Below are 57,125 nucleotides of genomic sequence, written 5' to 3' on the forward strand. Positions count from 1 at the left end.
TTTATAAATAAATCACTTTATTTTAATACAGATTCACAACACGTATAGTTGTTATTTACGATTTACCTACCGTTTCCAATAGCTATTCACAGCACAAGTGCCTTACCTTTGTACGCATCCCAAATCCATGCATACCAAGGAATTACGGTACTTTTAGCTTCACTTATGATACGGCGACCCAATATTTATCATAAACGCTCGGTACACCTGCTCCGACAGCACCAGCCGCATTAACTGGTGGGGTAGCGTGAACTTTCCAAACGAGATCTGGGTATCGGCCCGGTTTAACACTTCTGGCGCTAATCCCAACGAACCGCCAATTACAAAATCAATGTCGCTGTGGCCGTAAGTCGTCAGCTTATCAATTTCAGCGGCGAATTCCTCACTCGTTCGCTCCTTACCCTTGATAGCGAGCGCGTAAACGTAATCGCGGTCCTTAATCTTTTCAAGGATTCGACCGCCTTCCTTTTCCATCACGTTAGCCATCTCTGCGTTACTTAACGACTCCGGAGCCTTTTCATCCGGGACTTCGACAATTTGGAATTTTGCAAATTTACTCATCCGTTTCGCATATTCCGCAATCCCCTGTTTAAAATACTTTTCCTTTAATTTACCAACACAGATAATTTTGATGTTCATGATTTCCCACCTTTACACAAGTTATCAACATAGTTATCCACAGGTGCATAACTCACTTCTCAACATATTGTGTTGAACGAACGTTCGCCACAATATTTATTTACACCCCATTTGTCAAGTCCGACCCGACTTATCCACAGTTTTCCACCGCAACATTCGTTCGCCGGGTTCGGTTACAAACCCCATTATATCAGGTATCTTGCAAACAAAAAATATTTTTTTGAATTTGAATCCACAGGCTTGGTTTCTGCTTGTGGATAACTTTTGAACAAGCTTAATTCCTACCGTTGCGCCTGTTAATAAACGGTCTAGATATTGATCCGTTTTTATCCCCGAAGTTATCCACACTTTTCCACAATCTTAAAACTTGCAAAAAATGGTCGGTTGTATTCTGATTAATTTCGTTCGGATTTTAAATTGGCCGTAGCGGTTTCATCGTTGATTTTAACGCTGAATGAAAATTCGTTCTTCGGTTTTTCACGTTTTGACCCCTTTTAGGCCCAATTCCTCCGCCGGATAAGCTTACCAATTACTGATAATCCCGATTTAGCCACGCTCATTGCCCGTACCAGTATAAAAAAAGTGCGTTTGAATGCTCATCACATTCAAACGCACTTATGAAAACTTCATTTTTAGTTGCTCTGTTTATTTAACGTTTTGGTAGTTTCGGTCAACTTCATGTTGGTCGACTTCAGCTTCCCGTTATGGTAATACTTCACACTGACCGTATCGTTAACGGAGTGCTCGTACAAGGCCGTCCGCAAGGTTGCTAAGCTGGTAATCTTCTTACCACCCAATTCGGTAATGACGTCGTACTTGCTAATGCCCGCGGTCTTGGCTGGTGAACCGGAGTAGGTCTTCATTACGACGACCCCTTTCGTCACGCTCGTTGGCAATTTCAAGACGGACTTGCGGTCACTCTGCGAGATGTTGGACAGGTTATAAGTGGCGACCCCTAAGGCTGGCCGTACCACTTCACCGTTCTTCACGAGTTCGTTGATGATCTTCACGACTTCGTTACTTGGAATGGCAAAGCCCATCCCTTCAACACTCGTCCCGGAACTATCGGAAGACAACTTCATCGAGTTGATCCCGATTACTTGGCCGGCTAAGTTAAATAACGGCCCACCGGAGTTCCCGGGGTTGATGGCGGCGTCAGTTTGAATAACTGAAGCGTAACCGGTTTGCTGACCCGACGTATTGGTCGTGGCCACGGTCCGCTTCTTCGCGGAAATGATTCCTTCCGTTAAGGTCGTCGCGTAGTTGGAACCTAACGGGGACCCAATGGCTAGGGCCGTTTCCCCAACCTCGATGCTGCCAGAATCACCGAAACTAGCGGTCTTGGTAACCTTGGCCGAGTTGATCTTTAAAACGGCTAAGTCGGTAACGGAATCGGTCCCGACAAGCTTGGCCGTTAACTTGGTCCCGTCGCTCATGATGACCCGGACCGCGTTTGAACCGCTGACCACGTGGTTGTTAGTGACGATGTAAGCGGCGTTCCCGCTCTTCTTATAGATCAGACCGGAACCTTCACTATATTCCTGTAACTTACTGTTAGAACTAGAGCTGGAACTGGAATCGCTGCTATCCGACGAACCGTCGTCACCGCCTAAAATCCCACTCCAACCGCTAGACGTACTCTGTTTTTGTAAATTAATTACCGATACCACGGCAGCCTTATTATTTTTGTAAACCTTAGTGGCTTGGGAGCTAACGTTAACCTTAACGTTAGCCGTGGAAGTCGAACCCGACTTGTTGGAGCCGGTTGGTACACTGGTAGTTGACGTGGTGACGTTATTATTTTGGAAATAATTAATGCCACCATAGGCCGCACCCCCACCGATTAAACCGGCGACCAGCGCGGTAACTGCAACTTTGATCAATGATTTATTGGCCATAATGACGCGTCGAAACGCGATCCCTCCCTACTAGTACTGATTTTTAAGTTCTATTTTAGCTAACAATTATGATTTTTCTATGACTGAAAATTAGTGGAAATATTAAATCAGCTTAGAGGGTCACCAATTTTGTCGCTTGTTCGGGTTCCGTATCGTAAAGCTGAAAATCATGTTCGACCCCGAAGTCGTGTTCTTTCATCATCGACGCCACCGTTAAATGGGCCAGCGACTTCATATTATTGTCCTGACTCCGATGCCCCAGGTAGATCCGCTTAGTGTGCCGGCCGATCACGTCCATTAAGGCGTTGGCACCGTCCTCGTTGGACAAGTGCCCCTCGTCACCAATGATCCGTTGCTTCAGCGGCCACGGGTAGCGGCCCATCCGCAACATTTCCAAGTCGTGGTTACATTCAAACAAGTAACCGTCGGCGTCGCGAATCACGCCTTCCACGTGTTCAGAAACGTAACCAGTGTCTGTAATGATCACGAATGACTTCCCGGCGTGGTGTAATTCGTAAAATTGAGGTTCGGCTGCGTCGTGGGAAACGCTAAAGGATTCCACGTCAAGGTCTCCCAACCCGAGCGTCGTGTTAGGATCAAAAACGTGACATAGTTCGGGCGGTACTTTCCCAATTTTATGGGCCATCGCGTCCCAAGTCCCCTGGTTAGCGTAAACGTCTAAGCCGTACTTACGTGCTAGGATTCCCGCTGAATGGCAGTGGTCGGTATGTTCGTGGGTGACGAATAGGCTGTCGACCTCGTTAATGTCACGGCCAATCGATGCCATCAAATTGGTAATTTTTTTACCGCTGAGACCAGCGTCGACCAGTACCTTATGTTCGGGCGTTTCAATGTAGGTTACGTTGCCGGTACTGCCGGACGCTAAAACGCTCACTTTCATTTCATCTGTTGCTAACTTTAATACCATTATTAGGTTCTTCCCATCTCTGAAATCCGCTACTATCTTAATATGATACACGCTTTTAACAGGCTTGAAAAGTAAGCACTCCGCTTACCGGCGTTTTTCAAAATTGGTCTAAAAAAGGTTCGGTTGCTTTCACAATCGAACCTTATTCAATCCATTAGCGTTATTCACCGTTCCAAACCATACCAGCCGCCGTATCCAGCGTAGCCGTTTCGTTTTCCGTAGAACTCGTCGTGCTCCCACTCTTCATCGACGCCCCGGTAAAGGCGTTGATGCGGTGCAGACTCACGTTGGAACTATTTTTACTCCGGACCGCGAAGATCCAGGTCGGCACGTACACGCTGCTGTCCTTTAATTTCAGCAGCCGCGAATATCCCAGCCGGCCCCACACGATCCGTGAGTTATTCGAAACTTGATTATACTGATACAACGCCACGAGGGCCTTTTTTTCACTGATCGTCACGGCCTTTTCCCGCAACGTTTTAACGTTATTGACGTAACTCTGCGTATAACCGGTCAACTGATTATTTTTATTGACTAGCAGGTGGACCTGACCCGTCCCCGTCAAAATCTCGCCATCCGCGACTTTCTGAACAAACACGTAGTCGCCGCTGGACGACAAGGCCGCGTCGTACACGTACTCGTCACCGTGGATCACATTGGACGGTTGTTTCATAAACGTCGTTAACTCGGCTTTCAGGTTCGTCGTATCCATGTCGCGGGCCGTCCGTAACGTACTCGTCAACTTACCGGTACTTTGGATTCGAGTCGTCTGTTCAGTTAACTGACTCAAATGTTGCTTTAACCCACTTTCGTTGTTACCGGCAATGTAATACCCGGTGCTTTCCTTCGTGTCGGGATTTTTAAAACTAATGTTATCCGCACGCATTTCACTAATAATGGTTGTCGCCGTATCGCTGGACGATTTGGTCGAAGTGGTCGAACTCGTTTGCACAAACATGAATGCTAAGAAAACGTCCAGCACCACAAATGCAATTAAGAAAATCCACTCAATTTTCCGAAAATTCATGCGTCCGCCCCCTTAAGATCCGCTCAGCATCGACGTGTACGTTCGCCAATTACCATTGTAGTAAACGTAATACGTCGGCGTCAGGTCGATCACTAGTTTGGATGACTTGTTTTGTGACCACTGGTAGCCCAGTTCAATACTACCGATCTTACTATTCTTATAGCCCGCCGCGATCAGCTTCTTCAAAACGCTGGTGGAGCTTGGCAACGTCACGGACTGCTTGTTACCCGTTGTCGGTACCGGAACTTGCAGGCTGTACAACGAGAAGTAGTAGCGGTCCAACCCGTTCGCCGTTAACTGAATGCGGACGTCGCCGTTTTCCGTCTGGTTAAAGATCGGGAAACCTTCAACGTAACTGCGGTAAATCACACTGCTACTAGTTGAATCGTAACCGTAGTAGCGGATGTTATCCATCGGCACACCTAACGAGACTAGGTACTTATAACTCTTCTGCAACTGGCTCGTAAACGACATCTTCCGGGTATCACCGGAATCACTATAATCTTCAAAATACACCGTTCCCAGTTTCGGGTTAACGGTCATCCGTTTAAAACTCCCGGTCGTATATTCCTGCTTGCCACTCCGATTATGCACGGAAACCGTTGAATTACCGTCCGCGTCTAATAACCGGTTCGCAATTTCACTGGCGGCGGACTTGCTCATCAAATAGCTGTACTGCTGCATTTTAACCGGTTCAGCGTAATCTAAGTAGGTCGCGTTTGCTTCGTAGGTCATCTTAACGGTAATCGCCTTGACCTTATCAGCCGCCAACACTTGACTGAGTGACTTTAGTGATTTTTTCTGTAAACGAACGCTGTAAATTTCATGGTGGTTATCATTTAACAAATACAAGTGGTCGGTATCGTGGATTGGAATCACGATGCGGCTAAATTCTGACGACCGAAAATTCCGCAGGTTCTGATTAAAGACGGTGTTAAACATACTAACCGTCACACTGTCCGGAAAGTTCAAGACGTACGAATCCTCCCCGTTCAGCAGTGCCGTGTAGCTCTTGGCCGAGGTCACCCGAACCTTCGAAATACTGCGGGCGTCCCACTTACTGATCTGCTCTTTAAACTGGCTGACTAAACTGACATTCTTATTGATCAACAGGGCCTGTTTACCCTTAGAATCGGTTTGGATCAGCTGGGTCGGCAAATAAATATCGTCAACCGTCCGCGTCGCTAACGTTGAGTTCGACGACGTGGTACTGACCTTACTTTCCCGTTCGTAACGCGACGGGTTCATCCAGATATAGACCGACAAACCAACACTCAGGAGCACCAGGATGGTGAGTATGGTCGGTAAAAGTAAACGTCTAACCTTGTGCGTCGTCATCCCAAAGATCCTCCTCTTCATAAGGTTCGTAGGGCAGCGAAATGTAGAACGTCGAGCCCTTGCCTTCTTCACTATCGACCCAGATTCGACCGCCTAGCATTTGAACAACTTCCTTAGAAATTGCCAAACCAAGACCAGTCCCGCCCTGAGCCCGCGAACGAGCCTTATCGACCCGGAAGAAACGGTCAAAGACGTGGTTTAGATCGGCCCGCGGAATCCCTAAGCCCTGGTCACTAATACTAATAATGACCTGGTTATGAGTCTCTAATAGTCGACAGGTAACGACCCCGCCATCCGGTGAGTACTTAATGGCGTTATTCATAATATTATCCAACACTTGGGTAAACTTATCGGTATCGATTTCTACCCAGAGGTCCCGCTTAGTAAATTCACGTTTAATGGTGTAATACTTAGCCGGATTATCATCCTTTTTCAGGATCATATCAAAGCGGTTTAAGACGTAGTTAAATAGCTCGTTAATGTTGACGAGTTCCATATCGACCCGGGTCGTTCCGGAATCCATTCGTGATAGGCTCAACAGCTCGTTGATCATCCGAATCATCCGGTCGGTTTCTTCTTGGGTCACCTTTAAAAAGCCCGGTGCCACTTCGGGATCCTTCCACGCACCATCACTTAAGGCTTCAATGTAACTCCGTAAACTCGTTAACGGCGTCCGTAACTCGTGCGACACGTTAGAAACGAACTGTTTACGGTCATTATCGATCTTTTGTTGTTCAGTAACGTCGTGCAGCACACAGACCAGACCACTAATAAACCCGGACTCCCGTTGAATTAGCGAGAAGTAGGCGTTGAGGATCAAATCACGGTCGTTTGACGAAAAGTCCAGCATCAATTCATCCTGGTTCTCAATCAAATCCCGCAACGAATAGTCGTCACGGATCTTCAGAACGTCTAAAATCGAGTTCCCGATGGCCTTTTCGGCACTGACGTCCACAAAATCAGAGGCCGTTTCGTTAATAATCGTAATGTTGCCCCGGCGATCGGTCGCAATCACTCCGTCACTCATATGGGACAAAACACTATCTAGACGGCGGCGTTCCGCTTCGGTTGATTCCTGGGACTCTTCGACCCGGATCGACAAGTTATTAATGGCCTTGGCCAACTGTCCCAACTCATCGTCACTGTAGACTCGCACCTGCCCAGCATAGTCGCCGCGCGCGATTCGTTGCGTTTGTTGTTTCATTTCTTCGATTGGACGGGTAATTGCCCGGGCAATAATAATGGCAATGCCTAGCCCGAGCACCATCGCCACTAGTGACGCGGCCACAAAGATCCCCATGATGGTGTTAATGGTGCTGTAAACCGACTTCATGTTCGCCCGAACGTACAGGACCCCCACTAACTGACTATTGTTACCCGTCGAGCTGGACGTATACAACGGTACGATTGAAATGTAATAACGGCCGTTATTTTGGGTGTCATAAGTGTTTTTAGTGTAGGAACGATTATTATAAATGGCGTTTTTAACGTTGCGGTCGGTTGTTTTTTGACCCACAACACTCTGGTCATTAACGTCGTTCGTTCCCCGAATGGTCCCCTTACTATCAACGACTCGAATTTCATCAATATTCGTGTAGTTATAGTTCGAGAGGATCGTCTTGATTTGTGCATTCGCCTTCGTGGTGTTACTGGAGGATAACTGTTCCGCTAACGAATTATCAACGTACGTTGGAATCTGGACTGTTGATTTGAATTGACGGATATTGGTCGATTCCAACTGCCGGACAAAAATTGCCCCGACGATTTCCAACGTGATCAGTAGCAGCAGCGCAAAGACTAACGCAATCTTAAAATTAATCGACTTAAAAAAGTTTTTCCGTTTAAATCTCAACACGGCTTAACAACCTCTACTCATTTTCAGGATTGCGCAGGTAGTAACCGACCCCCCGGCGCGTAACTAGCCATTTCGGGTGACTCGGGTTGTCTTCAACCTTTTCCCGCAACCGCCGGACCGTTACGTCAACCGTGCGCACGTCACCAAAGTAGTCGTAACCCCAAACCGTTTGTAGCAAGTGTTCCCGCGTCATGACTTGGCCAATGTGTTGTGCCAGGTAGTGTAATAATTCAAACTCCCGGTGCGTTAGTTCAATATTTTCACCGCGTTTTGAAACCATGTAGGCTTCCGGGTGGATGACCAAATCACCGATCTCAATGTCGGAATTTTCTTCCACTTCAGCCGGTTGGGCCGCCGGTGCCCCTTGCCGCCGCAAGTTGGCCTTGACCCGGGCAACTAATTCACGATTAGAAAACGGCTTCGTAACGTAATCATCGGCACCAAGTTCCAGTCCGAGGACCTTATCCAGCTCTGAATCCTTAGCCGTAACCATGATAATGGGCATATCGTAGTTTTTACGTACTTGCCGAGCAACTTCCAGACCGTCCATCTTAGGTAACATTAAGTCCAACAAGATCAAGTCGGGGTGCACTTCGTCAACTTTTTGCAACGCTTCTTCACCGTCGGCTGCGACGTGAACTTCGTAACCTTCTTTGGTTAAGTTAAATTTCATAATGTCGGAAATTGGTTTTTCATCATCAACTACTAAGATTTTTTTCATAACGATTCTTCCTCCTTAGGGGAAAACAGGTTCATTTTAAGTTTATTTGGGTGGTTCTTCGATAAATTACGGAAATTCATAAAATCTTTTCCGCGTCAGGTGGGCTGTTATAATTTTCAGCACTGTTTTTAGTATATCACAAATAACGTGAGCTTTCTTTGAAGGTAATCCGCGTGGCCGTAGTATTTCCCGGGAAATTTTATGTTCGTTTAAGTAACCGCTGCCACCATCTTTTTGATAAAAAAGCGGCCTTTTTGAAAAAAAATTCAAAAATAGTATTGTCAGAACTCAAAATCCATGATATTATATTTTTCGTTGAGTTGTTACGAACTAACAACGACATGGGCAGTTAGCTCAGCTGGCAGAGCAACGGACTCTTAATCCGTGGGTCCAGGGTTCGATCCCCTGACTGCCCATAACAAACCATTAATCAGTTTTCACGCCGTGATTATCCACCGTGAAAGCTGATTTTTTTATACACTTTTTTACATCTATATACACATCGGGACCGAATCCTTTCCGTCTAAAAATCATAACGTATGACATTCACCCCCAATTCGCGCATACTACTGCTAAGGGGGTGTTCACCCATGCAACACACGACGCGTCAGACCGCGCTACACTTAATCCAGACGGCCCCGGTCTTTACCCTCGCAACGGTCGACCCCAACGGTTTTCCAACCATGGTGGCATTAAGTCCGTTACCTACCCGTCGGCGTTTAGAAGAACTATTCTTCTATACCAGCCGTCAAACCACGACGGCCCAAAACCTTCAGACTAGTAAACGTGCCAGTCTGTTTTGTTACAACTTACACGATTATTCCTCGGTCATGTTGCGCGGACGACTCAGCTTAGCGGGGACCGACGCTTTTGACCAGGATTGGCACTTGGAACTAAACGCGTTTCAGCGCCGACTCGCTTATAAGGACCCGGTCATCCTGCGCTTTCAAACGAATGCCGTTAAAGTGCGTCAAATGATGACGATGGACCACTTAGAATTATTAGACCAGCCACTAGATTAACGTACTGATCAACTGGACCGCTGCGGCACCCGCCAAGCGGTCCAGTTTTGTTCGTTCACTTTTAAAAACGTTCCCGGCTTTTGCCAGTCAGCGCGCGGGTTCACGCCGCATTGTTTGCAGGCTTTCTGAAAAGAGACTAGGCTAATATTAGGACGATTATTTTCTTTCCTATGTATGTTGCTATTTTTTAGTAACCAATTAAGGAGTGTGAACTAATGCAACTGATTAGATTACGAATTGAAAATGACGCGATGGATATTTCCTACCATCCCGCTCCCGACCAACCGGCAACGGCCCACTATTTAATTGCCTATAATCCGGAACAGAGCATCGGTGAAAACCTCGAAAACATCAAGGTCCGGCTAGCCGGACTGAAATTTGACGCCGCGGTGCTTGATAACGGTCTGGATTACCCGTTTTCCGATACGATCGTTGGGGTTAACTACGACCGCATCGACGTTGGTTTAGCGTTAACAAACCTGTTAAACATTCCGGTCGTCAGTCAGACCACCGTACGTCGACTCGGGCTTGTCAAAGCCGTTCAAGAGAAGGCCCACTACCTTCGCTGGCACCTGGACTACTACGGCCAGTACCACGGCGTTCGCAACAACGGCCAGGAAGCCATGTTGACCGTCGGTAACGGCTACTTTGGTTTACGCGGGGCCTTTTTGGAAAGTCACGCCGATAAAGATAATTACCCCGGAACCTACGTTGCGGGGGTTTTTGACCAGCAAACGACCAAGGTCCACGACCACGACGTCACCAACGAAGACTTGGTCAACCTCCCCAACGCCCAATTTATGACTTTTGGGGTTGATCACCAGACGCCCTTTACCATCAACCATCACGACTTGCAAGACGTTTACCGCAGTCTGGACCTCAAGACCGGTATCCTAACGACGACCAAAATCATCCAACTCGCTTCCGGTCACCAGCTCCGCGTTAAATCCCAAAAGCTTGCCAACATGCACGACTGGCACCGTTACAGCATTCGCTATCAGGTAACGCCCATCAACTTTTCGGGTTCGTTACAAATCTATTCCGAAATTGATGGAAGCGTTGTCAACAGTAATGTAAGTCGGTATAATGTTTTTGACCAGCAACACCTCCACACGCTCGGCATTGAGTCCCACGCCGACACCGTGTTCCTGTCCGGACAAACACGGACTTCCCACGTTAACTACACGTTGGGCGCCAAGCTAAGTAGTCCGGACATTAAGTCTTTAGGGGCCTTTGACAGTCAGCAGCAGCCTCAAGGCGTCCGGCAGACCGTTTCGTTAGCCGTTCAAGCTGGTCAAACCTATACGTTTGATAAGAATGTCGTCATTGCCACCAGCAACGCTCAGGATGATCCCCAACTGAAAAAAGTGCGTGCTGAGTTAAACCAGTCCAGTTTTGACAACACGGTCAAAGCCAGCACGGCATACTGGGCGCAAACCTGGCAGGCTGCGGACATCCGTGTCCAGGGCGACATTACGAGTCAACGCATGTTGCGGGTCAACGTTTACCACAGTTTCGTATCCGCAGCCGCCGTTGAGAGCGGACAGTTAGACGCTTCCGTTGGGGCCCGGGGCTTACATGGCGAAGCCTACCGGGGCCACGTTTTCTGGGACGAAATGTTCATTTTACCGTTCTACACCTTGCACCGCCCAGAACTCGCTAAGCAACTACTGTTATACCGCTACCGCCGACTTCCCGCTGCCCGTCAAAACGCAACGGACGCGGGCTTTAACGGTGCGATGTACCCGTGGCAATCCGCGCATAAGGGGGACGAACAGTCCCAATTTACGCACTTGAATCCCATCACTAAAACGTGGGATCCCGACAACAGCCGGTTACAGCGTCACGTTTCGTTAGACATCGCTTATAACGTCTGGTTTTACTACCACGCTACCCGTGATCAGGATTTTCTGAACCGTTACGGGATGGAAATGCTGCTTTCGATTGCTGCGTTTTGGATCAGTAAGGCCAAGTATGATCAGCAAACGGGGCGTTACAGTATCAGTGGTGTCATGGGACCCGATGAATTCCATGAAAACTACCCCAACAGTACCGACCCCGGCCTAACCAACAACGCCTACACCAATATCATGGTCACGTGGCTCTTTAGCACCATTAAAGCGCTGCGGGCGACCCTCAGCGACCACGCTTATCAACAAGCGGCGCAGGCCGCTAACTTTAGCGCGGTGCAGGCTGACCAAATGGAGACCATTAGTCATAAATTAACGTTAGAGATCAACCACAGCGGCGTGATCGCCCAGTTTGCGGGTTACTTTAACTTACCGACGCTGGACTTTCGCAAGTACCGGCAAAAGTATGGCAACATTGCCCGAATGGACCGAATCTTAAAAGCCGAGGGCAAAACCCCCGACGCTTACCAAGTTGCCAAACAGGCCGACGCCCTAATGGCCTTTTATAACTTTGACGTGCCGACCGTTCAAAACCTGATCAAAACCATGGGGTACCAGCTCCCGAAAGAGTATCTGACCCATAATATTCAGTACTACTTGGCGCGGACGACCCACGGTTCAACGCTGTCACGCATCGTGTACGCCGTTTTAGATCAACTGGATGAAAACTACGACGACGCTTGGCAACTCTTCTCAGAGGCGCTGGTTTCCGACTATTACGACATTCAGGGCGGCACGACCGCCGAAGGAATCCACCTCGGCGTCATGGGTGCCACACTGACCTTAGCGACCCGCAATTTTGGCGGTGTTAGTCCGTTAGGCAATCACCTAACCGTTAACCCGCAACTACCCGATCAGTGGTCAAACTTGCACTTCAAGCACCTATTTCAGGGCGTACACTACGACTTTGACGTGACCCAACAAGCGGTCCGCGTTGTTGCCGACCAGTCGCAGGAGATTCAAGTTGCTGGTAAAACTTATCAATTAAAACCGAATAAACCACTAACCGTGGCCTACGTGAATAACTAGGAGGAACCACCATGACAAAATTTGCAGCGATTAAAGGATTTGTATTCGACTTAGACGGGGTCATTACCGATACCTCGGTCTTTCATAGTCAAGCTTGGCACCAAGTGGCCGACAAGGTCGGCGTTAAGTGGGATGACACGCTGGCCGACGCTTTAAAGGGCATCAGTCGCATGGATTCCCTTAACCTGATCTTAGCTAAGGATCACAAGGAAAATGATTTTACCGAAGAAGAAAAGGTCGCCCTCGCTACCGAAAAAAACGATAACTACTTAAAACTCGTTAACCAGATGACGCCGGCAAATATTTTACCCGGCATTCAAGCCTTTCTGGAAGACTTAAAAGCTCAGGGTTACTTGCTCTCGCTGGCTTCAGCGTCCAAAAATTCACCGTTAGTTTTGAAAAAATTAGGTTTGAGTGATTACTTCACGAAGTCGGTCGACCCAGCTAGTTTAAAGCACGGTAAACCGGATCCTGAAATCTTCCGCCGGGGCGCAGAAATCCTGAATCTGGATCCTGCCGCTTGCATTGGTGTAGAAGACGCCGCGGCCGGGGTCCAATCCATCAACGGTGCCGGTGAAACGTCCATTGGTATCGGTGACCCCCAAGTGTTAGCCGCCGCTGACATTAACTTTACCGATACGGCTCAGCTGACCTTAGCCAACATTAAGGCCGCTTTAGACTAACCAGTTCGCTGATATCAGCACCAAAAACAGCGTGTGCCAAAAGTCGGTTAGCCGTTAAGCGGAACCAGCTGACTTTGGGCACACGTTTCGACAATAATTGTGCGGAGATAAAACAGAGGCTGTGACTTTTGTCACAGCCTCTGTTTTTTGAATCAGTTAAATCAAATCAAAGTGTTTTAACCCCTGAGTGATCCCACCGTGCATGTTGTCAGCCGTCACGTAGGCCGCCATCTTCTTCACAACGGGATTACCGTTACCCATGGCAATCGGCGTTTGAACGGACGCAAACATTTCGACGTCGTTTAACTCGTCGCCAAAACCGTACGTGGGGACGTTGGTTAAATGGGCTTTCGTCAAGATATCGTGAATCCCGACCGCCTTTGAAACTCCCCAGGCCATCGTGTCGAAGGCCCGCGGATTATTCCGAACAAAACTGAGGTGACCACGGTAACGGTTTAAATACTGCGTTCCCGCCATCGGTTCAAACGTGAGTAAGAAGTTAATGGCGTGCCGGCGGTAAAAATCCGGCTGGACTTGGGCGGTTTGTTTTAAAACACGGTAATTTTTAACCGTTAAAGCATCGCGGTGACTTAACGCAAAACCGGCGTTATTATAGTAAGCCAAAGCGGTCTGCTGGCGGTTAGCAAAGTGGGTCATGTCAGTCAAAATGGCCTTATCAATGGCGTGTACGGATAAGAAATGGCCCTGATAAGCCACGTAACTCCCATTTGCACTCACGATTGAATCGATCCCGGTCGTTTGCATAATATCAGCCACTTCAAAGACGTTGCGCCCGGTCGCAATAACGGGTAAAACGTGGTTGGCTTTCAATTGCTGAATGGCGGCCACACTACTAGGTGCAACCGTCTTATCATCCCGCATCAGCGTTCCGTCTAAATCAAAAAATACGACTGCTTGGTACAAATAAAGACCTCCTAATTAGTATGATTCCAATCAAACGGTTGGTTACCCTTATATTATAACGCCGACTGACCCGTAACGGGGCGGACCCTCCCCGAAGGTCCCTGAAGCCACCAAAAAAAGCCATGACCAATCAAGGAAAGTCATGACTTTTTCTACGTCTCTTAAGGATCGACGGGGATACTTCCTAATGACATAATCGCGGGGTGCTGATTAAGAAGTACACCTATAATATACAAAGCTAGCCCTTTCATCACTATCAATTTCGTGTAAATTTTTCAACAAATTTGCAAGTTAACTAGTCAAACCGGTCTTTTTATGAAAAACGTTCGCTGGCCTTTCAATCCGATGAGGCGTCAAAAAAGAATCACCCGCACCGCGTGCACGTGATCCTTGATTGCTTGACACCACTCTATTTCCAATAAGCGTACCGGTACAGTGCGTCCCGGAGAATCGTGAAGTGTACCCCACCGACCTTATTACTGATCAAGTGCGCGGCAGCCGTTTGATACAACGGGGTGACCCCCTGTTTAGCCGCGACCATCTTAGCGGCTTGTTGCATCGTCTGGTAGCGGTCCACTTTGCTCTGATTCCCCGCCGTAATGGTTTTGATCAACTGTTCGTACTGCGAATCGTTAAACTTACCGAAGTCTACCGAATTAGTGATCGACGCCTTATTCAGAAAATCAACCGGGTCCTGGAAATCACTCGACCATGACAGGGTGGCAAAATCAAAGTCGCCCTTGCTCAAAGTTGAAATTTCATTCGTTAGCGGTACCGACTTTACGTTGACCGTCACACCCTTTAGATTCTTTTCAATGGCAGCCTGGATGTATTCCGCTACCGACTTATTAATATCATTGTCATTCGTTAATAGTTGCAACGTTAGTTTTTGTTTCCCTAAGCTGGCCTGGGCTTTTTTCCAATACTGCTTGGCTTTCGTCGGATTGTACGGATACAAATTACCGGTGTCCGCGTTAAAGTCCTTACCAGTTGTCGGGTTCTTCGTATTCCCCGTTGGAACTAGCGACGTCGCCGCTACCGAACCGTCCTTTAGCACGTTCTTAACGAGGGACTGCCGGTTCATGGCGTAACTGACCGCCTGTCGTAACGCGGTATTTTTTAAGGCCGTCCGTTTTTGATTCCACAGCATGAAGTACAGCTGGTTTAACTTTGTGATCTTCAACTGCTTCTTTAAGGCTCCCTGTTGCGCGTTAGCCACCTGGGTCCCGGTAATCTGGGTCACTTGAACCGCGTTACTTTCAAACAAGTTCTGCGCGGTCGTATTGGTCTTGACCGTTTGGACTTTCACGTTCTTAATGTGCACGGTCTTTTTATCATAGTAGTACGGATTTCGACTGTATTTCCAAGTATCGTTAGTTCCGTTCCAGCCCTTCAAAACGTACGGGCCGTTCGAAAGGGTCGTTTTAGCCGACGTTCCGTATTTATTACCGTACTTTTCCGTAAATTGCTGATTTAATGGGTAAATTTCGGTTGCCAACCGGTAGTTAAAATACGGCACTTTTTGCGCCAACGTAATTTGAAGCTTGTACTTACCGATTGCCTTAGCTCCCAACGTTGACACCGCCTTTTTACCGGCCGTGATCGCCGTGGCATTTTTAATCTCCGCGACGTGCCCCACTTCCTGCGACTTAGTCTTGGGGTTGACTTGGCGCTGCAACGAATAAACAAAATCCGCCGCCGTTACGGGCTTGCCATTGGCCCACTTCGCATTGTGCCGGAGGTTGAAAGTGTAAGTCTTCCCCCCGTTAGTCGGCTGCACGACCTTCGTAGCAATCGCCGGAACAATTTTACCCTGACCGTTAGTCGTGTACAGGCCCTCCATAAACTGTGCAATGGCCGCCTGACTAGCAATGTCGTCCGCCTTATTCGGGTCCGCCGTTGCAATCGATTGCGTGGCGGTCACCGTTAGCGTCTTGTTTGCGTTACTTTTAGAGCTTGATTTGGCGCCACAACTGGCTAATACCAGTGTCAGTGCCACAATCCCCGTTGAACTTAACCATTTATTGATTTTCATTTTGCCACTCCTAGCTAAAAATTAATGTGTCGGTCGTCACTTTCAGCGACAACAACACATTTTTGGAAGGCCCCCGTTATCCATGATTGAGCGCAAATACGCGGATTGTTGTTTTCGTTGCTTGTTCATAGCTCAACGCCTCCCTAATTTTTAACCAGGGCCACCACTCAAAAATTAGAAAATAATGGCTTTTTGGTTAATCTTAGGTTAGTCCAGTGGTTTACAGTTGTCAATCTTTATTTAGCTTTACGCCTAAAAAAATAAGCGTGGCCCAAGCTTTGTTTAGCTTTAGCGCAAAAAAGCCCATAAATCACCCAACTTATTTGGCGTAATTTATGAGCTTTAAAGTTTTTTTCACGTGCGTTAAGACGCTTTAAACATTACTGGCGGACTTGCCCGTTACCGTCGATCACGTACTTGTACGACGTTAACTCGGCTAGTCCCATTGGTCCACGGGCGTGTAATTTCTGCGTTGAAATTCCAATTTCGGCACCGAAACCAAACTCGAATCCGTCGGTAAAGCGGGTCGAAGCGTTGATATAAACGCAGGCGGCGTTGATCCGTTGTTGGAAAACTTTTCCCGCCTGGTAATTATCAGTCACGATGGCTTCTGAATGCTGTGTATTGTAGTGGTTAATGTGGGCAATGGCCGCCGCTTCGGAGTCCACCACCTTAATGGCGATGATCAGGTCATTGTACTCGGTTCCCCAATCGGCTTCCGTTGCGGGAATAACGTCACTAACGATGGCCCGGGTAGCTGCATCCCCCCGCACTTCAACCCCGTTATCCCGTAACGCCTTCACGATGGTTGGTAAGTAAGCCGCCGCCACGTCTTTATGGATCAAAACTTTTTCGGTCGCGTTGCAGACGGATGGCCGCTGGACCTTACCGTTAATAATAATATCGGTGGCCATTTTTAACTGGGCATCCTTGTCCACGTAAACGTGGCAATTACCGGCGCCGGTTTCAATAACCGGGACGGTCGCCTTTGTTAAAACGGTTTGAATCAGGCGGGCACTTCCACGGGGAATCAACACGTCCACGTAGTCGGTCAGTTGCATAAACTTGCCGGCCGTTTCGTGGGACGTATCCTGAATCAGCTGAATAGCATTTTCGTCCACGTTTTCCGCTTTTAAAGCACTACGGAGCACTTTAACTAGGGCTTGGTTGGAATGCAACGCTTCCTTCCCACCCCGCAAAATTACCGCGTTACCGGTCTTAAAACAGAGGGCGGAGGCGTCAACGGTCACGTTCGGGCGCGCTTCAAAGATCATGCCGATGACCCCCAGTGGGACCCGTTCCTTTGCAATCGTTAACCCGGCTTCGTTGCGCCAAGCGCGGTCGACGTTACCGATTGGATCCGGCAGTGCCGCCACCTGCTTTAACCCGGTCGCCATTGCGGTGATCCGGTCAGCAGTCAGTTTCAAGCGGTCAATAAACTTGGCCAACACTTGCGGGTTCTCTAGGTCCCGCGCGTTAGCAGCTAAAATTGCGTCCTGCTGGTCCGTTAACGCCCGGGCCATGGCAAGTAACACGTCGTTTTTTTTCGTCGTTGAAAGCAGTCCCAGCGTGTAACTTGCTTGCTGAGCCTGTTGACCAAGCTGATTTAAATCAGCGGTTGCCATTTCCATGATTGATTCCTCCTAAATTAGTTTAACCAAACAGCGTCCCGACCGGTTCACCAGCTAAGATTTGAAAAATAATAGCCGGGTCTTTCCCGTTCGCTAGGATCATTTGGCCGTCAGCTTTGAGCATCCGTTCCGCCGCTTTGAGTTTCGTGACCATGCCGCCCGTTCCAAAGCGGCTGCCGCTTCCTCCAGCCAATTCGTACGTCCGGTGATCGACCTGCTCAACGTGGGCCAGTAGCTGTGCCTTAGCGTCCGCGTTGGGATTACCGTTATAAAAGCCGTCGATATCCGATAACATGATCAGTAGGTCGGCCCCAATATTGGTTGCCACGATGGCGGACAACTGGTCGTTATCACCAAATTTTGTTTCGTGGTCCAGTTCGTCGACCGCCACCGTATCATTTTCATTAACGATGGGAACCACGTTTTGGGCTAACAGCGCGTCAAAGGTGTTTAGCACGTTCCGGTGACTCTTCGGGTAAACGAAGATGTCGCGGGTTAACAACACCTGCCCGATTTTTTGTTCATAAATTGCAAACCGTTCCTTATAGATCGAGATCAATTCGGTTTGTCCAATTGCCGCAATCGCCTGCTGTTCTGGAATCGCTTTGGGGCGCTGCTTGAGTCCCATGTAGTTTAACCCGACCCCGATGGCCCCGGAGGAAACCAGTACCACTTCACGGCCCCGGTGGCGCATCGCACTAATAACAAACGCTAATTGATCAATTGCGCGCAGGTTGATCGACCCATCCGGGTAAACCAGGGTACTCGTTCCAACCTTGATCACGACCCGCTTTGCGCGTAATTTTCGCATGACTTTCACTACTGCCACCAACTTCTTAATTATTTTGTTTCACGTGAAACATTATCCGTTTTAAGATCTAATTTCATATAATTAGTGGCCGCGCGCCGATTTGCGTGCACGACCCCCATATTGATTGCTAACACTATTAATAAAACCACAAATGCTAATAAAAACAAAGCCTTGTACGACCAATTGTCAATAATGACCCCGCCGAACAACGGTCCAAGTGAGCGGCCAAGCGCACTAAAGGCTTGAACTAACCCCTGGTAACGGCCCTTCGCCGCGATCGGAGACAACTGGCTGACCAGCGTCGGCATCGCTGGTGACCAGGTAGCTTCCCCAATTGTCAGTAAAACCATTGCAAAAATAAAGTGGGCGTAGTCGTGCGCGCTAACTAGGGAAAGAAACGATAGCCCCACAAACAGCATGCCGAAGAAAAACTGGTAGTACAAATTTTTGATGCGGTCGCCCAGTAAGCTTAAAATACTTTGAATCAGCACTAACAAGCCGGCATTGATCGTCCATAAAAAGCTGTAGTTGCGTAACGGCATTCCCAAGTTAGTCATGTAAACCGACAAGTTGCTGACCCATTGTTCGTACAGTAGCCAAATGATGAACAGGCTAATAAAGAAAGTCCACACCATCCGAAAATTCGCCTTCGGTAGTTGAATATCACTAGCCTGCCGGGGGTCAACACCGGTAACGTTGGAAGAGTCCACGTTATATTCAAAGAGCGCAATCACCAGAAAAATAACGAATAGTCCGGTCGTCATGGAGAACAACAACCGCATTCCCATGCTATAAACAATTCCCACAAACATGGTCCCGAAAACCACACCTAAATTAGCTGCTAAGTACATTAACGTAAACGTTCGCCGTACCTTATCACGCGGAACGCTGGCTGCTAAGGCGTTAAACATGGTATTGAGCCAGCCGGCGGCAAACCCGGTCACCACTAATAAGATTGGGTACCAGGGCCAGCTATGTAGAAAAATCAGCATAAAATTGGCACTCCCGTTTAACACGATCCCCATTAACAACAGGTAGTACGGATTACTGCGGTCAAAAATGCGGCCCCCAAGCGTACTAGCCAAAACGTTTGCGACCGAGTTAAGCAGGAGGACGATCCCCGTTTCCGTCAACGACTTTCCCAAAACGTTGTGCATGTAAATGGTCGTCAACGGCCAAATAAAACTCATCCCGATGTTGTTCATAAACTGCCCGGCAATTAGCCAGGGTGTTGCGATTACTTGTTTACGTGCCATGGCACCACCACCCCGTGATCATTTTAATCTACTTTTCATCATAGCAAAGTTTGTGAAAAATAACAGGCCACCGTTTCTTAGTTCCCTCCACAACGTGACCACTAAATTTCCCTTGCTTACGAAAAAACGACCGTCCAGAAAACCCTGAACGGTCGTTTTGATCACCCCGATACCTCTTAACCCGGCTGTTGCGGGTCCTGGGCGTAGGAAACCGACGAGAACTTATTGAACGGTTTAACGAACAGTAATTTAACGGTTCCCCGGGCCCCGGCACGGTTCTTTTCAATAATTACTTCAACTTCACCAACGTCTTCGGAAGCGTCCTCGTCACGCGGGTCACCCCCGTTGAAGTCACCGCCACCGCCGCCGAAATTACCACCGTCATCGTCATCATCTTCCGAACGGTAATAATCTTCCCGGTAAAGGAAGGCCACGATGTCGGCATCTTGTTCAATCGATCCGGATTCACGAATATCAGACAGCACCGGTCGCTTATCTTGGCGTTGTTCCACGCCCCGGGAAAGTTGGGACAATGCGATAACCGGAATGCCTAATTCCTTGGCTAGCTTTTTCATTTGCCGTGAAATTTCGGAAACTTCCTGTTGCCGACTCTCCGTGTTGCCGCCTTCGATCAGTTGCAAATAATCGACCACGATCAAACCCAGGTTGCCCTGTTCCTTCGCCAACCGCCGACTCTTAGCTCGAATTTCGGACATTTTGATTCCGGGGGTGTCGTCGATGAAAATGCTGGCCTTGGATAAACTCCCCATGGCCACCACCAAGTGTTCCCACTCTTCTTCGTTCAACTGCCCGGTCCGTAAATGACCAGCGTCGATACTCCCTTCCGCACACAGCATCCGGTTAACTAACGACTCGGCCCCCATTTCCAAACTAAAAATGGCGACGGTTGTGTCCGTCTTCGTGGCCACATTTTGCGCAATGTTTAACGCAAAGGCGGTTTTCCCAACGGCCGGCCGCGCGGCTAAAATGATCAAGTTGTCCGGTTGCAGCCCGGCGGTCATTTTATCCAGTTCCGTAAAACCGGTCGGCAAACCGGTAATGTCATCGTCATTTTGGTATAACCGGTCGATTTCTTCAATTGAAGCGTTTAAAACGTCGTTGATCGACTTAAAACCACTCTGGTTACGCTGCTCCGAAACGTTCATGATGTCACGTTCGGCGTCGTCTAACAACGTTGTCACGTCATCATTTTCGGTATACGCCTTTTGCGTAATTTCGGTCGCCGTTTTGATCAACCGCCGTACCGTCGCTTTTTGCGCCACGATTTTGGCGTAGTAGCCAGCGTTAGCCGCCGTCGGAACGGAACCGGCTAACTCCGCAATGTAACTCATTCCACCAACATCGTCCAACTGATTTTGGGCCGTTAACAAGTCGCTGACGGTCACCGCGTCAATCGCTTCGTCGCGGTCATTTAACGTGACCATGCTGGCAAAGATGATTTGATGTGCGCGCCGGTAAAAGTCCTGCGCTTCGACGAACTCCATGGCTTCAACGAGCGCGTCGCTGTTCAGGAAAATCGCCCCAAGGACCGCTTTTTCAGCTTCAATATTTTGTGGTGGGGTTTGATCCAGCACATCGTTGTTCATTTATGGTCCCCTTTTTTACTTTTCGATAACGTGAACGCGAATCTTAGCCGTTACTTCTGGGTGCAATTTAACCGGGACGTTCGTAAAACCAAGGACCCGAATTGGATCGGGTAATTCGATCTTACGTTTGTCCAATTTAACATTGTATTGGTCAGCTAACGCCGTGGCAATTTGCTTGCTAGGAATTGAACCGAATAACCGGCCGTCCGTTCCGGCCTTGGCCTTTAATTCCACGACCGTTTCGTCGGCTTCGAGCGCCGTCTTAGTCGTTTTGGCTTCGGCTAATTCTTCGGCCGCCTTAGCCGCTTCGTTCTTTTGTTCCGCCTTTAAAGTGGCAATGGCACTCTTGGTGGCTTCCTTAGCTAACCCCTTTTTGATCAAGAAGTTTTGCGCGTAACCATCGGGCACGTTTTTAATTTGGCCCCGTTTACCCTTACCACGAACATCGTTTAAGAAAATAACTTGCATCTTGCTCACTCCTAATTAGATTCTGGTGTTGTTTCATCCGTTGCCGTTAACAAATCCACTAGTGATTGTTTAACTTCATCAACCGATTGTCCTTCAATCTGGGTCGCGGCGTTGGACAAATGTCCGCCACCACCTAGTTTTTCCATGTAAACCTGCACGTTGATCTCACCCAGTGAACGGGCGGAGATCCCGACCCGACCGTCTTCACGGCGCGTGATCACAAAGGACGCGTCCACGCCGGACATAGATAGCAGCGAATCGGCCGCCTGGGCCGCCGTGACCGGATCATAGACTTGGTCATCTTCACCAACACACAGTGCCATATCCTGGTTCACAAATTCAACCGATTCAATCAGGTGGTTGCGTTGTAAGTAACTATCAACGTTTTCCTTCATGAACTGTTGGACTAGTAACGCATCGGCCCCGGCTGACCGGAGATAACTGGCCGCGTCAAACGTCCGTGAACCGGAACGCAGTGAGAACGACTTGGTATCGATCACGATCCCGGTCAGCATGGCCGTGGCTTCGATCTTATTGATTGGTTCCGCATCATGGGACTGGTACTCAAACATTTCGGTAATCAGTTCACAGGTTGAAGAAGCATACGGTTCAATATAAACCAAAACGGGGTTTTCTGGAAATTCTTCGCCCCGGCGGTGATGGTCAATAATCATAACCCGGTTTTCAAGCCGTTCGTAGAGCGCCTGCGACATGGAAATACTTGGTTTAGAATGGTCCGCCATAATCAGCAAACTTTGATCAGTGGCCTTTTCTAAGGCTTCTGCGGGTGAAATAATGGAAGATTCGATCTTTTCATCGGTTTTTAGCTGATCCAGTAACCGTTGAATATCGGAATGGACGTTTTGTTCGTCCAAAACGATCCAGCACTGCTTGCCGTTCATTTCGGCAATTCGCCGGAGTCCTAAACAAGCCCCGACCGCGTCCATGTCTGGTTGGTGATGACCTTGAACAAAAATCTGATCCGATTGGTTCATTAATTCTTGTAACGTCTGACTGATCATCCGGGCCCGGACCCGGGTCCGTTTTTCCATCGGATTGGTCTTGCCACCGTAGAAACGGGCCGGTTCGTCTTCGGCCTTAACGACGACCTGATCCCCACCCCGTCCGAGGGCGAGATCCATGTTGCTTTGCGCCAAGTCGGCCAAGTTATTCATGTTCCGTTCACCATAAGCAATCCCGATACTTAACGTTAACGGGAAGTTTTGCTTGGACGTCGACTCCCGGATGCGGTCTAAGATGCGGAACTTATTCTCCTCGACTCGCCGTAAGCTATTCGCGTAGCCCAGCAAGAAAAAGTGGTCGTCGTCTAACCGTTTTAAGTACATCCCAAACATTTGCGTCCACTTCGATAATTCGTTAGTGACGTAGTTGTTTAAGTTGGAAATGTCCGTATCGGTCATCGACTGGGTGATTTCATCGTAGTTATCCAAAAAGATTTGACCAATCACTAACTTTTCATCTTCGAATTGGTCCGATAACTCCGCGTACTTAGTGACGTCCATCATGTAAACCGTATTCGTACTTTGCTGGACCCGTAAGTCAAACTGGTAATCATTCCAGCGAATCGTCGCCGGCGCTTCCAGGTTTGCGTTGATGGTTGCGGCTAGCTCCGCGTCGACGTCTTCGAGTTTATAACCCAGGACGTCCTGTTCGCCAAAGTAACGTTGTAAGTACGGATTGACCCACTCAATAGTGTCGTCGGCGTTAAAAATCATGACCCCGATCGGCATTTGAATCAGGGCTTCCTGTTCGCCCCGTTTAATGCGGTACGATAAATCAGAAATGTACTCGTTAGCGCTCGAACTCAACTCGATCAACGTATTGTACGACATGAACCCCGCCATGATAATTAGAATCAGGATAATTGTCCCGAAAATCCAGTTCATTAAAAAACCGGTGACTAGGGTCACTAGCGATAAGCCCAGGATGACTAACGCTAACAGCCGTAACTGTTGATTTTGTAAGAAAAATGGAATTTTTTCGCGCGAAAAAAATTTTTTCATTTTGAAAATCCCTCAATAATTCTTCAGTAATAACTATATTTTATCACAATCCCACCGGCGCTTCAGTCATTACTAGTCGAACTAAATTTACTAAGCTGGCGCCGTGTACCATCCCGCTCAGACTGTTAGTTAGACCCGCACGGTCGGCCTCGTCTGGTTGGGTCATCAAACCGTAAAGCTAACGGTCCGTTGCGTTAATTTTTATTTGGTAAAACGTGCTCAGGCCGAACTGCTTCTTCCGGTTAGCTACGCAGTCAGCATTATGCCAAACCCGCTTGTTTACTTTGCCGAAACGTGCTCGGGACGACTGCCGGTTCCGGTTAGTTACGTCACGGATAATCTGCACAACCCGCACATCACCCGTGACTAGACTAATCCTCACCGCCAACCCGTCGTCCCTCACACTCTTCACCATTCCACAAAAAAACCACAGCGCCTAAGGCTGTGGTTTTTTGAAAAACTGAATTATTCTTCGGATACGAATGGTAATAAGCCCATGATCCGTGCACGCTTGATGGCGATAGTTAAAGAACGTTGGTTCTTAGCACTAGTCCCCGTTACACGACGTGGCAAAATCTTCCCACGTTCTGAAATGAAACGACGTAATAAGTCAGTATCCTTATAATCGATGTATTCGATATGGTTTGCGGCGATGAAGTCGACTTTACGACGACGACGGCCACCTCTTCTTTGTTGTGCCATTGGTATTTCCCTCCTCGATATCTGTAGCTAGGCTACTAGAATGGTAAATCATCATCCGAGATATCAATTTGATCCCCATTATTGGCAAACGGATCGGCTTGGTTATTGTTATTAGCATTGCTTGAAGGCGCAGTGCTAGTCGCATTCCCAGTGTTGCCGTTACCAAAAGGATTATTGTTGTTATTATTGGATGGTGATTGTTGAGGAGCAGCATTTTGGCCTTGATTACTGTACCCATTATTATTGGAATTGTTATTGTAACCACCATTACCGTTATTACCGTAATTGTTGTTACCATTTCCACCGTTGGCAGCCTGATGACGTTCAGATTCTGCGCGTGATTCTAATAATGAGAAGTTATCAACGACGACTTCTGTGACGTAAACCCGTTGTCCTTGTTGGTTTTCGTAGTTCCGGGTTTGAATCCGGCCATCGATCCCAACAAGTGAACCTTTATGGGTAAAGTTAGCGAAATTTTCAGCAGCTTTACGCCAAATGACGCAGCTAATGAAATCAGCTTCACGTTCTCCATTTTGGTTCGTGAAACTACGGTTTACGGCAAGGGTGAACGTCGCAACGGCGGCACCACCATTCGTGTAACGTAATTCCGGATCTCTTGTTAGTCGGCCAACAAGAACTGTACGGTTAATCATGCAGAAGCGCTCCTCTCTAGTTTAGTTTCGTTATATTAGTCTTCGCGACGAACGATCATGTGACGTAAAATGTCATCGTTGATCTTTGAAAGACGGTCGAATTCGTTTAAGGCAACGTCATCAGTCGTCGTTAAGTTAACGATGTGATAAGTACCTTCATTGAAACCACCGATTTCGTATGCGAAACGGCGTTTTGACCAGTCTTTTGAATCAATTACTTGCGCACCGTTATCGGTTAAGATTTTGTCGAAACGATCAACTAAAGCTGTTTTAGCAGCATCGTCGATGTCGGGACGCACGATGTAAGTAATTTCATATTTCTTTGATTCACTCATGAAATTTGCACCTCCTTATGGACTTCAGGCCCTTCTTTTTGAAGAGCAAGGAAAGTAACCTAAGTGATACTTAGATACTCACGAATTACAAGTATAGCATCTAAGGTCAATTGTTGCAAGGGTGGCTCGGCCGACAGAACTGAAAGATTTTGGAATCCGTTACACTAATCAATTACGCAAATTAAAACCAGCTCCCATTTATTTCCTGGGAAATATTTAAACCGCCGTCACTACTTCAACGAAGACAAATGACGGCTTAACCTTATTTTTTTAGGAAGCGTCCCCTGTTTCTGTCCTGACCAACTTACTAATCAAAAACAGTGCAACTCTGCTTGGATCAACGTCCAAGTGAGTTGCACTGTTTTTAATTAATGTTAATCATTTTGATCAGTCGTATCGTGATCGTCAGCAACGGTCGTCGTTGCATCGGTTGTCGGGGCGTCAGTCGTTACGTCGGTCTGATCATCATCAGCCGCCTGCTCGTCTTTCTCCTCAACTTCCGGATCAACTTTGGCCATCGTCGCCACTTTACCACCGTCGTCTAAACGAATCAGCCGTACCCCTAAGGTGGCCCGACCCGTTTGTGAAACGGTCGTAATGTTGAAACGAATCATGACACCCTGGTCGGTCATGACCATGATATCCTCTTCACCGTTAACGGTGGTCAAGCCGGCTAAGTGGCCGTTCTTTTCGGTCACGTTGGCCGTCTTGATTCCCTTACCGCCACGGCCCTTGATTGGGTACTCTGCGGCGGGCGTCTGTTTACCATAACCCCTTTCGGTAATGATAAAGACGTTGCTGTCCGGTTTCAAGATATCAAAGCCAATCACGAAGTCATCGTCTCTTAAGCGAATCCCCCGGACCCCGGTTGCGGTCCGACCCATTGACCGAACGGCCGCTTCATCGAAGCTAACGGCGTAACCGTCGTGGGTCCCAATGATCACGTTTTGGTGACCATCGGTAATGGTGACCCCAATTAGTTCGTCATCGTCCTTTAAGGTGATCGCCTTTAGCCCGTTACTACGGATGTTCGCAAACTCCTGAACTGGTGTCCGCTTAACGACCCCTTTAACGGTCGTAAAGAACAAGAACTTATCGGAATCATTAGCGTTGCCCTTAACGTTCACGACGGCTTGAATCTTTTCGCCGGAGTTAACGCCTAACAGGTTAATAACCGGAATTCCTTTGGCTGTTCGCCCGTATTCGGGAATTTCGTACGCCTTCATCCGGTAAACCTTCCCGGCGTTGGTGAAGAACAACAGCACGTCGTGGGTCGACGTTGTTAACAGGTGTTCGATGAAATCGTCATCGTGGACGTCCATCCCTTGAATTCCGCGACCACCCCGGTGCTGCGACTTAAATTCCGTCGTTGGTAACCGTTTGATGTAACCGTTGTGGGTTAACGTTACCGCCACTTCTTCTTCTTCGATCAAGTCTTCGTCTTCCAGACTTAAGACTTCACCGACCATTAATTCGGTCCGGCGCGGATCACCAAATTTCCGTTGAATTTCAAGTAATTCTTCGTAAATGATCTGGTTGATGCGTTCCTTGCTGGCCAAAATGGCTTTATAGTCCGCAATGGCTTTCAATAAGTCCTGGTATTCACTCTCGATCTTTTCACGTTCCAAACCAGTTAACCGGACTAGCCGCATATCCAAAATGGCTTGGGCCTGTTTATCAGATAACCCGTAGTTATCCATTAACTGGTTCTTAGCAATTTCACTCGTTTGTGAATTACGAATAATTGCGATGATCTCGTCAATGTGATCCAGCGCAATTCGTAACCCTTCCAGGATGTGCGCGCGGGCCTGGGCCTTTTTCAGATCAAACTCGGTCCGGCGACGAATAACGTCTTCCTGGTGTTCCAAGTAGTAGATCAGAATCTGCTTTAAGCTCAGGACCTTGGGAGCCCCTTTAACGATGGCTAACATGTTAAAACCAAAGTTGGTTTGCATTAAGGTCATTTTGTAAAGGTTATTCAGAATAACGGACGCGCTGGCATCCCGGCGGACGTCGATCACGACCCGCATCCCTTCACGGTCACTTTCATCGTTGATGTCGGTGATTCCTTCAATTTCCTTATCACGGGCCAGTGAAGCAATTCGTTCGATCAGCTTAGCTTTGTTGACCATGTACGGTAACTCGTTCACAATGATCCGTTGCTTGCCGTTCTTTTCTTCCTTGATGTCCACCTTGGCGCGCACGATAATGTTCCCACGACCGGTTTCGTAAGCTTTCCGAATCCCGGATTTACCCATGACGATCCCGCCAGTTGGGAAATCAGGTCCCGGCAAAACTTCCATCAAGTCAGCCGTCGTGGCATCCGGGTTATCCATCAGTAAGTGAATCGCCGAGATAACTTCGGACAAGTTATGCGGCGGGATGTTGGTCGTCATCCCGACCGCGATCCCCGTGGCCCCGTTAACTAGTAAGTTCGGGAAACGGGCCGGCAAAACTTCCGGTTCCCGTTCCGTATCATCGTAGTTCGGTTGCCAGTTGACGGTGTCCTTGTTGATATCGCGCAACATTTCGACCGCAATTTTACTCATCCGGGCTTCGGTATACCGCATGGCCGCGGCGCCGTCTCCGTCGACCGAGCCAAAGTTCCCGTGACCGTCCACTAACATGTAGCGGTAACTAAAGTCCTGTGCCATCCGGACCATCGATTCATAAATCGCGGAGTCCCCGTGGGGGTGATACTTCCCCATGACGTCCCCGACGATCCGGGCCGATTTTTTATACGGCTTTTCCGGCGTCACACCCAGCTCGCTCATCCCGTAAAGGATCCGGCGGTGCACTGGTTTTAACCCGTCCCGCACATCCGGTAACGCCCGCGCCACGATGACACTCATCGCGTAGCTTAAAAATGACGTCCGCATGGTTTTGGAAAGGTTGACGTCCGTTATTCGATTGTTTGATAAATCTGAATCAGCCAAAAGATTTCCTCCTTCTTGACTGCCGTTGTTGTTTCCGTAAGTTTCGAGCAACCCGGGCGTAAAAACGCCCTACTTTGTTGACCTGGTTGCCGAAACGTGTTCGAGTCGACTGAAGTCTGCGCTTGCTACGCCAGACGGCCATTGCACAACCATCAGTAGTCGAAACGTGCTCGGGCCAGGCTAATCCTCAGACCTAACCCGCCTGGACCTCACACTCTACACGTCCAAGTCCTTAACGAACGTTGCGTTATCCTCGATAAATTCACGCCGGGGCTTTACTTGGTCCCCCATTAACATGGAGAAGACCCCGTCAGCGTCCGCCGCGTCTTCATCGCGAACCCGCAACAACCGGCGTTTGTCCGGGTCCATGGTCGTTTCCCATAACTGTTCCGCGTCCATTTCACCTAACCCTTTATACCGTTGAACCACTGGTTTCGGTGATGGCGCCAATTGGCCCATCACTTCGTTTAGTTCTTCGTCGGAATCAATGTACTTCACAAATTTGCCTTGTCGGACTTGGTACAACGGCGGTTGGGCGATGTACACGAAGCCGGCGTCAACTAACGGCCGCATGTAGCGGTAGAACAGCGTCAGCAACAGGGTCCGAATGTGGGCCCCGTCGACATCGGCATCGGTCATGATAATGAGCTTGTGGTAGTTGGCCTTGCTCAAATCAAAGTCACCACCAAAGCCGGTACCCATCGCCGTAAAGAGTGACCGAATTTCTTCGTTAGCCAGGATCTTATCGATGCTGGCCTTTTCAACGTTCAAAATTTTCCCCCGGATCGGTAGGATCGCCTGCGTTAACCGCGAACGGCCCTGCTTAGCTGAACCACCGGCGGAATCCCCTTCGACGATGAATAATTCACTGATTTCCGGGTCCTTACTAGTATTATCAGCTAACTTACCTGGTAAATTGCTGATTTCCAGTCCGCTCTTCTTCCGGGTCACTTCCCGGGCCCGCTTAGCGGCTACCCGGGCTTTGGACGCAAGCATCCCCTTATCAACGACTTTGCGGGCAATGCTTGGGTTTTCCATCAAGTATTTTGTAAAGTGCTCGGAGAACAACCGGTCCACGGCCGCCCGGGCGTCCGAGTTTCCCAACTTGGTCTTGGTTTGACCTTCAAATTGCGGGTTCGGGTGCTTAACGCTGACGACGGCGGTCATCCCTTCACGGACGTCTTCACCGGAAAGGTTCGCTTCGTTTTCTTTTAATAAATTATTTTTACGCGCGTAGTCGTTGATGACCCGGGTCAAAGCCCGTTTAAAGCCTTCCTCGTGGGTCCCACCTTCGTACGTATGAATGTTGTTCGTAAAGGTCATTAAGTTACTGTGGTAGTCGTCGGTGTATTGCAGTGCGACTTCCACGGTAATGCCGTTTTGGGCCCCTTCCACGTAAATCGGGTCCGGGAACAACACGGTTTTATTTTTATCCAGGAACTCAACGTAGTGCCGGATCCCGCCTTCATACAGAAAGTCGTCTTCGGTTGGTTCTTCCGGCCGGTTATCCCGAATCGTGATCCGTAAGCCCTTGTTTAAGAAGGCTAATTCCCGAATCCGGGTCGTTAAGACGTTGATGTCGTAAACGGTGGTTTCACGGAAAATGTCGGGATCCGGAACAAAGTGCACGGCCGTCCCGTGCGCGTCGGCAGGGGCGTCCCCGATGATCTTCATCGGGGTTTTAACCTTACCGCGGGCAAAGTCCATGTAATAAACGTGCCCGTTCCGGGTAACCTTAACGTCTAGTTCGGAAGACAGGGCGTTTACGACCGAAGCCCCGACCCCGTGCAGACCACCGGAAACTTTGTACCCGCCACCGCCGAACTTCCCACCGGCGTGAAGGATCGTATAGACCGTTTCCAAAGCGGGTTTCCCGGTCTTCTTTTGAATGTCGACCGGAATCCCCCGACCATTATCGGTAACGGTGATACTGTTATCTTTTTCGACGGTCACGTGAATGACGTTAGCAAATCCCGCTAAGGCTTCATCGATCCCGTTATCCACAATTTCCCATACCAGGTGATGGAGACCTTGGCTGCTAGTCGTACCGATATACATCCCGGGACGTTTCCGGACAGCTTCTAGGCCTTCCAAAACTTGAATCTGACTGGCGTCGTATTCACGCGCTTGTTCAAGCTTGGTTTCTTTTTCATTTTCGGTCAATGCGGTTCCTCCTCATGTAAAATACCGTGGCGCACTTCAAATACCTTCGGCGCGTTGATTAATTTGCGGGCCACCCCGTCCAAACTCGGCGTGGTTAAAAAGGTCTGCACCTTATCTTGAATCGCCGTTAATAAATGCGTTTGGCGCGCGGCGTCTAATTCTGATAATACGTCGTCTAATAGCAAAACTGGGTACTCGCCGGTCTCAGCCTTCATCAAGTCGATCTCGGCTAATTTAACGGAAAGCGCGGTTGTCCGCTGCTGGCCCTGTGATCCAAACGTCTGGACATTCTTGTCGTTCACGCTGAATTGCAAGTCGTCGCGGTGGGGACCCAGTAACGTGGTCCCCTGAAAAATCTCCTTGGCTTCCTGTTGAGCGTACAGTTTCTGTAAAGTCTGGTAAATGTGGTCAACCGACGTTTGGTCTTCCGTCGGGACCTGGGTAACGTAGTGAAAGGTTAGCTGTTCTTGTTGCTGCGTGATTTCGCTGTGAACGCCCTGCGCCCACTTTTCGAGCTGCTGGAGAAGTTCTAAACGTTTGTGAATGATCTCCGCGCCAAACGCGGCTAGTTGGTCGGATAACACGCCCAGTAACACTTTGTCCTTAGCCTGGTGCCGGTTCAACTGGCGTAAGTATTGATTACGCTGCTTTAAAATCGTCCGGTACTGACTGAGGTTATAGAGGTACTTGGGACTCATCTGCCCAAACTCCATGTCCATGAAGCGCCGGCGAACGGCCGGTGCGCCCTTCACAATCGATAAGTCTTCCGGTGCAAAGACGATCACGTTCAAATTACCAATGTATTGCGATAGCTTGGCCTGCTCCAAGTGGTTGACCTTCGCCCGCTTGCCGCGGCGGCCGAGCTCTAACTCCAGCGGCACACTACCAGTCGCCTTATGTAACCGACCTTTTAGTAATGCTGTCTGGGTTTGCCAACGAATTAGTTCCTTATCGTTAGCCGTGCGGTGACTCCGCGTCAGGGCCAGCACGTAAATGGCTTCTAACAAGTTCGTCTTACCCTGCGCGTTTTCGCCTAGGAGTACGTTGACACCCCGGCTAAAACTAACTTCAAGGTCCGCGTAATTGCGAAAATCATGCAGAATCAAATTTTCTAAGTACATCTAATCAGTCGTTTCTTGATTTGAGCGAATAAAAAATGACCCGTTGTCCGCAACTTCAATCGTATCGCCCGGATAAAGTTTACGACCCCGCCGATCATCTGGTTCACCGTTAACGAGAACGGTCGTTTCTTTTAAAAACCACTTCGCCTGACCACCCGATCCGATGATGGCCGTTTCTTTTAAGAGCTGTCCTAGTGTAATGTAGGGCGTTCTGATCTCTACTGGCTGTTTCACAATGTCACCTGCCTTACCTTCGTTTACAAGCTATAAAACGTCGTAGTGAAATGCCCTCAGGACACTTCTCAACAGGTTATATTATACTTGTTTTTTAATGAAATTTCAATTTATAACCGTGTTCAGAGCCATTTTAAGCCGATTTAAGCTAATTTAATGTCGGGGTACTAACCCCGGGGTAAATTTGCTAAAATTCCCTAAATTTGCGATTTTCAATAAAATACCCCGTTTTTTTACCGTCAAATTTGATAAAAAGGTTCTTTCGCGTTAACTAACACTGTGATACCTATCATAAAGCACGCTATCTGGAGGGCTCGCTGACATACTAACTTCGCAATGCATACTCCCGAGAGCTTTATGCATATAGTTAAACTTCAAAAGTTACAGCAACGTATAAACGTGATAACACCAACCGTTAACTGTCCTTCAACCCGCAAAAAGAGGCGGCCATTTCAATGCGAAATGACCGCCTCTTTTGCTTAATTTGGATATTTATTCAGTACCTAGAACGTCCGTACCGGCGTGATCAACTGAATGAAGTTTTCGCCTTCTTCAGTTGGAACCAAGGTAAATGGTCGTAACGCCATCGTAAAGGAAATCTTAATCATGGCTTGACCAAAGGAACGGAGCGCTTCCTTCATGTAATCAGGGTTAAAGGAAATTTCCAGTTCGTCGCCGGTCAGCTCGGCCGGTTGTAACTGTTCCGTAACTTCACCAACGTCCGGTGAATTCCCGAAAATCGTGATGGTTTTGTCACTCGGATTTACGGAGAAACGCACCACGTTGTTGCGGCTTTCGTGGGAAAGTAAGGATGCCCGTTCAATTGCAGCGGACAAAGCCGGCGCTTCAATTTCAACCGTCGTGTTGGATTCCTTAGGAATTAGCCGCGACGTATCGGGATAGTTTCCTTCCAACAACCGCGAGTAAAACGACGTGTTGCCTAATACAAATAACACTTGGTTTTCCGATAACCGCATTTGCACGTCGGGGTTGTCATCGCCGATCATCCGGGAAAGTTCGGTTAAGCTTTTACCGGGGATGATGACGTCGTAGTCGGCGTTATTGGCTTCCGGTAACTTGATCTTCCGTTGACTTAACCGGTGTGAATCGGTCGCAACCGCTAAGAATTCCCCGTTCGCTAGGATGAAGTGCACCCCGGTCAAAATCGGGCGACTTTCTTGATTAGAAACCGCAATAACCGTTTGGCCAATCAATTCTTTAAAGACGTCACCAGCCAACGTAATGGTATTCGTGGTATCAATTTCGGGTAAGTGCGGGTAGTTTTCAGGGTCTAAACCGTTAATGGTAAAGGAGGCTGCACCGGAAGTGATTTGGGTTTGAAAACCATCCTTAACCGCTACCGTCATGGTATCTTCGGGTAATTTCTTAACGATTTCGCTGAAGAACCGTGCGGGTAAAACGACTGAACCGGCTTCTTCTACGACTAACGTATTGTTGTCATCGTTAGCGGGAATCGTCGTTTCAATCGAAATATCAGCGTCACTCCCCGTTAAGGTAATGGCGTCAGTGGCAACGTCTAATTTTAACCCCGTTAAGATGGGAATCGTGGTCTTTGAAGAAATCGCCCGTTGGACGTTGTTTAATTCTTTGATGAATGCTGATCGATTGATCGTGAATTTCATAAGTTGATCCTCTCTTCTAGCTGCGCAAGCCTAGATATAGATTAGTAAATAAAAGTTCGTAGTAATAGTAGGGCGGTGGGTACTGTGGAAAAGTTTGAAAAAGCTAAGTATTCCGGAGTTTTCCACATGTGCATAAGTTGTGGAAAACTTTTAGAGTTATGCTTTTTTATCCACACTACGCTTTGAGCTGACCTTTAAGATCACCAATGGCTTTTTGGAGTTCACTGTCGGTTTTAAGGGCCGCTTCAATTTTATCATACGCGTGAATGACGGTGGTGTGATCCTTACCGCCAAACTCGTTACCAATGCGTGGCAACGAACTATCCGTGAGTTCGCGGGATAGGTACATTGCGATTTGCCGCGGTGTAACGATCTGCTTATTACGCTTTTTCCCCTTAAGGTCGGCCATGGTAACGTGATAATACTTGGCGACCTTTTCCTGAATAACGGGTATCGAGACTTCTGATAGTTTATTGCTTAAGTGCAAACTCTTCAACGCATCCGCCACTAAACTGGTGGTGATTGGCGAATTGTTGAGACGCGAATAAGCCTGAACCCGGGCCAGTGCGCCTTCGAGTTCCCGCACGTTGGAATCGATTTGGCCGGCGATGTAACTGAGCGTGTCGTCGGGAATCTCGATGCCTTCTAAATCAGCCTTGTTTCGTAAAATGGCGATCCGGGTTTCAAGGTCTGGCGGGGTAATATCAACGGATAACCCCCACTTAAAACGCGAGACTAACCGGTCTTGAAGTTGCGGAATTTCGTTTGGCAAGCGGTCGGATGTCAGGACAATTTGTTTATCATCTTCATATAAAGCGTTGAACGTGTGGAAGAACTCTTCCTGGGTTGCTTCCTTATTGGCAAAGAACTGAATATCATCGACGAGTAGTAAGTCAACGTTTCGGTACTCTTCACGAAACGCTTCTTGTTTCTTGGTTTGAATCGCATTGATCAGCTCATTAGTAAAGGACTCACTCGTGACGTACTTGACGTTGCGCGTGGGGTCCGTTTCTAATAATTTATTACCGATAGCGTGCATTAGGTGGGTTTTACCCAGACCAACGCCCCCGTAGAAAAACAACGGATTATACATGGTGCCGGGTTCTTCCGACACGACTAACGCGGCGGCGTGGGCCATTTGGTTCCCCTTACCGATCACGAAAGTATCAAATGTATATTTCGGGTTGAGTTTCGTTTCCCGCATAAATGTGGGGGTAGTTGCGGTAGCTGGTTTGCCAGCCGCAACGTTACCGGTAGTAGCTTGCGCGTCTTTCGTAAGCTGCTGACGTTCTTCTTCCGTTATCATCACCGGGCGGATCTGCTCGTTAGTTGCCTGCATTGCAAGGTCTGTAAATTTGGCAGCTAAGTTTTTCTCCCAATAATCGCGGTGCAACTGTGTCGGCACTTCGATCGTCATTTGGGAGTTATCGAGTTGGAGCGGTTTTGCCGGTTCGACAAACGTTTGAAACGTGATCTTTGAAAGATCTTGTTCCATAGAGAACTTAATGAGATTCCATAAGTCATTACGTTCCAGCACGTGGATACCCCTTTTCTTAAAAAACGTAATTCTATTCTAGCATGAACATTTCGAGTTTTCCACAGGTGGACAAGTGAAAGTTAGAAGAATTCACAGGGTGTTTTTAAATTAATCACAGGCTGTCGAAAAAATGGCGCAATTTAGCCGTTTTTATAGTTATCCACAAAAGTGAGTTCAAATCTAAGCCCAGTATAACAAGGCGTCCAAGAGTTATACACACCATAAAAGTGGCTTGTGGATAACTTAATCACACCCCGTGATTCTGTGAAAAAGTCTGTTTATGAATTGGGGAGAACGGAAAGTTAGGTGATGCAATCCACAAGTTTAATCCCCAAAAAGGAATTAAAAATTGCCGGATTTTCGCCCTGAAAAATTCAATTTTCGGTTTTCAAATTAAATAATCTATGCTATAGTAGTCAGGAAATGCGTTTAGGATTAGACTGCGTTTTGAAAATAACGACTTAATCGAATTGATTCATGTCATTATGGAGAAGGAGGTGTCATGATGAAGAGAACTTACCAACCAAAGAAACGCCATCGTCAACGTGTACATGGTTTCCGCAAACGGATGAGCACCAGCAATGGCCGTAAAGTGTTAGCCCGTCGACGCCAACGAGGCCGAAAAGTATTGTCTGCATAGGCCACTGATAATCAGTGGCTTTTTCTTTACAGTCCTAGACCGTTGCGTTTAGGGCTGTAAAGTTGTGTAGCAATTCGCTCAGGTTAGCTTGAGCGCACACATGGAGATGGATTATGCGAAAATCATATCGGGTAAAAAAGGAAACTGAATTCCAACAAGTTTTTGAGACCCGCAACTCGTATGCCAATCGTCAATTTGTCATTTACGTTTTGGAAAAACCGGGGCAACCCCATTTTCGCGTCGGAATCTCAGTCGGTAAAAAGATTGGGAACGCCGTTGCGCGTAATTGGGTGAAACGCCGGATTCGGCAATCAATCACCGAGTTAAAGCCGCAGCTTAAACAAGATGCCGACTTCCTCGTCATTGCCCGACCAACCGTTGCCGGTAAGTCGCAAGCCGAAACCAAAGCTTATCTAAGCCATGCGCTAAAGCTAGCGCACCTGCTGGACAATGATTAAAGTGAGGACATTCGTTTGAAAAAGTACAGAAAAATACTGGCAATGCTGGCCGTACTAGCGCTCGTATTAGTTCTGAGTGGGTGTAGTAACGCCCCGATTACGGATAAGAGTACCGGGTTTTGGGATGGCTTGATCATCTTGAATTTCTCACGGGCGATTATTTGGTTATCGAACTTATTTGGGCATAGTTACGGGATGGGGATCATCATCTTTACGTTGATCATCCGAATCATCATTCTTCCATTGATGATTTTCCAAACCCGCAACATGGTGGCAATGCAAGAGATCCAACCGCAGTTGAAGGCGATCCAAAAGAAATATTCTTCCCGCGATATGGAAACTCAGCAGAAACTGCAAGCCGAGATGAAGCAGCTGTACGCTAAGCACGGTGTTCATCCGATGGCAAGCATGTTGCCATTACTAGTTCAATTGCCAATCCTGATTGCGTTGTACCAAGCCATCTGGCGGACGCAAGTCTTGAAAACCGGGACGTTCTTATGGCTTCAATTAGGTAGCAAGGACCCGTACTACGTTTTGCCGATCCTAGCGGCGTTGTTTACGTTTGCTAGTTCGTGGTTAGCGATGAAGTCGCAGCCGGAGCAAAATGGGATGACGACTTCGATGACGTACCTGATGCCGGTGGTTATTTTGATCACCGCCATCAACGTTCCATCCGCGTTGTCACTATACTGGGTGATTTCCAACGCGTTCCAAGTTGGACAAACCTTGTTATTACAAAACCCCTTCAAGATTAATCGTGAACGGGCGGAAAAGAAGCAAAAAGAACGCGACCGGACCAAAGCACTTGAAAAAGCACGGAAGCGTGCGATTCGCAATCACAAACGTTAAATACAAATGGACCTGCCATGCGGTGGGTCTTTTTTTGTGCAGTGCGGGAAGTTCGGCTTAGTCCGAAACCGTTTCAGTGAGCGGGCCGGAAAGCGGGATGTCCTTGCATTAGTGGCATTAAAAACGATTTATATTGTATCTTTACTGAATAGTCAAAAATGGAAATGGTGTGCTAAAAGCATGGACTAGCGCTTTGACAATTGTTTAATGCGGTTAACCTTCCTATCCCGCATTAGGCACGGGAATGCTATAATGGACGCAGGTATTTTTTATGAGGAGGATTAACAAATGACAGTATTTGAAGGCAATACCGTCGAAGCCGCCATCGCGGCTGGTTTAAAACAAATGCAGCGTACCCGCGACCAGGTCACAATTGAAGTGGTGGCGGAACCCAAGAAGGGCTTTTTAGGACTGGGCAAACAACCCGCTCAGGTACGCTTAACGGCGGTGCCAACCTCCGCAGCGTCGACGACCATGCCGACAAGTGCACCAAGTCCGACCCCACAGTCCGCGTCGACCCCAGCGCCAAGTGCGGCGTCGCAAGCGCCAGCGTCAGCACAGCCGGTCCAGCCAGTGGTGACGCCCAAAGTGACCGTGACGGCGCCTAAAAAAGCACAACCGGCGAAGGTGACGCCCGCTACGGTTCAAACGCAGACCCCGGTAAAGTCCGAAAAGCCAGCACAACCGGCCACGCCCGTCCGTTCACCGGAAGAAATTGCGGCCCGGCAAGCGGCTAATGAACAAGCGGTTCGGGATCTGAGTGCCTACTTGCTCGAAGTGGTCAAAGAACTGGGCATTACCGCGGACTTGGACGTTGATTTTGGCAACCGCTACGCGACGTTAAACTTTGATACGGCGAAGCAGGGGTTGTTAATTGGGAAGCACGGGCGCACGATCAACGCGTTGCAGGACCTTGCCCAGGTTTACATGAATCACCACGGTGCCTCACACGTGAACGTCGTGCTGGATGTTGATGATTACCGGGATCGCCGGGAAGCGACGTTGAAGCGGTTAGCGGAAAGTACGGCTCGTGAAGCCATTGCGACCGGTAAACAGGTCTTTTTAGACCCGATGCCATCGTTTGAACGGAAGCTGATTCACGCGGAACTAGCCAATAATCGGCACGTCACCACTTTTTCCGAGGGGCGTGATCCGCACCGCGCCGTGGTGGTTGCGATCCGGAAATAGTCCAATTGAACAAACGCAAACAGGCGTTTGACAAACACCAATTGAGCTATTATAGTAAGTATTAATCATTCTTATCTTTTAGATAAAGTAGTCAAAGTGCTTTATCCACGCTTTAAGGTGGCGTGGACTAGGCGCTTTTTTTCTGCATTTTAGGACATATTATTAACTAATTAGAAGTGATTTTTGGTATGGTATTAGGCGGTATAACGGGGTACCTATCCCGTTGCAACCGGACCAAGTGAAGTTGTATTGACAGCCAAACCGCGGGGTGTGCCCGCGGGTAGCGAACGGTTAAGAAAGGACATGATGAGTGATGCCAACGACCACGGAATTTGATACGATCGCGGCGATTTCTACGCCACCTGGTGAGGGTGGAATTTCAATCATTCGGATTAGCGGGGACCAGACGTTTAACGTGGTTTCCCAGATATTTAAGGGGAAGGACCTCAGTAAGGTTAAATCCCATACGATCAACTACGGTCACGTGGTTGACCCTGAAACCCATCAGGAAGTTGACGAAGTGATGGCTTCCGTCATGCGGGCACCCAAAACCTACACGCGTGAAGACGTCATTGAAATCAACTGTCACGGGGGCTTAGTGGCAACTAACGAGATCTTACAATTGATTTTGAGTCACGGCGCCCGGATGGCCGAGCCCGGTGAATTTACGAAGCGGGCGTTCTTAAACGGTCGTCTAGACTTATCGCAGGCGGAAGCCGTCATGGATCTGATCCGGGCCAAAACCGATAAATCGATGAAAGTCGCCTTAAACCAGTTGGACGGGGACCTGTCGAAACTGATCCGGCACCTCCGTCAAGATATTTTGGACGTGCTGGCGCAGGTCGAAGTGAACATTGACTACCCCGAATACGACGCGGTCGAAGCCATGACCACTAAAATGTTGCAGGAAAAAGCCGTGGAAGTCGGTCAAAGTATTGACCAACTGTTAGCCACTGCCAAGCAGGGGAAGGTTTTACGAGAAGGCCTGGCCACCGCCATTATTGGCCGGCCGAACGTGGGTAAATCCAGCCTGTTGAACCACTTGCTGCACGAAGACAAAGCCATCGTGACCGACGTGGCCGGGACGACCCGGGACGTCATCGAAGAGTACGTTAACGTTCGCGGTGTGCCGCTAAAATTAGTTGATACGGCCGGAATTCGTGATACCGAGGATAAGGTTGAAAAAATCGGGGTCGAACGCAGTCGTAAGGCGATCGGCGCGGCCGACCTAGTCCTGTTAGTGCTGGATAACAGCCAGCCCCTGACAACGGAGGATCGCGAGTTGTTAAACGAAACGGCGGATTCAAAACGGATCGTTATTTTAAACAAGACCGACCTCCCCGCACAACTGGACCGCGACGAACTGGCAAAAGTCGTAGACTTAGACGACGTGTTAAGCATGTCCGTTCTCCAGCAAGCCGGCGTTGAGCAGTTGGAACAGCGGATTGCTAAGATGTTCTTTAACGAGGGGATCGAAAGCAGTCAAAATAACGTGATGGTCACAAACGCCCGCCACATCGGGTTATTGAATCAGGCCAAACAGGCGTTACAAGACGTTCAGACCGGTATTGCGGCCGGGATGCCAGTGGACCTTGTGCAGATCGATATGACCCGTTGTTGGGAATTCCTGGGCCAAATTACCGGGGATAGTTACGAAGATGAATTATTAGACCAGCTATTTAGCCAGTTCTGTTTGGGTAAATAGTGTAGGAGGAAATTGTTAACATGACAGAAGTAAAGCAGTACCAAGGCCGTGACTACGACGTGATCGTCGTGGGTGCCGGCCACGCTGGTTCGGAAGCGGCTTTGGCCGCGGCCCGGATGGGGAACCGCACCTTGCTGATGACGATCAACCTGGACATGGTTGCGTTTATGCCTTGTAACCCGTCGGTCGGTGGTCCCGCCAAGGGGATCGTGGTTCGTGAAATTGACGCGCTGGGTGGCGAAATGGGCCGTAACATTGATAAGACCTACGTTCAGATGCGGATGCTCAATACTGGTAAGGGCCCGGCCGTTCGGGCTTTACGGGCGCAAGCGGATAAGCACGCTTACCACGCGGAAATGAAGCACACGATTGAACGCGAACCGAATTTGACGCTACGGCAGGGGATCGTGGACGGCTTGATCGTCGAAGACGGTGTCTGCAAAGGGGTCATTACTAACACCGGCGCGCGTTACAGTGCTAAGAGCGTGGTTTTGACGACCGGGACGGCCGCCCGGGGAAAAATTATCATTGGTGAATTGATGTACTCCTCCGGCCCGAACAATTCCCAACCCGCGATGAAGTTATCCGGTGATTTGGAACGCTTAGGGTTTGATTTGGAACGGTTTAAGACCGGGACGCCACCCCGTGTGGACGGTAACACGATCGATTATAGTGTGACCGAAGAACAGCCTGGCGATCCGGAACCGCACCACTTTAGTTTTGAAACTAAGGATGAGGATTACCTAGACTTAAAGCACCAGTTATCTTGCTGGTTAACGTATACGAACGAAACGACTCACAAAATCATCCGTGAAAACCTCGACCGCGCGCCGATGTTTACCGGCGTGATTGAAGGGGTCGGTCCGCGGTACTGCCCGTCAATTGAAGACAAGATCGTCCGCTTTGCGGACAAGAAGCGCCACCAACTCTTCTTAGAACCGGAAGGTCGGAACACCGACGAATGGTACGTTCAGGGGTTATCGACCTCAATGCCGGAAGAAGTTCAGCAACGAATCCTGCATTCCATCAAGGGGTTGGAAGACGCTGAAATGATGCGGCCGGGCTACGCCATCGAATACGACGTGGTCGCACCGTACCAGTTAAAGGCAACTTTGGAGACAAAACTGGTCAAAAACTTGTATACCGCTGGTCAAACGAACGGCACGTCCGGTTATGAAGAAGCGGCTGGTCAAGGATTGATGGCCGGAATCAACGCCGGGTTACGCGCGCTGGACCGGGGTCAGTTCACTTTAAAGCGGAGTGATGCTTACATTGGGGTCATGATCGACGACCTGGTGACGAAGGGAACTAAGGAACCGTACCGGTTATTAACGAGTCGGGCCGAATACCGTTTGATTTTACGACACGATAACGCCGATTTACGGTTAACGGATAAGGGGCACGAGCTTGGACTCATTGACGACGATCGTTACGCGGCTTTTGAAGCCAAACGGCAGGCAATCAAGAACGAACTTGACCGATTGGGCAAAATCCGAATCAAACCTAACGATGACGTTAACGCCTTCTTGCGAGCTCACAACTCGGGAGAACTCAAGGACGGTGTTTTGGCAGCCGATTTCTTGAAGCGGCCGGAAGTACGTTACGCCGATTTAATGAAGTTTATCCCGGCGGCACCCGAACCGTTGGAACGTCACGTTATTGAACAGGTTGAAATTCAAATTAAGTACGCCGGTTACATCACTAAGGCGGAAGAGCGGGTCGAACACCTCAAAAAGATGGAAGCTAAGAAGATTCCCGACCGGATCGACTACGACGCCATCGACGGTTTAGCAACCGAAGCACACCAAAAGCTAAAGAAGATTCAGCCAACCACGATTGCGCAAGCTTCCCGGATCAGCGGAGTCAATCCCGCCGATATCGCGATTCTGAGTGTTTACATTCAGCAGGGGCGCATCGCCAAGGTACAGGATTAGAGAACAACCTTAAGGGGGACTCGGGAAGATTTCCGGGTGCCCTTTTTTATTGTAAAGATTATAATTATTTTTTGTAAAAACGGTTAATCATTCACAGACAAGCGTCATTATTTGGACTATAATAATTGGAAGTTAAGTGGGGTAAGGGAGCAACATTGATGAAAACTTTCAAAAGTATGATGAGTTGGGTGCTGCCCATCGTGGTCGGGTTACTGGTGGCCATGGTCATTCGGCACTTTGTCTTCACGATGGTCCGGGTTGACGGACCGTCGATGGAGCCCAACCTTGAGAATAATGAACGGGTCGCCGTGGTGAAAACGGCACAGGTCCACCACCTGAGTGTTATCGTGTTTAATGCTTATAAGGTTGATCCGGACGCCTCGTCAAAGAATGTTAAGTACGTCAAACGGGTCATCGGGATGCCCGGCGACACGGTTCGGGCCCAGGACGGGAAAATTTACGTCAACGGTAAGGCCATTTCGCAAAAGTTCATTAGTCAGTTTGAGCGTACCCAGGGAACGGGAAACTGGGACGTGCTTTCCCTTTCTAACCGTAATAACTGGGTCTTAAAAACGACCAAGGTCCCTAAAAATAGTTACTTTGTACTGGGGGACCACCGTTCCGTTTCAAATGACAGCCGGTACTGGGGCTTCGTTCCCGCTAAACGGGTGATTGGGGTCGTTAAGGTTCCAATTTGGGATACGAACAAAACCAAACGTCATAACGTCAATTCAATTGGATATTAATAAACAAACGTCGGTAAACGCATACCGACGTCTTTTTTTACTAATTTTGTTCAGAAAAGCAAACAAAATTAGCTTTCTGATTGTATTCGGGAAATAACAAGCCTAAAATGGTGACAAACTAAGGTTATTTTAAATTGAATTATGAGCAATGGAGGAATGGCAATGGCAAACAAACTAACTAAAACCGCGTTAGCCGCTTTACGGGCCAAGCACGCGGAAGACCAAGTAGCCCCCGTTTTAACGCGGGCCATTACGAAGAACGGCATCAAGGCTGCCAGTTTTGATAATCAGGCGGCTAGTCGTTTAGACCGGACGTTTTCAGTTGAGGTGCCAACCGGAAAAGTCAGCAACCAAAAACACAGTGGTCGTTGCTGGGAATTTGCCCTGTTAAACACGTTGCGGCACAAGTTTGCGACGAAGTACCACGTCAAGGACTTTGAACTATCCCAAAACTACCTCTTTTTCTGGGACAAAATTGAACGGGCGAACATCTTCTACCGCAACGTTGAACAAACGGCCCGGCAACCCATTAGTGACCGGCTGGTTCAGTTCTTATTCGATAACCCCGGTGAAGACGGAGGGCAATGGGCTATGGCGGCTAGTTTAGTTCAGAAATACGGGGTCGTTCCGGCCAGTGCCATGCCTGAAACTTATAACACGAATAATACGGCCGAATTTCAAGAGGTCCTGTCACGGAAATTACGTAAAGACGGGCTCAAGCTCCGGCAACTTGTCATGAACGGTGCTAGTGAAGCCGAATTGCAGTCGCTGGAAAAGAGTATGCTCCAGGAAGTGTACCGGATGGCGGCCTACTCGTTTGGCGAACCACCGTTGACTTTTGACCTGGAATACCGCGACGACAATCACAAGTACCACCGCACCGCGGATATCACGCCCCAACAGTTTTACCAGGATTACTTTGATACCGATTTAGACGATTACGTCGTGGTGACCAACTCACCCGATAAGCCGCTTAACCAACTTTACAGCTTACCTGACGAAGATAACGTCATTGGTGGAAAACCAATTGAGTTTTTGAACGTCGACATGGGCGTCCTGACCGACGTCGCCGTGCAACAACTGAAGTCCGGTGAAACAATCTGGTTTGGGAACGACGTGTTACGCCAAATGGACCGTAAGTTGGGGTACCTCGACGCGCACCTCTTTGAATCCGCCAAAATGTTTGGTATCAACGGCCACCTGACGAAAGCGCAACGCTTGTTGACAGGTGAGGGTGAAGTTAGTCACGCCATGACGTTGACCGGGGTCGACCTAGTCGATGACACACCAACTAAGTGGAAAGTTGAAAATAGTTGGGGAACGGAAAACGGTGATCAAGGGTACTTCGTCATGACGCAGGACTGGTTTAACGAGTACGTTTACGAGGTGGTCGTTCACAAGCACTTCTTAGCACCGGAATTTCAAGCACTACTCAACGAACCAGCGCGGCGTTTGCCAGCCTGGGATCCGTTGCACTAAGGGGGGAGCAGCGATGGGAGTATTTGCCGACCGGTTAAAAATTGCCATGCAACAAGCGGGAATGAGTTCAGCGCAGTTATCCAAAACAACTGGCATCGGGCGGTCGTCCATTAGCCAGTGGCTGAGCAGTAAGTACGTGGCAAAGCACGATAAGGTTGCCACGTTAGCCGCCGCCTTAGAAGTTGACGGGGAATGGTTACTGGGAACGACCGACGTGCAGAACGTGACTGAGAGTTTACCCGCTGAACCAGTGATTGAAGCAACCCCACCGGTGGCCCCCGAACTCGTTTCGATTTGGGAACAGTTAGACGAACCCCGCCGTGCGAAGTTGCTTAAAAAGGCCAATAAGTTGCTAGAAAAAGCCGTTGAACCGACGCCTAAGCATAAATCTAAGAAGAAGAAAAAGGGTAAAAAGCGTAAGGCTTAGAAAAAAGGTGAACATCCGCAAAAACTGCGGCGTGTTCACCTTTTAATTTTATGAATGGCGTTTGACTAATTAATTTTTAGGTTTAACGGGCCATTTTTCCCAGTCCTTTGCCCAGATGAGCCCCATGACGCCTTCACCGACGTGCACTCCAACGACTGGTCCAATTTCACCCTCATCGATCGTGATGTCGGGGAAACTAGCGGTCAAGTCGGCCGTCCATTCGGCCTGCAGCTTCGGATTATTGCCGTTTTCGATGGTTACGCGCAGGGGATAGTCGGCGGCTTCGATGGCGGCGGCCAGCTTAGCTTTAATGGCGGCGTATGCCCGCCGCATCGTGCGTTCCTTTTCAATGGCGACGATTTTACCGTCTTCAAAGGTTAAGACCGGCTTGATTCGTAAGAGGTTACCAACCAAACCGGAAGCGTTGGATAGCCGACCAGTCCGGACCAGGTGGCTGAGGTTATCGACCACGAAGTAAACTTGGGTAGTATCCCGCAAGTGGACTAATTGGTCAAGAACCTGTTCGGGAGAGTACCCCGCCGCCACTAACTTAGCTGCTAGGAGGACCATGTAAGCTTCACCGGCTGCGGTAATTTTTGAGTCAAACGGGTAAACCTTAATGTTCGTGACGTTTGGTAGGTAGCTTTCTAGGTTGGTAATAAAGCTCGTGATACCCGAGGACAGGTGAATACTAATGACCGCGTCGTAACCTTCCTTTGCTAACTGATCGTACATTGTTTGCATTTGCCCCAAGGTAATCTGGGTAGTGGTCGGTAATTCCGGTGCGGTTCGCATCCGTTCGTAAAATTCTTTGGATGTGATCTCGACGTTTTCTAAGTAAGTTTGTTTGCCGAAAATAACCGTGATCGGAACAACGTGAATGTTGTACTTTTGGATGTCAGCCGCGGCTAAGTAGCTGGCACTATCCGTGACAATTGCGGTTTTCATGGTTGCCTCGCTTTCGTTGTGAAAGAATTAAGTAGTATTATACCGCTAGTTAACGGGTGAATCTAGCGTCATTGTGCGACGCATCAATTGAGCAGGTTTGTAATTAAAAACTAGAAACGGCATAATAGGAACAACGAAAAATGGGGAGGGATGCCAAGTGAGTAAAATTGAAATTAAACCCGCCACGGCGGCCGACCGCACGGCGTTAGCACAAATTTATTTAGTGGATCGTCAGCGGGAATTTCCGTGGGTCGTGGACCCGCAACTTAAGGACTTTGACCACGACAGTCGTGGTGAATTTGTCCTAGTTGCTTGGATCGACGGTCAGCAGGCCGGTTTTTGCTCGTTGTACCGGTTAGCCAACTTCATTCACCTATTGTTTGTCGCGCCTGATTTTCGGCACCTTAAAGTGGGCGCGAGTCTGCTGATGGAAATGCGCCAGTACGCTACCGAACCGTTGACTTTAAAGTGCGTGATGGCCAACGAAGCCGCCCTTAAGTTCTACGCGCGGGTGGGGTTTCAAATCGTTAAGGCGGACCGCAACGCCCTGCCGCCCAACTACACGTTAAAAGACACCCGTACCGAACAGTACATTGCCCTCGTCCATTTAAATCCGTAAAAAAGCATTAGTAGTAGGTTTGAATTTAATCTCATTATTTTTTAATTTAATGGTTGACATCCCGCAAAGCAGGGGCTAAACTCTAACCATTAATTAAATTCAGATTAAAAACCGTGATGAGGAACGGTGCTAGGTTTGTTAGTCAGCGAGCTGCGGGTTGGTGTAAGGCAGTCAAAACAACTTGGTACGGATCACCTTGGAGTTGCGCCCCGAAGATTATTTTGGAGAAGGCGTTGGATGGTACCCATTAGTGTACCGGCGTATCACATCCCAGTGGGGTGCCGTACGTGCTAAGGTGTCTGCTGTGAAGTAGATACGAATAAAGGTGGTAACCCGTTAAAAACGTCCTTTAATTAACTCGCTTGAGTTAGTTAAAGGACGTTTTTTTAGGCTTAATTTAAAGGTGGTGAGGATGATGAAATCGGACATTCAGGTGGCTAGTTACCAACAAGTGTGGGCAACGGTAACTAGTCGCGTCAACGCTTTGCTGGGGACCGTCGTCCTCGTAAAGTTATCGTAAGCTGTGGCTTACGATACACATAGGAAGTTTTACGATGATTTGATCGACACATAGTTTAGGTTCAACACATAAGTAGTACAACCGCGATCAACGGCACACATAGCAACAACACATATTTTTAGTTATTTAAAACACATATACGGAGGTCTTGGCTTATGACAACTACCACTACTACTGAAACGGAAACGCAATTTGCACAACAACTTTTTGATGCTTACCAAACCCAACACGCCTTAACAATGGCTGATTTTGCCGCCGTTGTTAGTGACGAGGACGCCGCGTACCGGGTGCAGGCCCAGTTAACGGCGTTAAAAAATCAACCGGTCGGCGGTTACAAGGTCTCACTAACTAGCGCGGAAACCCAAAAGATGTTTGCCGCCCACGCCCCGCTCTACGGTGCCCAAGTGGCGGACCACTTTTTAGCCGCACCCACCACGGTTTGCCGGGGGCAGTTAATGGACCCGCTGGTTGAAGTTGAACTGGTTTTTAAGGCCAAGGAGAACTTAGCTGCCAGCGACAGCTTAACCGATTTATGGCACAAAACGACGGTGGCTCCGGGGTTGGAATTACCCGATTCCCGTTTTGCCGACTGGTTCCCCGACCTGCCTAAAAACTTAGTCGTGGCGGACGCCGCGGTTGGCGGTTTAGTGGTTTACGGGACCGAACACGATACGGATCAACAGTTTGCTTCGGTCGAAGATGTTGCCACGCCACACTGCAAACTCAGCCATGATGGGGAGGAACTTAAAACGGGCGTTGCTAGTGAAGTTTTAGGGAACCCGTTAAAATCGCTCCACTGGTTAGTCGGCAAGTTGGCTGAACAGGGTAAGACGTTAACGGCGGGCCAGCGGGTCTCTTCCGGCACGTTCGTGTTACCACCGCACTTAACGGCGGGCCACTGGCAGGCGGACTTTGACCACGACTTGGGCAGCGTTCAACTAGCCGTTACTAATGATTAAAATAATTGCCATTGTTTCACGTGAAACAATTGGTAAAACGGACTCAGAATTACGCTGAGTCCGTTTTTTAGGTTAATGGTGCATTTTATTAGTGAGTAACAGGGTCGGTAAGATAATGGCCAGAGCTGCCAAGGCAATTAATAGGAAGCCAGTTTGAAAAGCTTCCGTGCGAATGTTGATTAATTGGTTAGTCGTAAACGTTTGTAGGTCGGCCGGCGCGACGTGGAAGTGACCGGCCTTAAGCTGAGTTTCAAAGGTCGCCACGTGAGCCGCAGAATATGACGTCACAACCGTCGTTACGAGGGCCGACCCGAAGGCGTTACCGGATGTTTGCTAATCAGCCGGTGGGGGCACCCCAGATCAACTTGTTAGTCGACGCAACTTTAGTGCCGGCGTACTTACGGGCGGTAGGAAAATAATTAAAGTACGGGAAGTATAACCGTTATTCAACGCAATTAATTTAAAATAATTTTAACTAGGTCTTGCAAATGACATTATATGTCGCGGGGGTGTGGCAAAATGGAAATGGTGAGTTCCGGGTACGATGGTGACCGTAATGAATACGGGGAGAGTATGGTCAGGTACATAATGGAATGAACCGGGAGAAGTGCCAAAAGGATTAGGGCTATCACTAGTTAGTAGGAATGCTGGTGAAAATAAAACGACCAGTTCGCAATCATCGTTGCGAACTGGTCGTTTTATACTATTCGTGAAGCGTAATTATACTGTTGATTTAGTCGAGATTCTGAACTAAATCGCCTAACGTATGGGAAAAGTTGGTAATCTTTTGCCCTTTTTGAATGTTATTAGTTGTAAAAGTTAGGCTTTGAATGGTGTTGGCCTGACTGTCTAGTAATTGGCGGTTTTTACCGCTAAAACGTCCTTTGAAAACATTGTATAAGTTGAGAATCCCAACTTTATCTTTGTTTAACGGAAAGGCCACGTTATCTAAAACGGTCAGGTGTGGGTAGAGGGCGAAGTCTTGAAAAACCATGCCAACGTGGCGTTGCCGGGCATCCTGGTGCGTGACGGTGTGCCCGTTAAAAACGACTTGGCCCGCCGTTGGGGTCAGCAGGCCGGCTAACAAGTTGAGCAGGCTCGTTTTACCACTGCCACTCGGTCCAACTAGGGCAACGAGTTCACCGGTGGCTAACGTGCAGGACAACCCGTTAAAAAGCGCGGGTTGTCCCGGGTAATTTAATTGGATCGACTGAAGTGCAATTGACACGTAACCCCCTCCCAGTGGTTACCGGTAAATAATTAATTTTATTATCCCGCACTTAACGGTCGTTAGCCATGCCTAAAAAGCAAAAAATACGACCAGCAGAAAATAGCCCAGTGCACGGCTGACCCCATGTTTATTGAGGCGTTACTCGTGTACTGGGCTATTTATCGTAAGGACTAAAACGGGCGCTAAAGGGCGAGTGGTTCACCAATTGGCCGCTTATGGGCGCACGTTTAAGTTGGATGTTTCACGTGAAACGTTACTTATTGATGCGGTGGTAGTTTTGATCAAAGTACTGGCCGTTACGAATGTCGTCGGGAAGGCCCTTGTACGGTGCTTCGGCGATGACGTCCTCGTTATTTTGACCGGCGTCACCCGTGTAAGTAATGTGGGCAAATTCAGGGACGACTAGCTTGGGATAAGTGGCGTATTTTTCGCGGGAAGCTTCCATTAAATCAATGTGGTCATTTTGGAACGTCACGGTGATTTCGGGATGGTCTTGAACCCATTTCGGAAAGAAAATCGTACCGTTGACCTTATTTTCGTTTGGTAAAAAGTCTAAAGCAACGTCCGTACCGGTTGGTTCCGTCCAGGCAACCTTATAGATACCTTCCGTTAACATCACGATGTTAGCTTCCTGATCCTTGACCCAGCGACCGGCGACCATTCCGCCGTGGATGCGGTAATCGACGGTGTGGTCATTTTTGGCGTACCACTCGTATTCCCAACCGTTGTCGTAGGTATAAATAAAATGGGTTCCTAAGAAATCGTCTAAAGTTTTAAATGTTTTGGTCATGTTAATAGCCTTCTTTATTAAAATGGTTTTATTCAATCATGTAATTTATTACATGTTTTAATGAACGTGATTAGTGTAACTGGTTTGAAACGTGCCGTCAAGTTTAAATGCCCATTTTTTAACTAAACCCGGACGGGAGTTGCACGCGCGGCTTTTAACTTGTTCTGATTTTTAGTATGATGTAACCAAATAATTCATAGTAGAATTAATTAACGATGTCATGGCTGGGGGTGAGCGGGATGCAAAGTAATCAACGAATTGCGAATATGCTAATTCAGGTGATGCGGGGCGGCAGTATTAATTTAACAGCAGTTCAAAAAAAGTCCGGGATCAGTCGGCGAACTTGTCAACGGGACCTTGCCAGCGTGCGGACCGTCCTAACGGAAAACGGCATTGGGACACTGACGGAACGGGATGGAACTTATTACTTAGTGCGGAAGAATGCCAACGACGCGTTTAACATGGCACTCATAACCAGTCACATTTTATTGGGAAGTCGGGCCCTGACCTTGCCGGAACTAAACGCGACCTTGGATTTTTTAGGTAGCGGGTTGGCGCCGGAAGCGCGTGCCGCGCTTCATCAACAGCTCACCATGGCACGGGGCAGTTACGTCCCGTTATCGCGGCCGCAACCGTTATTAGATCGGCTACACGTTGTCGCGGCCTGCATTGCGAAAAACCAAAAAATACGGTTTAGTTACCGGAGTAGTCAGGCGAACGAACCTAACCCGCAGATTCACCACGCGCAGCCGGTTGCCATCTTTTTTGAGAACCACTATTTTTACGCCGCGATGTTAAGTGAGGAACGACACGGTTACTGGCTATACCGGATCGACCGGATCGTTACGATCCTGGAACGGCTCAAGGGGCAAAAGCTCGACTATGACCGGCGTTTTTCACTACAAGATCACCGGCAGCAGGCCTATTTACTAGATTCGGGGTCGCTAACTCGGATTCGGTTTATTTACCGCTACTACGTTCAGACGGTTTTAGACTACTTTCCCAACGCCAAGGTCTTAAAACGCAACCCGGACGGGAGTCACGTGATCGAAGCCTACGTTAAGGTGGACGGAGCGATGTTGTGGCTGCTTAGCCAGGGGGCCGCGGTCCAAGTTCTTGCGCCCGTCTCCCTCGTGGAACGGATGAAGGCGGCGTTAAGTGCCGCCCGTGACCAGTATGATTGACTTTACCAGTGCGCTTAGGAGCGTTAACTGGTATTTTTTATTGAAAAAATTCAGTAATTCTAAACATGTCCCTTATGAGTGATTTTGAGCGTATACTAGGTGCCAAGGAGGGGATTTCATGGCGCAAAAAAACAAACTCCAGTTCATTATTTTGGGTTTGCTCAACCAGCAGCCCTTGACCGGTTACGACCTAACGAAGGCCTTTGACACCGAGATTGGTGAGTTTTGGCAGGCTCAGCACAGCCAAATTTACCCGCAGTTAAAACGGTTGGAAGAACAGGGGTACGTAACCCACGAAGTAACGGTGAGTGGAGCCAAGCTAGAAAAGAAGTTGTACCACGTGACCCCCGCGGGTGGGGACTTATTGCGACAGTGGATCACCGTCGGCACCCCCGATTTGACCGCGACTAAGGATGAATTTATTTTAAAGTTGTACTTTATTCAAACGAACCGGGATCCGCGACTACCAGGCATGTTACAAGAACAGTTGCAACTGCACACGGATAAATTAGCGCATTTGCAACGGCGGCTAGCCACCGTTTTTCCGGACGAAGCGCTGATCAAGGACCACTTCGGCCACTACTTGATCTTGCAGCACGCCTTAGGACGGGAGCACTACTACGTAGATTGGCTGCAGCGGACCTTAGCCGCGCTGCCCTAGCCCGTTAGCGGAGTCCCGTCGAAGAAACTAAAGCGGTATAATGACGTTGTTAGTACCAATTCAATTCAATGAGGAGGTTCCACTTGATATGGATAATAAGAAAATGAACAACCCGCTGATTTACCGGCGGATCTTACTGACCGTTGATGAAGACGACAATACGTCGTCGGAACGGGCGTTTCGTTATGCCACCACGTTGGCCCGCGACTACGCGGTGCCGTTGGGCATTTGTTCCGTGATGGAAAGTGAAGACATTAATATTTTTGATTCGCTGACCCCGTCAAAGATTCAAGCTAAGCGCCACCACGTGGAAGACGTCGTGGCCGAGTACGTTAAAATGGCGATCGAGGACGGCGTTGAAAACGTTGAACCGTTAGTTTACGAAGGTGGCGACGTGGATGACGTCATTTTGGAACGGGTCATTCCGGATTTCAAACCCGACTTGCTCGTGACCGGGGCCGATACCCAGTTTCCCCATTCGAAAATTGCCGGTGCCATCGGACCACGTTTGGCCAAAAAGGCCCCCATATCCGTTATCGTTGTACGTTAAGTTTAACTAATTTAAGGAGTAAACTAAGTAGAAAGCGGGCGGACCGTTTTGAAAAAGAAAACGGACGAAAAAAAGCATAAAGAAAAGTTATTTGCGGAGACTGGCAGCCAGCGCAAGAGTCTGGATGAAATTAACGGCTCGATCGAGGTCCCCGAAAATAAGGGGTATTTTAAAACGTTGTTAGCGTACACCGGACCCGGTGCGTTAATTGCGGTCGGTTACATGGATCCCGGTAACTGGATCACGTCAATTGGTGGGGGTGCCCAGTTCAAGTACACCCTGCTTAGCGTTGTCCTGATCTCTAGTTTGATTGCGATGCTGCTGCAGGCCATGTCGGCCCGGCTCGGAATTGTGACCGGACGGGATCTGGCCCAACTGACCCGGGAACGAACGTCGAAGTGGATGGGAATTTTTCTATGGGTCATCACCGAATTGGCAATCATGGCAACCGATATTGCGGAAATTATCGGGTCCGGGATCGCGCTCGAGTTATTATTCGGGTTCCCGCTGATCGTGGGGATTACCATTACGGCGTTTGATGTCTTAATTTTGTTATTTTTAATGAAACTGGGTTTTCACAAGATCGAAGCCATCGTGGCGACGTTGGTTGCGGTGATCTTACTGGTGTTTGCGTACGAAGTTTTCCTATCAAAGCCCGATGCACTGGGAGTCTTAGGAGGCTACGTGCCGCGAGCCGAAGTGTTGACTAACCAGCCAATGCTGTACTTGGCGTTAGGGATCGTGGGGGCGACCGTGATGCCCCACGACCTTTACTTGGGGTCGTCCATTTCACAAACCCGCAAGTACGATATTCATGACGAGGCGTCGGTTAAAAAGACGATTCGTTTCACGATTGCGGATTCCAACATCCAACTGACGTTAGCCTTCGTCGTTAACAGCTTGTTACTGATTTTAGGGGCGGCGCTCTTTTACGGGACCCACAGTAGTCTCGGACGCTTTGCTGATTTGTTTAACGCGCTGAGCAACCCGCAAATCGTCGGGGCGATCGCGTCACCGATGCTGAGTATGTTATTTGCGATTGCGCTGCTGGCGTCCGGTCAGAGTTCGACGATCACCGGGACGTTAGCCGGTCAAATCATCATGGAAGGGTTCATTCACCTGCGGATGCCGCTGTGGGCCCAACGGTTACTGACCCGGTTAATGTCGATCACGCCGGTCCTGATTTTTGCCATTTATTATCACGGTAACGAAGCGAAGATTGAAAAACTCCTGACGTTTTCACAAGTGTTTTTATCGATTGCGTTACCGTTTGCCATGATTCCGCTGATCCTGTTTACGAGTAATAAAAAGTTGATGGGACCGTTTGCGAACCGGCCGTGGGTCAAATACACGGCTTGGATCGTGGCCATTATTTTAATTATTTTGAACATTCAATTAATTTGGCAGACCATTACGGCCTAAGGTACCAGCCAAACTCCCGGGATCAAGTTGTCCCGGGAGTTTTTTTATGGGGGTTGTTGTTCACTGATGAACTTGTTCTTTAGTTAATTTAAAAATCTAAAGTGTTGATTTATCAACACCAACAAGCCGGCAACTGGAAGAATAATTGATAAATTTTAAATTTCTTGTTGCATTTTGAGCAAGGCTGGTTATAATAAAGATTGTAAAATAATTCACAAGGTATTGAAATGGAGGAACAGTTTTATGATGAAAGCCACAGAAACAACCAAAACCGATAAAAATACTAATGAAGTCAACGACCTCATTAAGCGTTCTAACAAGGCGTTAGCCGAATTAAAATCGTACTCCCAAGAACAAATTGATGAATTATGTGAAAAAGTGGCCGTGGCTGCTTTGGATAACCACATGAAATTAGCCAAGATGGCCGTCGAAGAGACCAAGCGTGGTGTCGTTGAAGATAAAGCCATTAAAAACATTTATGCAAGCGAATACATTTGGAATAGCATCCGCCACGACAAGACCGTGGGGATCTTAGAAGAAGATGATGAAAAGCAACTGATGACGATTGCGGAACCAGTGGGGATCGTTGCCGGGGTTACCCCCGTGACCAACCCAACTTCAACCGTTGTGTTCAAAACGTTGATTTCCTTAAAGGGACGGAACACGATCGTCTTTGGTTTCCACCCACAAGCCCAAAAGAGTTGTGCCGAAACGGCCCGGGTCATCCAGACCGCAATTGCCGCAGCCGGTGGTCCCGCCGATGCCGTTTTGTTCATTGAACACCCTAGCATTGAAGCCACCAATGATTTGATGCACCACCCCGACGTGGCGACGATCTTAGCTACCGGTGGGCCAAGCATGGTGACCGCGGCGTACTCGTCAGGTAAACCAGCCTTAGGCGTGGGCCCTGGTAACGGCCCGACCTACATCGAAAAGACGGCCAACATCAAGCAGGCCGTTAATGACATTGTGCTTTCCAAGACGTTTGATAACGGGATGGTTTGTGCCTCTGAAAACAGTGCGATCATCGATAAAGAAATTTACGCTGACGTCATGGCAGAATTTAAACGTTTAGGGTGCTACTTAGTTAAACCAAAGGACGTTCAGGCTTTAAGCGACGCCGTTATCGATCCAAACCGCCACACCGTTCGGGGTCCGGTAGCCGGGAAGTCGGCTTATGAAATTGCTCAAATGGCCGGTTTGAAAGACGTTGATAAGAACGCCCGCGTCCTCCTAGCTGAAATTGACGGTGTCGGGGTCAAATACCCGTTGTCTGGTGAAAAGTTATCGCCGGTTCTGACCGTTTACAAAGCAACTTCCCATGAAGCAGCCTTCAAGCGGGCCAACGAATTACTCCACTATGGTGGTTTGGGCCATACTGCTGGGATCCACACGAAGGATGACGACCTGGTTAAACAATTTGGTTTGGAAATGCCAGCTTGCCGGATCTTAGTCAACACGCCATCTGCCGTTGGTGGGATTGGGAACATCTACAACAACATGCGTCCTTCATTGACGCTGGGCACGGGTTCATACGGTGGCAACTCGATTTCTCACAACGTTACCGATACCGACCTGATCAACATCAAAACGGTGGCGAAACGCCGGAACAACATGCAATGGGTAAAGATGCCTCCCAAGGTCTACTTTGAACGGAACTCCCTCCGTTACCTTGAAACGATGGCTGGCCTCAAAAAGGTTTTTCTAGTTTGTGACCCCGGGATGGTACAGTTCGGTTATGCTGACCGGGTTACCGCGGTTTTAAATAAGCGGAAGGATCCGGTAGATATCGACATCTTCTCCGAAGTAGAACCTAACCCGTCTTCCGACACGGTTTACAAAGGGGTTGCCCGGATGAAGGCCTTCGAACCGGATACGATCATCGCACTTGGTGGGGGCTCCGCAATGGACGCTGCCAAGGGGATGTGGCTCTTCTACGAACACCCAGAAGCTTCCTTCTTAGGGGCTAAGCAGAAGTTCTTGGACATCCGGAAACGGGCTTACAAGGTTCCCGTACCAAACAAGGTAACCTACATCGGGATCCCAACGACTTCTGGGACCGGGTCCGAAGTAACGCCGTACGCGGTTATTACCGACTCACAGACCCACGTTAAGTACCCAATCACCGACTACGCAATGCAACCAGACATTGCGATCGTTGATCCACAGTTCGTTGATACGGTACCGGCCCGGACAACGGCTTGGACGGGGCTGGACGTGATCACCCACGCCACTGAAGCCTACGTTTCGGTCATGGCTTCGGACTACAGTCGGGCATGGTCCATTCAAGCCTTGAAGCTGGCCTTCAAGTACTTGAAAGCTTCCTACGACGGTGACAAACTGGCCCGCGAGAAGATGCACAACGCGTCGACTTTAGCCGGGATGGCCTTTGCCAACGCTTACTTGGGGATCAACCATTCAATCGCGCACAAACTGGGTGGGGCGTTTAACTTACCACACGGATTAGCGATTGCGATCACTTACCCACAAGTTGTTCGGTATAACGCGCAGATTCCAACTAAGTTAGCAATGTGGCCGAAGTACAACTACAACACGGCCCTAGAAGATTACGCCGACATTGCACGTGCCATTGGTGTTAAGGGTAAAACCGATGAAGAACTTAAGGAAGGGTTGGTCAAAGCCTTTATCGACTTAGCCCACTCCATGGACGTGACCTTATCACTGAAGGCGAACCGGGTCGAAAAGAAGCAGTTTGATGCCGAAGTCGACAACATTGCTGAATTGGCCTACGAAGACCAATGCACAACGGCTAACCCACGGGAACCACTCATTAGCGAACTCAAAGCAATTTTGGAACGCGAATGGGATGGCCAGGGTACTGAAAAGTAACGTGCCACTAATTTAAGTCTTCCATTTTAATCTAAGACCCTCAGGGGAATGGTATTTACGACCGTTTCGCTGGGGGTCTTTTTTATGCGGTCGTTCACGTGAAAGCCGGTATGCTTGGCGGCGATTGTCAGTTTGACGGCGAAGTTATTCTTCTATATATAGAAGTTAAATTTGCACTACCTAACATCCGCGTTAACGAACACAATTAAAAAGAAAGGCCGTGGCAGGTAAGCGGGACATAGTTGGATAACGTAGTTTAAAGCCTCATAAGAAAGAAGTTTACCAGTTTTGAACTTTATTTAAATTAGGGGTTGCCAATGGCGGGAAAGACTGGTAAATTAGTAAATGCTGTTGCTGTGATTACCAGCAAAACTGGAAACTAGATTTAGGACAATCCAAATTAATTTTAATTAGTTGTTGACAGATTGTTTTGGAATTGGTAAAATAGTTTTTGTTGTCGCAACGACAACAATCATCAGTTTAATCAGTTACTTCTTTGAAAAAAGATGTTGACACAAATGATTAAAACTGTTATGATAATTAAGTTGCGTTAAGGAATTAACGTAACGAATTAGACCTTTGAAAACTGAACAAAGTTTCGACGAATCAAATGTGTAGGGTCTCTTGAACTTGATTCAAGAGCAAAACATTTGCGAAGTCAATTCGCTAGCAAATAAATTTTAGTACAACATTAAATGAGCTTTTTAGAACTCATCATTAATTTGAGAGTTTGATCCTGGCTCAGGACGAACGCTGGCGGCGTGCCTAATACATGCAAGTCGAACGAACTCTGGTATTGATTGGTGCTTGCATCATGAAATACATTTGAGTGAGT

The 57,125-nt window shown here is 48.4% G+C and carries 47 protein-coding genes, 1 tRNA gene and 1 rRNA gene; 21 read left to right on the plus strand and 28 right to left on the minus strand.

Annotated elements, in window-relative coordinates; all coding sequences use genetic code 11:
• Positions 1–159: 159 nt before the first annotated feature.
• The 7 genes from rlmH to yycF all read right to left on the minus strand — a co-directional run bounded on the left by rlmH (position 160) and on the right by yycF (position 8,406).
• Positions 160–639, minus strand: coding sequence for a 23S rRNA (pseudouridine(1915)-N(3))-methyltransferase RlmH (gene rlmH / locus D1831_RS06925; RefSeq protein ID WP_125072207.1), 480 nt, complete (start codon positions 637–639; stop codon positions 160–162).
• A gap of 632 nt (positions 640–1,271) precedes the next feature.
• On the minus strand, positions 1,272–2,537 hold the full coding sequence (locus D1831_RS06930; RefSeq protein ID WP_125072208.1) for a S1C family serine protease: 1,266 nt from the start codon (positions 2,535–2,537) through the stop codon (positions 1,272–1,274).
• A 112-nt stretch (positions 2,538–2,649) separates the two neighbouring features.
• Positions 2,650–3,465 (minus strand): MBL fold metallo-hydrolase, encoded by an 816-nt coding sequence (locus D1831_RS06935; RefSeq protein WP_125072209.1) that lies wholly within the window; start codon positions 3,463–3,465, stop codon positions 2,650–2,652.
• A gap of 160 nt (positions 3,466–3,625) precedes the next feature.
• Positions 3,626–4,492: a two-component system regulatory protein YycI gene (locus D1831_RS06940; RefSeq protein WP_125072210.1), complete on the minus strand. Its 867-nt coding sequence runs from the start codon at positions 4,490–4,492 to the stop codon at positions 3,626–3,628.
• Between the two features lie 12 nt (positions 4,493–4,504).
• Entirely contained in the window at positions 4,505–5,830 is a 1,326-nt protein-coding gene (locus D1831_RS06945; RefSeq protein WP_125072211.1) for a YycH family regulatory protein, read from the minus strand.
• Positions 5,811–7,685, minus strand: a complete 1,875-nt coding sequence (gene walK, locus D1831_RS06950) for a cell wall metabolism sensor histidine kinase WalK (RefSeq protein ID WP_125072212.1) — start codon at positions 7,683–7,685, stop codon at positions 5,811–5,813. Before walK ends, D1831_RS06945 begins: the two co-directional genes overlap by 20 nt.
• Before the next feature lie 13 nt (positions 7,686–7,698).
• A complete protein-coding gene (gene yycF, locus D1831_RS06955) occupies positions 7,699–8,406 on the minus strand; it encodes a response regulator YycF (RefSeq protein WP_125072213.1) in 708 nt (235 codons plus the stop codon).
• 343 nt (positions 8,407–8,749) lie between these two features.
• Here yycF and D1831_RS06960 point away from each other — a divergent pair.
• The 4 genes from D1831_RS06960 (at position 8,750) to pgmB (ending at position 13,050) form a co-directional block, all read left to right on the plus strand.
• Positions 8,750–8,822 (plus strand) — tRNA-Lys (locus D1831_RS06960).
• 174 nt (positions 8,823–8,996) lie between these two features.
• Positions 8,997–9,428, plus strand: coding sequence for a pyridoxamine 5'-phosphate oxidase family protein (locus D1831_RS06965; RefSeq protein ID WP_125072214.1), 432 nt, complete (start codon positions 8,997–8,999; stop codon positions 9,426–9,428).
• A 215-nt stretch (positions 9,429–9,643) separates the two neighbouring features.
• Positions 9,644–12,367 (plus strand): glycoside hydrolase family 65 protein, encoded by a 2,724-nt coding sequence (locus tag D1831_RS06970; protein ID WP_125072215.1) that lies wholly within the window; start codon positions 9,644–9,646, stop codon positions 12,365–12,367.
• An 11-nt stretch (positions 12,368–12,378) separates the two neighbouring features.
• Positions 12,379–13,050 (plus strand): beta-phosphoglucomutase, encoded by a 672-nt coding sequence (pgmB, locus tag D1831_RS06975; protein ID WP_125072216.1) that lies wholly within the window; start codon positions 12,379–12,381, stop codon positions 13,048–13,050.
• A 156-nt stretch (positions 13,051–13,206) separates the two neighbouring features.
• Here the strand turns inward: pgmB and D1831_RS06980 are convergent, their stop codons facing one another.
• From D1831_RS06980 to dnaA, 17 genes are all read right to left on the minus strand, one after another.
• Entirely contained in the window at positions 13,207–13,974 is a 768-nt protein-coding gene (locus tag D1831_RS06980; protein ID WP_125072217.1) for a Cof-type HAD-IIB family hydrolase, read from the minus strand.
• 409 nt (positions 13,975–14,383) lie between these two features.
• Positions 14,384–16,009, minus strand: coding sequence for a peptide ABC transporter substrate-binding protein (locus tag D1831_RS06985; RefSeq protein ID WP_125072218.1), 1,626 nt, complete (start codon positions 16,007–16,009; stop codon positions 14,384–14,386).
• A gap of 380 nt (positions 16,010–16,389) precedes the next feature.
• Positions 16,390–17,634, minus strand: coding sequence for a glutamate-5-semialdehyde dehydrogenase (locus D1831_RS06990; protein WP_125072249.1), 1,245 nt, complete (start codon positions 17,632–17,634; stop codon positions 16,390–16,392).
• Between the two features lie 28 nt (positions 17,635–17,662).
• A complete protein-coding gene (proB, locus tag D1831_RS06995; RefSeq protein ID WP_179950303.1) occupies positions 17,663–18,451 on the minus strand; it encodes a glutamate 5-kinase in 789 nt (262 codons plus the stop codon).
• A 29-nt stretch (positions 18,452–18,480) separates the two neighbouring features.
• Positions 18,481–19,707, minus strand: a complete 1,227-nt coding sequence (locus tag D1831_RS07000; protein ID WP_125072220.1) for an MDR family MFS transporter — start codon at positions 19,705–19,707, stop codon at positions 18,481–18,483.
• A gap of 176 nt (positions 19,708–19,883) precedes the next feature.
• Entirely contained in the window at positions 19,884–21,314 is a 1,431-nt protein-coding gene (gene dnaB / locus D1831_RS07005; RefSeq protein WP_125072221.1) for a replicative DNA helicase, read from the minus strand.
• Between the two features lie 15 nt (positions 21,315–21,329).
• Positions 21,330–21,782: a 50S ribosomal protein L9 gene (gene rplI, locus D1831_RS07010; RefSeq protein WP_125072222.1), complete on the minus strand. Its 453-nt coding sequence runs from the start codon at positions 21,780–21,782 to the stop codon at positions 21,330–21,332.
• Positions 21,783–21,793: 11 nt separating this feature from the next.
• The gene (locus D1831_RS07015) at positions 21,794–23,806 is read right to left on the minus strand and encodes a DHH family phosphoesterase (RefSeq protein ID WP_125072223.1); all 2,013 of its coding nucleotides are present in this window, start codon (positions 23,804–23,806) and stop codon (positions 21,794–21,796) included.
• 465 nt (positions 23,807–24,271) lie between these two features.
• Entirely contained in the window at positions 24,272–24,508 is a 237-nt protein-coding gene (gene rpsR, locus D1831_RS07020; protein ID WP_125072224.1) for a 30S ribosomal protein S18, read from the minus strand.
• Between the two features lie 35 nt (positions 24,509–24,543).
• Positions 24,544–25,161, minus strand: a complete 618-nt coding sequence (gene ssb, locus D1831_RS07025; RefSeq protein ID WP_125072225.1) for a single-stranded DNA-binding protein — start codon at positions 25,159–25,161, stop codon at positions 24,544–24,546.
• 35 nt (positions 25,162–25,196) lie between these two features.
• Complete coding sequence (gene rpsF / locus D1831_RS07030; RefSeq protein ID WP_125072226.1) at positions 25,197–25,496, minus strand: 30S ribosomal protein S6; 300 nt, start codon at positions 25,494–25,496, stop codon at positions 25,197–25,199.
• Between the two features lie 374 nt (positions 25,497–25,870).
• Entirely contained in the window at positions 25,871–28,432 is a 2,562-nt protein-coding gene (gene gyrA / locus D1831_RS07035; protein ID WP_125072227.1) for a DNA gyrase subunit A, read from the minus strand.
• A gap of 216 nt (positions 28,433–28,648) precedes the next feature.
• On the minus strand, positions 28,649–30,595 hold the full coding sequence (gyrB, locus tag D1831_RS07040; RefSeq protein WP_125072228.1) for a DNA topoisomerase (ATP-hydrolyzing) subunit B: 1,947 nt from the start codon (positions 30,593–30,595) through the stop codon (positions 28,649–28,651).
• Positions 30,592–31,716 carry a DNA replication/repair protein RecF gene (recF, locus tag D1831_RS07045; RefSeq protein ID WP_125072229.1) on the minus strand — a complete coding sequence of 375 codons (1,125 nt, stop codon included), beginning with the start codon at positions 31,714–31,716 and terminating at the stop codon, positions 30,592–30,594. The genes gyrB and recF overlap by 4 nt, the downstream gene beginning before the upstream one ends.
• Positions 31,717–31,950 carry a S4 domain-containing protein YaaA gene (yaaA, locus tag D1831_RS07050; RefSeq protein ID WP_125072230.1) on the minus strand — a complete coding sequence of 78 codons (234 nt, stop codon included), beginning with the start codon at positions 31,948–31,950 and terminating at the stop codon, positions 31,717–31,719.
• 503 nt (positions 31,951–32,453) lie between these two features.
• Positions 32,454–33,593 carry a DNA polymerase III subunit beta gene (gene dnaN / locus D1831_RS07055; RefSeq protein WP_125072231.1) on the minus strand — a complete coding sequence of 380 codons (1,140 nt, stop codon included), beginning with the start codon at positions 33,591–33,593 and terminating at the stop codon, positions 32,454–32,456.
• A 175-nt stretch (positions 33,594–33,768) separates the two neighbouring features.
• Entirely contained in the window at positions 33,769–35,130 is a 1,362-nt protein-coding gene (dnaA, locus tag D1831_RS07060) for a chromosomal replication initiator protein DnaA (protein ID WP_125072232.1), read from the minus strand.
• Between the two features lie 505 nt (positions 35,131–35,635).
• Between dnaA and rpmH the strand changes: the two genes are divergently transcribed.
• The 9 genes from rpmH (at position 35,636) to D1831_RS07105 (ending at position 44,556) form a co-directional block, all read left to right on the plus strand.
• Entirely contained in the window at positions 35,636–35,770 is a 135-nt protein-coding gene (rpmH, locus tag D1831_RS07065) for a 50S ribosomal protein L34 (RefSeq protein WP_003640225.1), read from the plus strand.
• 113 nt (positions 35,771–35,883) lie between these two features.
• On the plus strand, positions 35,884–36,228 hold the full coding sequence (gene rnpA, locus D1831_RS07070; RefSeq protein WP_003640224.1) for a ribonuclease P protein component: 345 nt from the start codon (positions 35,884–35,886) through the stop codon (positions 36,226–36,228).
• A 15-nt stretch (positions 36,229–36,243) separates the two neighbouring features.
• Entirely contained in the window at positions 36,244–37,077 is an 834-nt protein-coding gene (gene yidC / locus D1831_RS07075; protein WP_125072233.1) for a membrane protein insertase YidC, read from the plus strand.
• Positions 37,078–37,365: 288 nt separating this feature from the next.
• Complete coding sequence (gene jag / locus D1831_RS07080; protein WP_125072234.1) at positions 37,366–38,265, plus strand: RNA-binding cell elongation regulator Jag/EloR; 900 nt, start codon at positions 37,366–37,368, stop codon at positions 38,263–38,265.
• 313 nt (positions 38,266–38,578) lie between these two features.
• Complete coding sequence (mnmE, locus tag D1831_RS07085; protein WP_125072235.1) at positions 38,579–39,970, plus strand: tRNA uridine-5-carboxymethylaminomethyl(34) synthesis GTPase MnmE; 1,392 nt, start codon at positions 38,579–38,581, stop codon at positions 39,968–39,970.
• A gap of 20 nt (positions 39,971–39,990) precedes the next feature.
• Positions 39,991–41,904, plus strand: a complete 1,914-nt coding sequence (gene mnmG / locus D1831_RS07090) for a tRNA uridine-5-carboxymethylaminomethyl(34) synthesis enzyme MnmG (RefSeq protein ID WP_125072236.1) — start codon at positions 39,991–39,993, stop codon at positions 41,902–41,904.
• Between the two features lie 158 nt (positions 41,905–42,062).
• Positions 42,063–42,650 (plus strand): signal peptidase I, encoded by a 588-nt coding sequence (gene lepB, locus D1831_RS07095; protein WP_125072237.1) that lies wholly within the window; start codon positions 42,063–42,065, stop codon positions 42,648–42,650.
• Between the two features lie 162 nt (positions 42,651–42,812).
• Complete coding sequence (locus D1831_RS07100) at positions 42,813–44,129, plus strand: C1 family peptidase (RefSeq protein ID WP_125072238.1); 1,317 nt, start codon at positions 42,813–42,815, stop codon at positions 44,127–44,129.
• A gap of 13 nt (positions 44,130–44,142) precedes the next feature.
• Positions 44,143–44,556 (plus strand): helix-turn-helix domain-containing protein, encoded by a 414-nt coding sequence (locus tag D1831_RS07105; RefSeq protein WP_125072239.1) that lies wholly within the window; start codon positions 44,143–44,145, stop codon positions 44,554–44,556.
• 69 nt (positions 44,557–44,625) lie between these two features.
• Here D1831_RS07105 and D1831_RS07110 read toward each other — a convergent pair whose 3' ends face one another.
• Positions 44,626–45,504, minus strand: a complete 879-nt coding sequence (locus D1831_RS07110) for a DegV family protein (protein WP_125072240.1) — start codon at positions 45,502–45,504, stop codon at positions 44,626–44,628.
• Between the two features lie 157 nt (positions 45,505–45,661).
• Between D1831_RS07110 and D1831_RS07115 the strand changes: the two genes are divergently transcribed.
• A complete protein-coding gene (locus D1831_RS07115) occupies positions 45,662–46,123 on the plus strand; it encodes a GNAT family N-acetyltransferase (protein WP_125072241.1) in 462 nt (153 codons plus the stop codon).
• Between the two features lie 675 nt (positions 46,124–46,798).
• Entirely contained in the window at positions 46,799–47,602 is an 804-nt protein-coding gene (locus tag D1831_RS07120) for a 2-keto-4-pentenoate hydratase (RefSeq protein ID WP_125072242.1), read from the plus strand.
• 72 nt (positions 47,603–47,674) lie between these two features.
• On the opposite strand, the gene D1831_RS07125 is transcribed toward D1831_RS07120, so the two are convergent.
• From D1831_RS07125 to D1831_RS07135, 3 genes are all read right to left on the minus strand, one after another.
• Positions 47,675–47,890 carry a hypothetical protein gene (locus D1831_RS07125; RefSeq protein WP_125072243.1) on the minus strand — a complete coding sequence of 72 codons (216 nt, stop codon included), beginning with the start codon at positions 47,888–47,890 and terminating at the stop codon, positions 47,675–47,677.
• Positions 47,891–48,335: 445 nt separating this feature from the next.
• A complete protein-coding gene (locus D1831_RS14825; RefSeq protein WP_404819889.1) occupies positions 48,336–48,809 on the minus strand; it encodes an ATP-binding cassette domain-containing protein in 474 nt (157 codons plus the stop codon).
• A 277-nt stretch (positions 48,810–49,086) separates the two neighbouring features.
• Positions 49,087–49,623: a phenolic acid decarboxylase gene (locus D1831_RS07135; RefSeq protein WP_125072245.1), complete on the minus strand. Its 537-nt coding sequence runs from the start codon at positions 49,621–49,623 to the stop codon at positions 49,087–49,089.
• Between the two features lie 239 nt (positions 49,624–49,862).
• On the opposite strand from D1831_RS07135, the gene D1831_RS07140 reads away from it, so the two are divergent.
• The 6 genes from D1831_RS07140 to D1831_RS07165 form a co-directional block, all read left to right on the plus strand.
• A complete protein-coding gene (locus D1831_RS07140) occupies positions 49,863–50,807 on the plus strand; it encodes a helix-turn-helix transcriptional regulator (protein ID WP_225422810.1) in 945 nt (314 codons plus the stop codon).
• A 118-nt stretch (positions 50,808–50,925) separates the two neighbouring features.
• Positions 50,926–51,468 (plus strand): PadR family transcriptional regulator, encoded by a 543-nt coding sequence (locus D1831_RS07145; RefSeq protein ID WP_125072246.1) that lies wholly within the window; start codon positions 50,926–50,928, stop codon positions 51,466–51,468.
• Positions 51,469–51,556: 88 nt separating this feature from the next.
• Positions 51,557–52,018 carry a universal stress protein gene (locus tag D1831_RS07150; RefSeq protein WP_125072247.1) on the plus strand — a complete coding sequence of 154 codons (462 nt, stop codon included), beginning with the start codon at positions 51,557–51,559 and terminating at the stop codon, positions 52,016–52,018.
• 48 nt (positions 52,019–52,066) lie between these two features.
• Complete coding sequence (locus D1831_RS07155; RefSeq protein WP_125072248.1) at positions 52,067–53,440, plus strand: Nramp family divalent metal transporter; 1,374 nt, start codon at positions 52,067–52,069, stop codon at positions 53,438–53,440.
• 243 nt (positions 53,441–53,683) lie between these two features.
• Positions 53,684–56,290 (plus strand): bifunctional acetaldehyde-CoA/alcohol dehydrogenase, encoded by a 2,607-nt coding sequence (gene adhE / locus D1831_RS07160; RefSeq protein WP_404819888.1) that lies wholly within the window; start codon positions 53,684–53,686, stop codon positions 56,288–56,290.
• A gap of 718 nt (positions 56,291–57,008) precedes the next feature.
• Positions 57,009–57,125 (plus strand): 16S ribosomal RNA (locus D1831_RS07165); the annotation flags it as partial.

This window comes from Lactiplantibacillus garii, assembly GCF_003885105.1.
Lineage (GTDB): Bacteria > Bacillota > Bacilli > Lactobacillales > Lactobacillaceae > Lactiplantibacillus > Lactiplantibacillus garii.

Bases quoted from the DNA above. Each gene is read 5' to 3' on its own strand.
- D1831_RS07105 (WP_125072239.1), top strand. From the start codon at position 44,143: ATGGGAGTATTTGCCGACCGGTTAAAAATTGCCATGCAACAAGCGGGA.
- recF (WP_125072229.1), bottom strand. From the start codon at position 31,716: ATGTACTTAGAAAATTTGATTCTGCATGATTTTCGCAATTACGCGGAC.
- D1831_RS07110 (WP_125072240.1), bottom strand. From the start codon at position 45,504: ATGAAAACCGCAATTGTCACGGATAGTGCCAGCTACTTAGCCGCGGCT.
- rlmH (WP_125072207.1), bottom strand. From the start codon at position 639: ATGAACATCAAAATTATCTGTGTTGGTAAATTAAAGGAAAAGTATTTT.
- D1831_RS06945 (WP_125072211.1), bottom strand. From the start codon at position 5,830: ATGACGACGCACAAGGTTAGACGTTTACTTTTACCGACCATACTCACC.
- D1831_RS06965 (WP_125072214.1), top strand. From the start codon at position 8,997: ATGCAACACACGACGCGTCAGACCGCGCTACACTTAATCCAGACGGCC.
- mnmG (WP_125072236.1), top strand. From the start codon at position 39,991: ATGACAGAAGTAAAGCAGTACCAAGGCCGTGACTACGACGTGATCGTC.
- ssb (WP_125072225.1), bottom strand. From the start codon at position 25,161: ATGATTAACCGTACAGTTCTTGTTGGCCGACTAACAAGAGATCCGGAA.
- rpsF (WP_125072226.1), bottom strand. From the start codon at position 25,496: ATGAGTGAATCAAAGAAATATGAAATTACTTACATCGTGCGTCCCGAC.
- dnaB (WP_125072221.1), bottom strand. From the start codon at position 21,314: ATGAACAACGATGTGCTGGATCAAACCCCACCACAAAATATTGAAGCT.
- proB (WP_179950303.1), bottom strand. From the start codon at position 18,451: ATGCGAAAATTACGCGCAAAGCGGGTCGTGATCAAGGTTGGAACGAGT.
- D1831_RS07120 (WP_125072242.1), top strand. From the start codon at position 46,799: ATGACAACTACCACTACTACTGAAACGGAAACGCAATTTGCACAACAA.
- yycF (WP_125072213.1), bottom strand. From the start codon at position 8,406: ATGAAAAAAATCTTAGTAGTTGATGATGAAAAACCAATTTCCGACATT.
- D1831_RS06930 (WP_125072208.1), bottom strand. From the start codon at position 2,537: ATGGCCAATAAATCATTGATCAAAGTTGCAGTTACCGCGCTGGTCGCC.
- D1831_RS07135 (WP_125072245.1), bottom strand. From the start codon at position 49,623: ATGACCAAAACATTTAAAACTTTAGACGATTTCTTAGGAACCCATTTT.
- D1831_RS07100 (WP_125072238.1), top strand. From the start codon at position 42,813: ATGGCAAACAAACTAACTAAAACCGCGTTAGCCGCTTTACGGGCCAAG.
- D1831_RS06970 (WP_125072215.1), top strand. From the start codon at position 9,644: ATGCAACTGATTAGATTACGAATTGAAAATGACGCGATGGATATTTCC.
- rpmH (WP_003640225.1), top strand. From the start codon at position 35,636: ATGAAGAGAACTTACCAACCAAAGAAACGCCATCGTCAACGTGTACAT.
- pgmB (WP_125072216.1), top strand. From the start codon at position 12,379: ATGACAAAATTTGCAGCGATTAAAGGATTTGTATTCGACTTAGACGGG.
- D1831_RS06985 (WP_125072218.1), bottom strand. From the start codon at position 16,009: ATGAAAATCAATAAATGGTTAAGTTCAACGGGGATTGTGGCACTGACA.
- D1831_RS07000 (WP_125072220.1), bottom strand. From the start codon at position 19,707: ATGGCACGTAAACAAGTAATCGCAACACCCTGGCTAATTGCCGGGCAG.
- D1831_RS06935 (WP_125072209.1), bottom strand. From the start codon at position 3,465: ATGGTATTAAAGTTAGCAACAGATGAAATGAAAGTGAGCGTTTTAGCG.
- adhE (WP_404819888.1), top strand. From the start codon at position 53,684: ATGATGAAAGCCACAGAAACAACCAAAACCGATAAAAATACTAATGAA.
- mnmE (WP_125072235.1), top strand. From the start codon at position 38,579: ATGCCAACGACCACGGAATTTGATACGATCGCGGCGATTTCTACGCCA.
- D1831_RS07140 (WP_225422810.1), top strand. From the start codon at position 49,863: ATGCAAAGTAATCAACGAATTGCGAATATGCTAATTCAGGTGATGCGG.
- D1831_RS07145 (WP_125072246.1), top strand. From the start codon at position 50,926: ATGGCGCAAAAAAACAAACTCCAGTTCATTATTTTGGGTTTGCTCAAC.
- D1831_RS06990 (WP_125072249.1), bottom strand. From the start codon at position 17,634: ATGGCAACCGCTGATTTAAATCAGCTTGGTCAACAGGCTCAGCAAGCA.
- rnpA (WP_003640224.1), top strand. From the start codon at position 35,884: ATGCGAAAATCATATCGGGTAAAAAAGGAAACTGAATTCCAACAAGTT.
- rpsR (WP_125072224.1), bottom strand. From the start codon at position 24,508: ATGGCACAACAAAGAAGAGGTGGCCGTCGTCGTCGTAAAGTCGACTTC.
- D1831_RS06940 (WP_125072210.1), bottom strand. From the start codon at position 4,492: ATGAATTTTCGGAAAATTGAGTGGATTTTCTTAATTGCATTTGTGGTG.
- dnaN (WP_125072231.1), bottom strand. From the start codon at position 33,593: ATGAAATTCACGATCAATCGATCAGCATTCATCAAAGAATTAAACAAC.
- jag (WP_125072234.1), top strand. From the start codon at position 37,366: ATGACAGTATTTGAAGGCAATACCGTCGAAGCCGCCATCGCGGCTGGT.
- D1831_RS07015 (WP_125072223.1), bottom strand. From the start codon at position 23,806: ATGAAAAAATTTTTTTCGCGCGAAAAAATTCCATTTTTCTTACAAAAT.
- lepB (WP_125072237.1), top strand. From the start codon at position 42,063: ATGAAAACTTTCAAAAGTATGATGAGTTGGGTGCTGCCCATCGTGGTC.
- rplI (WP_125072222.1), bottom strand. From the start codon at position 21,782: ATGCAAGTTATTTTCTTAAACGATGTTCGTGGTAAGGGTAAACGGGGC.
- D1831_RS07150 (WP_125072247.1), top strand. From the start codon at position 51,557: ATGGATAATAAGAAAATGAACAACCCGCTGATTTACCGGCGGATCTTA.